Annotated in this window: 44 protein-coding genes and 1 other RNA gene; 26 read left to right on the plus strand and 19 right to left on the minus strand. The window is 40.6% G+C overall.

Features of this window, described 5'->3' with window-relative positions; genetic code table 11:
• Positions 1 to 7: 7 nt before the first annotated feature.
• Positions 8 to 1,516, minus strand: a complete 1,509-nt coding sequence (locus tag IIB39_07445; GenBank protein MCH8928531.1) for a CoA-acylating methylmalonate-semialdehyde dehydrogenase — start codon at positions 1,514 to 1,516, stop codon at positions 8 to 10.
• Positions 1,517 to 1,670: 154 nt separating this feature from the next.
• Positions 1,671 to 1,985: a TfoX/Sxy family protein gene (locus IIB39_07450; GenBank protein ID MCH8928532.1), complete on the minus strand. Its 315-nt coding sequence runs from the start codon at positions 1,983 to 1,985 to the stop codon at positions 1,671 to 1,673.
• Between the two features lie 93 nt (positions 1,986 to 2,078).
• Between IIB39_07450 and IIB39_07455 the strand changes: the two genes are divergently transcribed.
• Positions 2,079 to 3,707: a hypothetical protein gene (locus IIB39_07455; GenBank protein MCH8928533.1), complete on the plus strand. Its 1,629-nt coding sequence runs from the start codon at positions 2,079 to 2,081 to the stop codon at positions 3,705 to 3,707.
• Between the two features lie 17 nt (positions 3,708 to 3,724).
• On the opposite strand, the gene IIB39_07460 is transcribed toward IIB39_07455, so the two are convergent.
• From IIB39_07460 to IIB39_07485, 6 genes are all read right to left on the minus strand, one after another.
• Entirely contained in the window at positions 3,725 to 5,257 is a 1,533-nt protein-coding gene (locus IIB39_07460) for an MFS transporter (GenBank protein MCH8928534.1), read from the minus strand.
• A gap of 9 nt (positions 5,258 to 5,266) precedes the next feature.
• On the minus strand, positions 5,267 to 6,214 hold the full coding sequence (locus IIB39_07465) for a threonine dehydratase (protein MCH8928535.1): 948 nt from the start codon (positions 6,212 to 6,214) through the stop codon (positions 5,267 to 5,269).
• Between the two features lie 122 nt (positions 6,215 to 6,336).
• Positions 6,337 to 6,663 (minus strand): hypothetical protein, encoded by a 327-nt coding sequence (locus tag IIB39_07470; GenBank protein MCH8928536.1) that lies wholly within the window; start codon positions 6,661 to 6,663, stop codon positions 6,337 to 6,339.
• A gap of 81 nt (positions 6,664 to 6,744) precedes the next feature.
• Positions 6,745 to 8,433, minus strand: a complete 1,689-nt coding sequence (locus IIB39_07475; protein ID MCH8928537.1) for a T9SS type A sorting domain-containing protein — start codon at positions 8,431 to 8,433, stop codon at positions 6,745 to 6,747.
• A 72-nt stretch (positions 8,434 to 8,505) separates the two neighbouring features.
• The gene (locus IIB39_07480; GenBank protein ID MCH8928538.1) at positions 8,506 to 10,146 is read right to left on the minus strand and encodes a tail fiber domain-containing protein; all 1,641 of its coding nucleotides are present in this window, start codon (positions 10,144 to 10,146) and stop codon (positions 8,506 to 8,508) included.
• Positions 10,147 to 10,393: 247 nt separating this feature from the next.
• A complete protein-coding gene (locus IIB39_07485; protein ID MCH8928539.1) occupies positions 10,394 to 12,082 on the minus strand; it encodes a PAS domain S-box protein in 1,689 nt (562 codons plus the stop codon).
• A 173-nt stretch (positions 12,083 to 12,255) separates the two neighbouring features.
• On the opposite strand from IIB39_07485, the gene IIB39_07490 reads away from it, so the two are divergent.
• Positions 12,256 to 14,442 carry an FdhF/YdeP family oxidoreductase gene (locus IIB39_07490; protein MCH8928540.1) on the plus strand — a complete coding sequence of 729 codons (2,187 nt, stop codon included), beginning with the start codon at positions 12,256 to 12,258 and terminating at the stop codon, positions 14,440 to 14,442.
• On the opposite strand, the gene IIB39_07495 is transcribed toward IIB39_07490, so the two are convergent.
• Positions 14,439 to 15,005, minus strand: a complete 567-nt coding sequence (locus IIB39_07495; protein ID MCH8928541.1) for a molybdenum cofactor guanylyltransferase — start codon at positions 15,003 to 15,005, stop codon at positions 14,439 to 14,441. The two genes, IIB39_07490 and IIB39_07495, sit on opposite strands and share 4 nt — an antisense overlap.
• 176 nt (positions 15,006 to 15,181) lie before the next feature.
• Between IIB39_07495 and IIB39_07500 the strand changes: the two genes are divergently transcribed.
• Both IIB39_07500 and IIB39_07505 read left to right on the plus strand, forming a co-directional pair.
• Entirely contained in the window at positions 15,182 to 16,018 is an 837-nt protein-coding gene (locus IIB39_07500) for a purine-nucleoside phosphorylase (GenBank protein MCH8928542.1), read from the plus strand.
• Positions 16,019 to 16,023: 5 nt separating this feature from the next.
• Positions 16,024 to 16,884 carry a deoxyribonuclease IV gene (locus IIB39_07505; GenBank protein ID MCH8928543.1) on the plus strand — a complete coding sequence of 287 codons (861 nt, stop codon included), beginning with the start codon at positions 16,024 to 16,026 and terminating at the stop codon, positions 16,882 to 16,884.
• Positions 16,885 to 17,038: 154 nt separating this feature from the next.
• Here IIB39_07505 and IIB39_07510 read toward each other — a convergent pair whose 3' ends face one another.
• Together IIB39_07510 and IIB39_07515 are read right to left on the minus strand one after the other, a co-directional pair.
• The gene (locus IIB39_07510) at positions 17,039 to 17,683 is read right to left on the minus strand and encodes a DUF1684 domain-containing protein (protein MCH8928544.1); all 645 of its coding nucleotides are present in this window, start codon (positions 17,681 to 17,683) and stop codon (positions 17,039 to 17,041) included.
• Positions 17,671 to 18,717: a tRNA (5-methylaminomethyl-2-thiouridylate)-methyltransferase gene (locus IIB39_07515; protein MCH8928545.1), complete on the minus strand. Its 1,047-nt coding sequence runs from the start codon at positions 18,715 to 18,717 to the stop codon at positions 17,671 to 17,673. Before IIB39_07515 ends, IIB39_07510 begins: the two co-directional genes overlap by 13 nt.
• 178 nt (positions 18,718 to 18,895) lie before the next feature.
• Between IIB39_07515 and IIB39_07520 the strand changes: the two genes are divergently transcribed.
• The 12 genes from IIB39_07520 (at position 18,896) to IIB39_07575 (ending at position 33,598) form a co-directional block, all read left to right on the plus strand.
• Entirely contained in the window at positions 18,896 to 20,293 is a 1,398-nt protein-coding gene (locus IIB39_07520; GenBank protein ID MCH8928546.1) for a hypothetical protein, read from the plus strand.
• Positions 20,294 to 21,265 (plus strand): hypothetical protein, encoded by a 972-nt coding sequence (locus IIB39_07525; protein MCH8928547.1) that lies wholly within the window; start codon positions 20,294 to 20,296, stop codon positions 21,263 to 21,265.
• Positions 21,262 to 21,630 carry a hypothetical protein gene (locus IIB39_07530; GenBank protein MCH8928548.1) on the plus strand — a complete coding sequence of 123 codons (369 nt, stop codon included), beginning with the start codon at positions 21,262 to 21,264 and terminating at the stop codon, positions 21,628 to 21,630. Before IIB39_07525 ends, IIB39_07530 begins: the two co-directional genes overlap by 4 nt.
• A gap of 100 nt (positions 21,631 to 21,730) precedes the next feature.
• Positions 21,731 to 23,716 (plus strand): oligopeptide transporter, OPT family, encoded by a 1,986-nt coding sequence (locus tag IIB39_07535; protein ID MCH8928549.1) that lies wholly within the window; start codon positions 21,731 to 21,733, stop codon positions 23,714 to 23,716.
• A gap of 82 nt (positions 23,717 to 23,798) precedes the next feature.
• Positions 23,799 to 26,228, plus strand: a complete 2,430-nt coding sequence (locus tag IIB39_07540; protein ID MCH8928550.1) for an AAA family ATPase — start codon at positions 23,799 to 23,801, stop codon at positions 26,226 to 26,228.
• Between the two features lie 128 nt (positions 26,229 to 26,356).
• Positions 26,357 to 28,231 (plus strand): 2-oxoacid:acceptor oxidoreductase subunit alpha, encoded by a 1,875-nt coding sequence (locus IIB39_07545; GenBank protein MCH8928551.1) that lies wholly within the window; start codon positions 26,357 to 26,359, stop codon positions 28,229 to 28,231.
• 3 nt (positions 28,232 to 28,234) lie between these two features.
• Positions 28,235 to 29,269, plus strand: a complete 1,035-nt coding sequence (locus IIB39_07550) for a 2-oxoacid:ferredoxin oxidoreductase subunit beta (GenBank protein ID MCH8928552.1) — start codon at positions 28,235 to 28,237, stop codon at positions 29,267 to 29,269.
• Between the two features lie 69 nt (positions 29,270 to 29,338).
• Positions 29,339 to 30,166 carry an alpha/beta hydrolase gene (locus IIB39_07555; protein MCH8928553.1) on the plus strand — a complete coding sequence of 276 codons (828 nt, stop codon included), beginning with the start codon at positions 29,339 to 29,341 and terminating at the stop codon, positions 30,164 to 30,166.
• A complete protein-coding gene (locus IIB39_07560; GenBank protein MCH8928554.1) occupies positions 30,163 to 30,402 on the plus strand; it encodes a glutathione S-transferase N-terminal domain-containing protein in 240 nt (79 codons plus the stop codon). Before IIB39_07555 ends, IIB39_07560 begins: the two co-directional genes overlap by 4 nt.
• Positions 30,403 to 30,421: 19 nt before the next feature.
• The gene (locus tag IIB39_07565) at positions 30,422 to 31,693 is read left to right on the plus strand and encodes an amidohydrolase (GenBank protein ID MCH8928555.1); all 1,272 of its coding nucleotides are present in this window, start codon (positions 30,422 to 30,424) and stop codon (positions 31,691 to 31,693) included.
• A 13-nt stretch (positions 31,694 to 31,706) separates the two neighbouring features.
• Complete coding sequence (locus IIB39_07570; protein ID MCH8928556.1) at positions 31,707 to 33,242, plus strand: FAD-dependent thymidylate synthase; 1,536 nt, start codon at positions 31,707 to 31,709, stop codon at positions 33,240 to 33,242.
• A 62-nt stretch (positions 33,243 to 33,304) separates the two neighbouring features.
• On the plus strand, positions 33,305 to 33,598 hold the full coding sequence (locus IIB39_07575) for a hypothetical protein (GenBank protein MCH8928557.1): 294 nt from the start codon (positions 33,305 to 33,307) through the stop codon (positions 33,596 to 33,598).
• Positions 33,599 to 33,658: 60 nt separating this feature from the next.
• Here the strand turns inward: IIB39_07575 and IIB39_07580 are convergent, their stop codons facing one another.
• Complete coding sequence (locus IIB39_07580) at positions 33,659 to 34,756, minus strand: hypothetical protein (GenBank protein ID MCH8928558.1); 1,098 nt, start codon at positions 34,754 to 34,756, stop codon at positions 33,659 to 33,661.
• Between the two features lie 302 nt (positions 34,757 to 35,058).
• Here IIB39_07580 and IIB39_07585 point away from each other — a divergent pair, with 302 nt between their 5' ends.
• Positions 35,059 to 35,475: an Hsp20/alpha crystallin family protein gene (locus IIB39_07585; protein ID MCH8928559.1), complete on the plus strand. Its 417-nt coding sequence runs from the start codon at positions 35,059 to 35,061 to the stop codon at positions 35,473 to 35,475.
• 82 nt (positions 35,476 to 35,557) lie between these two features.
• Here the strand turns inward: IIB39_07585 and IIB39_07590 are convergent, their stop codons facing one another.
• Positions 35,558 to 36,409 carry an endonuclease/exonuclease/phosphatase family protein gene (locus tag IIB39_07590; GenBank protein ID MCH8928560.1) on the minus strand — a complete coding sequence of 284 codons (852 nt, stop codon included), beginning with the start codon at positions 36,407 to 36,409 and terminating at the stop codon, positions 35,558 to 35,560.
• 189 nt (positions 36,410 to 36,598) lie between these two features.
• Between IIB39_07590 and IIB39_07595 the strand changes: the two genes are divergently transcribed.
• From IIB39_07595 to IIB39_07635, 9 genes are all read left to right on the plus strand, one after another.
• Positions 36,599 to 36,958 (plus strand): TerB family tellurite resistance protein, encoded by a 360-nt coding sequence (locus IIB39_07595; protein MCH8928561.1) that lies wholly within the window; start codon positions 36,599 to 36,601, stop codon positions 36,956 to 36,958.
• 48 nt (positions 36,959 to 37,006) lie between these two features.
• Positions 37,007 to 37,376, plus strand: a transfer-messenger RNA (tmRNA) gene (gene ssrA / locus IIB39_07600).
• Between the two features lie 710 nt (positions 37,377 to 38,086).
• Positions 38,087 to 38,641, plus strand: coding sequence for a dTDP-4-dehydrorhamnose 3,5-epimerase (rfbC, locus tag IIB39_07605; protein MCH8928562.1), 555 nt, complete (start codon positions 38,087 to 38,089; stop codon positions 38,639 to 38,641).
• A 72-nt stretch (positions 38,642 to 38,713) separates the two neighbouring features.
• Positions 38,714 to 39,115 carry a cytidine deaminase gene (gene cdd, locus IIB39_07610; GenBank protein MCH8928563.1) on the plus strand — a complete coding sequence of 134 codons (402 nt, stop codon included), beginning with the start codon at positions 38,714 to 38,716 and terminating at the stop codon, positions 39,113 to 39,115.
• Entirely contained in the window at positions 39,105 to 39,749 is a 645-nt protein-coding gene (gene udk, locus IIB39_07615) for a uridine kinase (protein MCH8928564.1), read from the plus strand. Before cdd ends, udk begins: the two co-directional genes overlap by 11 nt.
• A gap of 22 nt (positions 39,750 to 39,771) precedes the next feature.
• Complete coding sequence (locus IIB39_07620; GenBank protein MCH8928565.1) at positions 39,772 to 40,341, plus strand: thymidine kinase; 570 nt, start codon at positions 39,772 to 39,774, stop codon at positions 40,339 to 40,341.
• An 81-nt stretch (positions 40,342 to 40,422) separates the two neighbouring features.
• Positions 40,423 to 41,979, plus strand: a complete 1,557-nt coding sequence (locus IIB39_07625) for a NupC/NupG family nucleoside CNT transporter (protein MCH8928566.1) — start codon at positions 40,423 to 40,425, stop codon at positions 41,977 to 41,979.
• A gap of 18 nt (positions 41,980 to 41,997) precedes the next feature.
• Positions 41,998 to 42,651: an adenylate kinase gene (locus tag IIB39_07630; protein ID MCH8928567.1), complete on the plus strand. Its 654-nt coding sequence runs from the start codon at positions 41,998 to 42,000 to the stop codon at positions 42,649 to 42,651.
• A gap of 3 nt (positions 42,652 to 42,654) precedes the next feature.
• Positions 42,655 to 43,245 carry a dephospho-CoA kinase gene (locus IIB39_07635; protein ID MCH8928568.1) on the plus strand — a complete coding sequence of 197 codons (591 nt, stop codon included), beginning with the start codon at positions 42,655 to 42,657 and terminating at the stop codon, positions 43,243 to 43,245.
• A 62-nt stretch (positions 43,246 to 43,307) separates the two neighbouring features.
• Here IIB39_07635 and IIB39_07640 read toward each other — a convergent pair whose 3' ends face one another.
• The 6 genes from IIB39_07640 to IIB39_07665 form a co-directional block, all read right to left on the minus strand.
• Complete coding sequence (locus IIB39_07640) at positions 43,308 to 45,542, minus strand: hypothetical protein (GenBank protein ID MCH8928569.1); 2,235 nt, start codon at positions 45,540 to 45,542, stop codon at positions 43,308 to 43,310.
• A gap of 232 nt (positions 45,543 to 45,774) precedes the next feature.
• On the minus strand, positions 45,775 to 46,659 hold the full coding sequence (locus tag IIB39_07645; GenBank protein MCH8928570.1) for a PDZ domain-containing protein: 885 nt from the start codon (positions 46,657 to 46,659) through the stop codon (positions 45,775 to 45,777).
• Between the two features lie 94 nt (positions 46,660 to 46,753).
• Complete coding sequence (locus tag IIB39_07650; GenBank protein ID MCH8928571.1) at positions 46,754 to 47,650, minus strand: TIGR01777 family protein; 897 nt, start codon at positions 47,648 to 47,650, stop codon at positions 46,754 to 46,756.
• A 44-nt stretch (positions 47,651 to 47,694) separates the two neighbouring features.
• Entirely contained in the window at positions 47,695 to 48,534 is an 840-nt protein-coding gene (locus IIB39_07655) for a phosphodiester glycosidase family protein (GenBank protein MCH8928572.1), read from the minus strand.
• Positions 48,535 to 48,789: 255 nt separating this feature from the next.
• On the minus strand, positions 48,790 to 49,857 hold the full coding sequence (locus tag IIB39_07660; protein MCH8928573.1) for a flippase-like domain-containing protein: 1,068 nt from the start codon (positions 49,855 to 49,857) through the stop codon (positions 48,790 to 48,792).
• A 44-nt stretch (positions 49,858 to 49,901) separates the two neighbouring features.
• Positions 49,902 to 50,419, minus strand: a 518-nt coding sequence (locus tag IIB39_07665; protein MCH8928574.1) for a DUF3108 domain-containing protein, incomplete at its 5' end; no start/stop codon positions are given.

Raw genomic sequence — 50,419 nt, forward strand, 5'->3', positions numbered from 1 at the left:
TATATTCCTACCAGCGTGATATAACGACCTTCTTATCGGTGTAGAATTCAATACCGTCTCTGCCGTGCGCCTTCAAATCGCCGAAGAAAGAACCTTTAGCTCCGCCGAATGTGAAGAACGACATGGGGGCAGGTACTCCAATATTCACTCCTATCATACTCGCATCCACTTTATATCTGAACTTACGTGCGTTGGCGCCTGATGTAGTGAATATGGAAATAGTATTCGCCAGAGGATGCAGGGATATCTGTTCTATGGCATCATCAAGACTGCTTACCTTTCTCATGGCGAGTACGGGTCCGAATATCTCCTCCCTGGCGATAGTCATTGAGGCGTCAACATTATCAAATATCGTCGGTCCCAGAAAGTATCCGCCTTCTTTTCCTTCCACTGTGGCGTCTCTGCCGTCCAGCAGCATCTCCGCGCCTTCTTCCAGCCCTTTTTCGATATATGAGAGTACTCTTTCCCGATGCGCAGCAGATATTACAGGTCCCATAGTCACGCCCTTATCAAGTCCGCTTCCCAATTTAATTTTGGAAGTTTTTTCTACAATTTTATCTCTGAGCTCATCATAGATTCTTTCGTCTCCCAATAACATACTCGCCGCCAGACATCTCTCTCCCGCACATCCGAAACAGGAAGCGACAATTGCATCAACAGCGACATCTATGTCCGCATCATCCGTCACCACCACAAAGTTTTTCGCTCCACCTAATGCCTGTACCCGTTTACCGTTTTGACTCGCTAAAGAATAAACATGCTTAGCTACCGGTGACGAGCCTACAAAGGATACTCCGGCAATGTCGGGATGTGTGCAGATAGCGTCCACAACCACTTTATCGCCGTGAACAAGATTTAAAACTCCCGGCGGTAATCCGATCTCTTCTATCAATTCAAATATTAGATTAGATGTGAGAGGTACCTGCTCGGACGGTTTCAGTATAAAAGTATTGCCTGTTGCCAAAGCATACGGGAAAAACCATAACGGCACCATTGCGGGGAAATTGAACGGCGTGATGGCGGCGAATACTCCTATGGGCTGCCGATATACCGTTGTATCAATCCCTACGGCCACATCTTCAAGCGAATATCCCTGCATAAGAGACGGGATACCGGCTGCGACTTCAACGTTTTCTATCGCTCGCCGAACGGAGCCACGCGCTTCATCGAATGTTTTTCCGTGTTCTATAGTCAACACTCGGGCTATATCGTCGAACCTGTCTTCCATTATTGTCTTTAGCTTAAAAAAATACCGCGCTCTCTCTAACGGCGGAGTCTCGCGCCAACCGGGAAAAGCGTCTTTGGCAGCTTTAACGGCCTCATCAAACTCTTCTCTGGTAGAGAGTGGCAGCTTTGCTATAGTCATACCGTTTGACGGGTCTGTAATATCAATTATATTTTTAGAACTCGATTCAACAAATGAACCGTTTATATAGTTTTTTACTACAGGTACAGATGTAGATTTATTTTCTTCGTTATCAAGAACAGCAGATGCTGTATCGGTTTTTGTCACCATTTTCAAGTCTCCATTAAATAATAAATTTCTTATAGATAATTCACGCTCAAGAGTTTTAGGTAGAAAAAAAACTAAACAATATCAACCGATTTGTCAAGGAAGAAGCTCTAAATTATTCAGATCCTTGACTGATATATTTATACTAATCAGCACGTTATTTCCCCGCTATCGATATGGATAACGCTGCGAATTCAAGAATTCTTTCCCTGTCTTCAAATACATCGGCAGGCACTTCATAATAGTTTTTAAGAGTCTGCTTTTCGTTTGGCTTGAACGGTCTCATTCCCTGTTCAATATAAGCATTTCTACTATTTTTGTCAGTTTTGAAGTAAAGTCTTCCTTTTGAGATAATTCCGAAAAACTTACTTCCTTCGTACATTCCGTATCCGCCGAACATTCCTCTGCATCGCAGACCAGCTAAACCGCTCAGTTGTTCCATAACAAAATCTTTAAATGAATCGTTTTTCATCGCTCATTGCGCCTTCTGATAAATATAAAATATTTCTCCGCTAATTTCCTCTCTTATTGCATTGAGCTGTGCCTGACTTTATCTTTACCGCTAATGAAATTTATTATTCCAAATAAGACCATTCTTAATTTTCTCCGCACTTTCCCGATAACCAATCGGTTCGTGTCCAAATTTGCGTTCATTTTCTTACTGATAATTATTTATTCCGGAGAGGTCAGAGGTGAAGAAGGTTCCAAAAACGAAACTCCGATTATCAGGAGTATAAATCTTGTCAGATTTAACGTGTTTACAGATGAAGAAAAAATATTTGGAATCAAATTTTCATACTTGAACAGATTACACGTTATAACGCGGAAAAATATCATCGAGCAAGAGCTGCTGTTCAAGGTAGGTGACTCGGTTGACCTTGATCTTTTCAGAGAGACCGAACGAAACCTTCGCAAACAAAATTACATCGGCAGCGTTAAAATTGTCAGTGAACCCAATCCGGATGGCGGTGTGGACATTACTGTTTATACAAGAGATTTATGGACGACTGTGGTAGGAGTAGAGATTTCGCGCATAAATGACGAAAATATTTTTGGGCTGCTTCTTCAGGAACAAAGCCTTCTCGGAACAGGCTCACCGCTTAGCCTCGGTTGGAATCAGAATGTAGATGGAAATTCCTGGAAATTAAGCCACCTCTTCAACAGAATTCGTGGAACCCGCTGGGAATTCGGCACTTTCGCCCGCAAGGGGCCTGCAAGAGAATTTCAATACCTGTTTACGCTTGATAGACCCCTATACTCTCTGGATACTAAATGGAGTTACGTTGTTCAGCTGAATAATTCTTATCTGACAATAAAAAAAGATACTGCGGAAGAATTTTTGGAAAAATCTAAATCACAACGATATTCTTTCTCGCGTGTTATTGGTAGGAGATTCATAAAAACTATCTCGACTCTTTCATTATTTGTGGAAGATTCCGAAACGGATATTTCTCAACAGAAACTAAGAGAAATTGCGGGATTCGTCAGATTCCGGTCATTTAGATTCGCAAAGACAACAAAATTAAATAAAATGGAACGAGTTGAGGATATTGCGCTTGGAGCGTCTTTAGGATTTGGAGCTGCAAAAGCAGGCGCCATTTTTCAGGGCGATAGAGATTTCTGGCGTTATACCGCCGATCAGACATTGGCTTTTCCATCCGGCTCAAAAACGTGGATTTTTCAAAAATTGCTCTATACTACCACTTTGGAGAACAACACAAATATCAATACTATTTGGGAATTCGATTTAAAAGTTTTTTCGAAAATATTTTCAAAGCACACACTTGCATTACACGCATTCACAGGCTCAAGAAGCAACCTCGATGAACGTACCGATTTCTATAGGCTTAACGACATAAGGGGATTAAGAGGCTTTACTTCTTCGGACTCTCTCTCGGGAGAAAAGGTATTTTTAATTAATATTGAAGACAGAATATTTTCCGACTTGAAATTTCTGACTCTTTCATTAGGAGGCGTCATATTTATCGACGCCGGAAACACGTGGAGAGAAAATGAAAATTTTCAGATTTCCGATTTAAATTACAGTGCGGGATTTGGTTTCCGATGGGAGCTCAGTAAGAGCGCATCCGCTCGGATAACAAGAGTCGATTTTGCCGTTCCGCTCGAAAGGAACCGTATATCTTTTAAAAACGTAGTCATTTCCATCGCATCCGGACAGACATTTTCTCTTTGATTTTTACTCCACAGAAATCAATCGGATAATTTAGATTTAGCGCTCATACTGAAATAAGCTGTGGCGGAACCTGCCAACGCTAAAATTACCGATATAAGCATTGCAACCTGAAACGCCGATATGAAAGAATCCGATATTGCATCCTTGATAAACGAGGCTGTAGTTGCATCTACGCTTTCCGGGATTTCCATTGCCGCAAGATTTATTTTATCAGATTCCAATTGAGAAATTTCCTTATCTGTCAATGATATGGATTCTAAATTTTTATCAAGATCATAGCTGAAAGTGTTCATCACCACTATCCCGACTACTGCTATTGCGATTAATCCCGCTGTTCGGGCAATTGCGTTATTTACGCCCGATGCAAGCCCCGAACGACTCTCGTCTACCGAACTCATTACCGTAGTAGTAAGAGGCGCCACAGTGATACCCATACCAATTCCAAGCAGAAGGATACCCGGGAAAAATGTTGTCCAGTAACTTCCTCCCACATCGGGAATTATTAACATAAAATATCCTGCCGCAACAACTAATGAACCGAAAACCAATGGCAATTTCGCTCCATATTTATCCATTAACCCGCCCGACCAGCGTGAAAGGAGTGATATACTAATAATCAACGGTAGCAGAGCAGCTCCCGCTTCTGTCGCCGTATAGCCCTGAACTTGTATGAGATTAAAGGGGAAAAAGAATAATGCGCCGCTTAACGCCGAATAGATAAAAAATGTCAAGATATTTGATCCCGAAAATGTTCTTGATTTGAAAAGGCTTAACGGCAACATAGGTGATTTTAGCCTTGATTCAACAAACAGGAAGAGAAGCAATATCAGCATCCCTCCCGCTACCAGACCCATTACCAAAATATTATTTAGTCCTAATTCTGATGATTCAATAAGACCATAGACCAATAAACCAAGACCTACGGTAACCAGAAAGGAGCCTATAAGGTCAAGTTTTTGGTCGTTTTCGTTATCTTTGCTTTCCTCAACTTTAAAAAACGTTATCAAAAGTACTATAACGGCAATAGGCAAATTGATGAAAAATATCCACCGCCAGGAAAAATTATCAATTAACCATCCACCCAATAATGGGCCAAGCGCGGCGGTAATCGCAGAAAAACCCGACCACGTTCCTATCGCTTTTCCTCTTTCACCCTCATTAAAATTAGAACTCAGAATTGCCAGACTCCCCGGAATTAGAATCGCTCCTCCGAGCCCTTGAAACAGTCGGGCAAGAATCAATTCGTCTATATTACGGGAGAATCCGCACCATGCGGAGGCTATAGTGAAAATTATCACTCCTATGGTAAACAATTTCTTTCTACCGAATTTATCACCGAGAGAGCCGCCAACTAAGATTAGCGAAGCCAGCATCAATGCGTAGCCTTCGATCACCCACTGGACGTCAGTTACGTTTGCATCAAGTTTCTCTTGCAATACCGGAAGCGCTACATTTACTACCGTGCCGTCAATGAACGTGAGACTTGAACCGAGTATGGTGGCTAAGAGAACCCAGCGACCGCTATTTTTGGCGTTTAAATTGCCCCGCATTAATTGCTTTCAATCACCCAATACAGATTTAAGTCGCTGCAGAGAGATATTTCCTCCGCTCATAATCAATACTACTTTCTTGCCCTCTAACCTTTCTTTCATCGTCAGAGCCGCCGCAAGCGGAGCTGCTCCCGCTCCTTCCGGCATGTTATGCGTATGCTGAATCATTAATCTCAATGCGTCATAAATGGATTCATCGGAGACCAAAAGAAAATCAGATAAATATTTTCTCATAATCTGCTGTGTGTTCTCAAAAGAAACTCTCGTGGCTATTCCCTCAACAGACGTGTTCATTTCGCCGGAAAGTTGCTCACCCGATTTCCAGCTCATCTGCATCGTAGGCGCCAATTTTGATTGTACTCCAATAACCTTGACAGTCGGATTCAAAGAATGTGCTACAATTGACGTCCCGCATGCGCCGCTTCCGGCGCCTACCGGCACTATGATGTAATCAACTTCCGGTAGTTCATCAAATATTTCTAAAGCATAAGTGCCCACACCGCAAATCAATTTTTCGTCTGTCGGACTGACAAATATTCCGCCTTTTTCTTCGGCGATTCCCATTATCCATTCACGCGCGCTGTCGAAGTCCGCACCGTGTGTCAGTACCTCCGCTCCCATTCCTTTCATAAGGGCGATCTTCTCCGGATTAGCCCCTTCCGGCACAGCGATTGTTGCTTTTGTCCCGTAAGCTCTCGATGCGTAGGCGATGCTCTGACCATGATTACCGCTGGAAGCAGTGTATAATCCTGCCTTCTTTTCATCCTCTGAAAGGTTAGCGACCAAATTGAGACCGCCTCGTACTTTAAATGCGCCCACGGGCTGATGGTTTTCATGCTTAACCCATACTTCCGCGCCTACTAATTCGCTTAATCCTGAATAATGATATAATGGAGTAGGATTCAGATGCTTGTAAACATTGGGACGAGCCGATTTAATGTCATCAATAGTTATCATTTAAAACGATCACCGAATATTAAGTGAAACAATGGTGTGAATATTAATGGTTATAAGAATTCCGAGCAACTAAAATAATTGCGAAAGACTAAGCGAGAATTTGCTGAACTTTATTTATCCGGCTAATATTTCTCTATAACAAGATCGGGATGATAGCCGGATATCCCCACCCGATACCATATAAATGGGAAAAGTGGATTGGGGAACCAGTAAAGCCATCCGAGATTTTTAACCACTTTATCCTTTGCCAATTTCAGGTCCATCCAAACGTATAGAAATTTGTAGGAACACAAACCGGGAATAAAGTTCGGTTTCATATTTTTGGTCTTTAGATATTTTTTACGAATGTAGTAATTCCCTTCAAATGGAGTAATCCCCCATCCCAGCGGACCCTCTGCTATGACAGTGCCTGAGGGCTTATGCGTAATTCTGATTTGTTTCTTTTTCATATGAAAAATTATGTCGGAATAGTCTTAAATGACCGTAGTTTTGCTTACAAAATTATTAATGATATATAAGAATTCATCAAATTATTTCAGCAACAGCATCTTCTTCGTTTCTATGAAATCACCCGCATTGAGCCTGAATATATAAATTCCGCTGGCTACTTTTCTGCCGCTCTGATTGAGTCCGTTCCATCTTTCCTCGTGATACCCGGCGCTCATTTCATCGTGCGTTATTTTCAATATTTCCTGACCCATCAGATTGTATATCCGCAGGGTTACATCGCTTCTAACCGGCAGAGCGTACATTATGGTCGTAGTCGGATTGAACGGATTCGGATAATTCTGGAACAGTTCAAATTTTTCCGGTAATGCATCGAACCCGTCATCTACTCCCACTGACAGGACAACCTGAATAAATATCATCGCGCTGTCGCTTGCTCCGCTTGTATCCGTTACCGTCAGTATCAACGTATCTTCGCCAATTCCCTCAAATCCGCTGGTTATCTCTATAATGCTGTCTCCGAGAATATTGAAGAACAGTAAGCTGTCACTGTGATTCTTGAACTCGGCGTGCCATTCCAACAGGGAATCCGGATCATCAATATCTATCTCAAGATTACTGATATCAATAACAAGTGTGGAATCAAATACGAATATAAGTGTGTCGGGAAGACCGCTAAGCGATGGAGCATCGTTCACCGGAAGAACATGCACCGCTACTCGTATTGAACTCTCGAGTGTCAAATCACGAACAGTGACCGTTATCGTGTCGCGATTAAATGCGAACCAGTTTTCCGGCGCATTAAACAGAACACTGTCACCCCGGACAAGTACAGATATTGAATCGCTGTCAGTTGTGCTGATTGACCAAATCAGCGTGGAATCGGCGTTATCTTCGTCATTAACGAAATCGAGCCAATCTTCGAAATGTATCACTAAAGAATCGTCTTCGTCGAACACTATATCAGGTATTCCCGCCAAAACAGGAGCATCATTTACCGGAGATATAATTATAATCGTTGTATCCCTCGAGCTCAAGTTTTCCTGATCAGTAAGAGTAAACTCAACTCTGAACAGACCGCTGCTGTCAGGCAGACCGGAAATCGTAACCGACTTCGTCTCATTATCGATCAGTATAAGTAAAGTAGAATCTACCGTCAGTATCAGATCCGCGACCGCACTTTCAAAATCAGACATGAACGGAGCGAGTGACAGAGTAACCGAGCTGTCTTCATCGAAAACAACGAGAGTATCAGGCAACGTTAATGTGGGAGCATCATTTTGATTGCTTACTTCTAAAATCCACCTGTGTATCGTACTGTCTGAACGGTCATCATAAACGGCTATCTGAATATCGTTCACACCCACATTTTCCTGTGATGGTGTCCACGAAACTAATCCGTCTGCGTTGACATTCAGTCCTGACGGAGCATCCAATACCGTGAATAGTATCTTATCGCCATTTGCGTCAGAGGCGAGAATCTGATACTCATAGAGTGAGTCCTCTATGGTAATCGTAATCGGTGCGCTTTCAACTCTCGGAGGCTGAGGTATCGCATAGATAATACCTGCGAATCCTATTACCGAACCGCCGCTATGCTTTCCGATGATCGGTTGCCCGATTACGCCTCTATGATTTATCGAGTCTGCTAACTTTTCAGCGCCTTTAATTACCTTATTTTTTATTCTGTCTTTATCGGCTGCCTTTAACGAAACAGCTGAACTGTGCGACATAACTATCAGAGTAAGAACGCACATTATGGCCGTTCTCATTCTACCGAAGAATCTTCTATTATATCTATCAGTTTCATACTATTTCGTTTATTGTTTAAGGAATCCGTTATTTTATCTTACGATTTCCGATACGATGCCGTTTATAATTTCGCGTAACTCTCGTAATTCCATCCTTAACTCGGAAATTTCGTCTGTTTTCCCTTTCAATTCCTTCGTGCTCTTATAGAGTTCCTGAATAGCGGCCAGCGCAATTCCCGAAGGATCAATTGTGGAGATAGTAACGTTGTTATCCCCTACATTGAAAATAGAATAGAAATCCTGCGCCATAGGGCCTATATGTTCTATTTCCTCTCCCTGAGATTTATAGTTCCAACGTTTTATCGGTAGTTCCATAACCTTATTCAGAATCTGTTTTGTGTTTACTTCCTTTATATTTCGTTTCATAGTACTGTCAGAAAGCGTCAGCCACGCTCCGCCACCCGAAACGAGCGATACGCCGGTCGTCATTTGTGAATTTGTCAGGAAAGTAACTCCACCGGCAGCGCGCACCTTGAACTGATTGTCTTTGTCAGCAGTGACATACGTTGTCGTTGAAGCATCTCCAAATACTATCGCGCCGTTTTTATCATTCGTGGAAGCAGCTGAGCCGAAAGCGATACTGTTGTTTCCATCGGCTATGAGGTTATTTCCCATTGCGACAGACCAGTTTCCACTCGCCTCGGTGTCTCTACCGAACGCTGTTGACCAGTTTCCGCTCGCCTTGGTATCCCGCCCGAATGCCGCTGAGAACTCACCTATATTGACATCATTCCAGTTACCCAAGTTTGAGAAGCCTGCCCTGAAAGCGCCTTTGCTCTTGTCAAAAAACATTCTTCTTTCGTGTACACCTATACCGTCGTCATCCAACTGAGTTGAGCCGAATACGAAATCATCAACCGCCAAGTTTCCGGGTATGTTTGATGTTACATTTGCTGTTGTGGAGAATGCTCCGTCCACTACTTCTCCGCCGCCTTCTGAAGGAGTCACCCAGCTGAGGTTTCCGGCTCCGTCATTTGTCATGACCATACCGTTTCCACCTTGAACTGTGGGGAGATTGAATGCGTAATCCGGCTGTGGAACAAAATCTAATTCACTCTTTAGAGCATATGATTGCGCTGCCGCTCCTCCAAGTGAATCAGCGTTCCCTGCGCTGTTTATCGTTATATCATCCGGAATCTGGGCATCGGAGGCAGTGCCTGATAGCGATTCAAAACTAAACGTTGTTACCGGTTCATAAAATGATGCAGGTCTTCCACCAAGAAAATCACTGTTGAGCGCATGTGTTGATGAATCGCTCTTTAGCGATTTCAGAGAGAAGAAAGAATATCCGATACGCAGCCTTGGCTGTAGAACATCGTTCACCTCAACGCTTAACCATAAATCCCGGTTTAGCTGAATGTTCAGGGGCTGTGATGAGCCGAGGAAGGCATCATAAAGTCCGTGATCCAAGACCACATTATGACTCTCCTCCCATAATTTTGTTCCGGCAGCGGCATCATCGTAGATGCGGAAGAGTATCTCATATTCTCCATCAGGAAGCGCATTCCCTGCTGCATCGGTCAGGAATCCCTGCATAGAAACCACGGGATTAACCTGTGCCAACGTGTTATTGACTGCCATAAATAATAGTGCAGTCATTGTAATTAAACGCATTAATATTTTCATCGTTTTGCCTCCGATGATTTGTTTATTCCTTGCTGTTTTTCCGTTCATTTTCTTTTCAATTCCGTTCAAGCTGCATTACTCCATAATAATTCAATTTCATATATTAACAAATGACATCCAACACATCTGTGATGTGCGTCACATAATAGCTACAGAGGTTTTCGATGTGATGCGAATCACATCGATTGGAAGGAAGAATCCGCCCTACCTTGAGCGGTTTTAAGCCAATTTTACACTTTTGGAAGTGTAATATGAACTATTTGGTATGGTTTTACTTAATTAGATATGATAATTGCTAAACTGCTTCCGGAATTAAAGCGTTTTTATGATTTTTCTGTTGCTGATCAGCTGTTGATTCAGCTTTAGATAACTTCTCTTCAATTGTTTTGAGTAATTCTTTTTCAAGATCGGCAGGTTTTATTATTTGCGTTATCTTTTTACTCTTCAACATTGACATATGCTCATGTGTTAAAAAAGTTCCGGTAACCATTATAAATGGCTGATTCAGATTTATCTTCTCAATATCCTTTAAAATATCAAATCCCGTCAGACCCGGCATATCCACATCACAGAGAACCAGGTTCGGCTTAAATGATTTATAAATCTTAACAGCGTCTTTACTATTATTAGTTACTCGTGTCAGAAAACCTTTCGCGGTAAGGTATTCAGAATATAAATTGGTTATATATTTTTCATCATCAACAATGAGAATTTTATGTTTTGTTTTTGAATGTGGTTCGAAGGGAATTAAAACACTAAATTCTGTTCCCTTATTATAATTTGACTTTACATTTATTTTTCCGCCATGCATCCGTTCCACGATTTCTTTGCTGATAACTAATCCCAACCCTGTTCCAATGCTGCTTTTTTTGGTTGTGTAATAATGATCGAATATTTTATCAAGATTTTCCTGCTTGATCCCCACTCCATTGTCTGAGACGTATCCCTCTACCCCTATATTATGTTCTGAAAGACGAGTTCCTATAGTAAGCGTGGCATTTGCTTTACCCTCAAGGGCATGAGTCGCGTTTATTATTAAATTTCTAAAAACCTGCTCAAGCTTCCCTGCATCTCCAAATATCTCATAATCACCGTCCGAAAATTCTTTCTTTATTCTGATATTTTTAAGCTGTCCTAATCCTTCAAAAGATTTGAACGTGTTACTTAATATATTACCAAGATTCAAACTTTCCATTTTAGAATCTATCGGTTTCCCCAAAGCCATATAATTTCTCGTCAGTCTCGCCACCTCTTTTGCTTTTTCTACTATCAGGGTCAGTGATTCTTCAATTTCACCATTTATTTTTTTTGTCAATTGCACCTGAGCCTGACCCATAATGACAGTTAACGGATTATTGATCTCATGTGATATTTTTGCTGCCATTTCGCCCATAGAAGCATATCGTTCAGCATTGACGAGCTGATCCCTGAGAACCCCTTCCTGCTCAAACGCTTTTTTCAATTGTGAATTTATATCAAGAATTTCCCAATGCTTTTCTTCTATCTCTTTATCTTTATTTCTCCGCTCCGTTATATCATGTATGATTTCTGTAAAATATATTTGATCGTGGAGTTTCCATTTTGCCAATGAAAGCTCAATGGGAATTTCGATTCCATCTTTCCTCAGTCCAATTACCTCTATAATTCCATCAATTCTATTCTTCCCGCTCAATATTTTTTTCCTACTTTTTAAATGGACTTCATGGAATCTCTCGGGAATTATAAATGTGAGTGGCTGTCCTACACTTTCTTCAATTGTGTAGCCAAATATTTTATTCGCCGCGCTATTCCAGGATATAATTATGCCCTGAGAATCAGCAGTAATTATTGCATTCGGGGCAGTTTCCACTACCGATCTAAATCTTTCATGATTATCCTTTAATGCCGTTTTGGAAGCTTGATATTTTAATGCGGTTTCCTCTAAATCCCAATTCTTCTGTCTAAGCTCGCTGATCTCCTCAACTAATTCTTTTCTCGTTTTCATCTCATCCTCAATTACCTTATCTTTTCATATTCAGTTCAATCTTACCTGCTAATTTATTTAGTTGAAGTAATATTACATACAAATTATAGAAGTCATTGAGGATTGCGGATTTCTGTTTAGTGGCGTAACTTCTGAATCATAATTATTTATCAGATAACTGCAATAATATGGCTATAAAACTCAAATATGCAGGTGGATGGCGCAACATAACCTATTCCTTCCGGATGGCTAAAAGAGCCGGCGGAATTCTGAAACTTTATAGAGCGTTACGGAATCCCAACACCTGCAAAGCGTGTGCCCTCGGAATGGGCGGTCATTCAGGCGGAATGATTGACGAATCGGGAAATTATTTTCAGGTTTGTAAAAAATCTATGCAGGCGCAAGCGCAGGATATGATGCCCGCAATCGACCCGAAAGTTTTCGTGGATAATTCTATAAACGATTTACGCAAAATGAGCGGCAGAGAACTTGAATCGCTGGGAAGGCTTCATAAACCACTCTACCTTTCCGACGGTGACTCACATTTTAAGCAGCTTGATTGGAAAAATGCTCTCAAGCTGCTTGTGGACAATTGGCGTTCTTCGTCACCTGATAGAAGTTTCTTTTACACTTCCGGCAGGTCATCTATTGAGGCAGGTTTTCTTATTCAGCTTATCGCCCGTCAATGGGGAACGAATAACGTAAATAATTGCTCATATTATTGCCATCAGGCATCAGGAGTGGGGCTCGGACAAAGTCTTGGAAGCGGAACCAGCAGCATCAATTTAGACGATTTAGGTCGTTCTGACCTGGTGGTTCTGATTGGCGCAAACCCTTCGAGCAATCATCCGCGGTTTATGACTCACCTGGTTAATTTAAAAAATAGGGGTGGGAAAGTTATTGTCATAAATCCTTTTAAAGAATTAGGATTGCAGAAATTTAAAGTACCAAGCAATCTGAGTTCCATGCTTTTCGGCTCAAAAATTGATGATCTATACCTTCAGCCTCATTGCGGCGGAGACCTTGCTTTCTTTAAAGCGGCAGCAATATTTCTCTGGGAGCAGGGAGCTGTTGACTCCGATTTCCTCAATAAGAGCTGCGAAAACCAGGATGAATTCAAAACCGATTTGGAATCGGATAACCTCACTGCTCTTCTTGAAAAATCAGGTATCTCTTATGAAGAACTCAAAAACTTTTGCGACCTGATAACAAAATCCGAGCATACGATATTCGCATGGGCAATGGGCGTCACCCATCAGCTTCATGGTGTGGAAACCGTTCAGGCTATCGCCAATTTGGCTCTCCTTACTGGGATGATAGGTAAAAAGGGAGCGGGGTTACTCCCGCTTCGCGGGCACAGTAATGTGCAGGGAATGGGCACTGTGGGCGTTGTTCCCACTCTAAAACCTGAAATCGCCAAAAGCATTTCTACGGCAATGAATTTTACTTTACCGGCAACGGAAGGCAAAGACACTTATTCTTGTATGGAAGCCGCTTATAAAGGTGAAATGGATTTTGCCTTGTTAGTCGGCGGTAATCTCTACGGCGCCAATCCCGACTCGAAGTGGGCTTCCGAAGCGCTCAGCAGGATAAAATTCACATCGTTCTTAAGTACTACTCTGAACTTGGGACACTTATACGGCAAGGGTAAGAGCTCATTGATCCTTCCGGTGCTTGCAAGAGATGAGGAGAAACAATCTACTTCTCAGGAAAGTATGTTCAGTTTCGTTCGGTTATCATCGGGTGGCGGAACAGCTCCCGATAAAGAAATTCCATCTGAATCTGAAATTATCTCATACGCAGGAAGAGAACTTTTGGGTAATGACCCGGTGCCGTGGAACTCGCTGAATGACCACGAAAAGATAAGGAATTTTATTTCGAGAACTATTCCCGATCTTGAAAAGATAAGTAAAATTTCATCCGGGAATGAATTCACTATTCCGGGCAGAGTAAAGCATAAACCTAAATTTAATACGCCATCGGGAAAAGCAAAATTGATTGTTGTGCTTCCTCCTGATTCAAGACCGAAAAAAGACAGGTTTAATCTGATGACCTTTCGTTCCGAAGGCCAATTTAACACTATCGTTTACGAAGAGGAGGATTTATTCCGGGGAGTAAATCACCGCAACGTATTATTTATGAACTTAGAAGACATAATCGAAAATGGTTTTTCAGCAGGAGAAACTGTTACTGTTGAAAATGAAACCGGAAGTATGAATGTTGAATTGGTTCAAGGCTCAATCAGAGCTGGAAATGTTGCTATGTATTACCCTGAAGCGAATGAATTGATACCCGGATTAATCGACCCTCAATCAAAGACTCCCTCTTTTAAGCGAACTTCAGTTAAGATTACTTCCCTGCTAAAACTAAAAATTCTTTAGCCATCGGATACTTCTAAGTCCGATTTTTCATTTATATTTCTAAACGGTTTTCTATTTTCAAAATTGACGATTTTTATCTTACTTTCGCTCAGCCATTTTTTCATGGAATAATTCTTCTCAATGGCAACTGTGAGAGAAGATATTCCTGATTTGTGATAACACGCTACCATCGGCTGCAAATTATTATCGTCAATGCTTGCAACTACGGAGCTGATTCCTTCTTTCTCCGGATCATCATTTATCGAATCGATCAGGTTTTTCAGTACTCCGGCTTCCATAAACGGCAGATCGCACGCTAAAAACAGACCCCATGAATTCAGTTCTCTTAATCCGCGCAGGATGCCTGCTAACGGCGTTTGCCGATTCAAATCGTCTCTTAAGACCGGCACTCCAAAGTCTGTGAATCCATCTTCTTCTTTTGATATTATAAATGTTTCGGAACTTAGAGGAGAGATGAGATTGATTGAACGCTCAATCATCGGTCTCCCCTTAAATGGATATAACGCTTTATTTTCGCCAAACCGCCGGCTATCTCCCCCTGCAAGAATAAATGCCGGTATCATTTATGAATGCCCATTATCTCATCATCATCGTTTGGAAATTAAATTTTCAACTTACCTCTCTATGTTACATATTAATGCTTTAGATTGCACTCAATATCTGGCAGTCACGATGTTTCTTGAAGTTGTGCGCACGTTTTTTTAACTTTTAATCCTCTAAAGTAAACCGGATATTACAATTGGACCAAACATTACTATCTGATTATTTAGCTGAATCTGTTTCATATATAAATAAACGACTCAAGCTGGATAGACCGTTTATCGGAATCATCCTCGGATCAGGATTGGGTAGATTTGTTGAATTGATAACTGATTCCAGCTTTATAAATACCGGCGATATTCCGCATTATCCCGTTTCTACGGTAAAAGGTCATTCGGGACGACTTGTTCACGGACATATAAATGGAATTGAAATTTTAGCGCTACAGGGTCGCGTTCACACTTATGAGGGGTACGAACAATGGCAAGTTACATATCCCTCCCGATTACTTAATGAGCTCGGTATTCGTTCGATTATAATAACAAACGCATCGGGTTGTTCAAACCCCGAATTCAATCCGGGCGATTTGATGATAATAAAAAATCATCTGAATTTTCTTTTTCAAGAACCTCTTGAAGATTGGGAAAAGGAGTCAGAAAACAAATCTACGCCTTATGATGAGGAGTATATCAGCTTAGCGTCCAAAGTTTCGGTTAGTTCGGGTATTCCACTCAGGCAGGGCATTTTAGCTGCAAATTTAGGTCCTTCGTACGAAACTCCCGCCGAAGTAAAGTTACAACGGTCTTTAGGAGCTGATGCCGCTTCTATGAGCACATTGCCTGAAGTAACCGTAGCGCACTATCTTGGAATGAGAGTGTTGGGTTTATCCGTACTTACGAATTTTGCGGCAGGATTGAGCAAAACACCTTTAAACCATAAAGAAGTTACCGAGATGGCTGAAGTAGTATCAGAGAAATTCGCCACACTAATTACCGAAATAATTAAAGAAATACACTCATTAGATTTGAAAGGATAAAAACTATGTCAGAAAAATCATTACTGGGAGCACATATGTCAGTTGCGGGAGGTGTTTACACTGCGGCTGAACGAGGGGAAGAATTGGGTTGTACCGCAATTCAGATATTCACAAAAAATGCCAACCGATGGGAAGCTAAACCTCTCACTGACGAGGATATTTCCAAGTATAAAGAGGAGATGGCTAAAACATCAATTATCAATGTCGTCGCTCACAACAGCTATCTGATAAATCTTTGCAGCCCCGATAAAGACTTAATCAAGAAATCACGAAATGCCTGTTTAATTGAGTTGGAGCGGTGTGAAACGCTTGGGATTCCCGCTCTGGTAACCCATCCCGGTTCACACTTAGGCTCAGGAGAAGAGACAGGAATTAAAGGAATTGCGGCAAGTCTCGATTGGCTGCACAGCAACTTTGACGGCACAACGGCAAAGGTAGCTCTTGAAACCACAGCCGGACAGGGAACTAATCTCGGTTATACATTCGAACAAATAGCGGATATGATAGAATTCACAAAAGATTCTGACCGTCTGGTTGTCTGTTTAGATACCTGTCATATTTTCGCCGCCGGCTATGATATCCGCACCGAAGATACATATAACAAGACTATTGAAGAATTCGACCGGGTCATCGGTCTTAATAAGCTCAGCTGTATTCATCTCAACGACTCGAAATTTGATTTCGGTATGAAAAAAGACAGGCACGAAGAAATCGGTGAAGGTTTTATCGGATTGGAAGCGTTCGGCTTTATTATGAACGATGAACGGTTGAAAAACATTCCCAAAGTTCTGGAAACTCCAAAAGGAGATGACGGAAAATCTCAGGATATAATTGCGCTTAAGAAATTGAAAAAACTTTTAAACTGAGGACTCATTATATGACCCGCGTCTTTCCCGAGATACGAGAGCTTTTCAGAAACTTTGAGGCGCCTGATAATGTTACATTCCACGCTGCAACAGTAGGAATGTTGATTCTTACGATTTTAATGAAAACGAAGAATAAAATTCCGGATAAATAGATTTACCCTTTTGCTTCATCCGTTTTAAAATTCTTTTCACCCGCTTTTATCGCAACTTTCAGATGGTTTTCAATCGGAGGCAGCGGACAGGAATAAAATGGACTGTAAGTGCAGTACGGATTATATGCCTCATTAAAATCAATCGTGATTATGTCTGATTCAGAACTCGGTATATCAAGATAGCGTCCGGCAGCGTAAGTATCAGTTTCGTTTGTCAAATCCTTAAATGGAACAAAATAATATGATTCTCCTGACGGATTCTCATCCACTTCCTTATAAAGCTGAACGCTATATTCGTTTCCATCAATTTCAAAACTAAAATAGCCGTATTTATGGAAATTCCTCAGGTCACTTGTAGATGTGAGCATCTCAACAACTTCCTGCTTTTCATATTTTTGGATTTGTCCGGTAAATTTATACTTTAAATCCGGCTCATAGTAATTAAGCTCGGAGAAACTGCCTTTATCTTCGTCAAGCAAAGGAGAGTCCGGGTCTTCTTTGAAATATTTATCTTTCACTTTCCGTAATTCAGCATAATGATTATTCAGATTGCTCAAATTATTATCTTCCTTCTTTCCGCAGCCGCTGAAGCCCACAATCAGGGCAGCTATTATAGATAGAAACGTTAAATGTTTTAAACTCGCCATTCTTCTATTATCTCCTCATCAGATGGAAACGGCGCCACTTCGATATTTTTGCTGTCGCCATTCGAAATCAATTTTATCTGAACCATTTCAGATTCCCGGCCTTGTCCATATCTCGCTGTAAGGCGAGCGATGTCGGACATTTGCTCATCGGTGGTCTCTCCTGTAATCAGTGTGACGGGACCTCCGAAATTAACTGTCTCCATCACGCTTCGACCTAATTTAAACCCTGAAAGGAATCGTCCCTCCTGCTCGTCACGGGCAACAATGACTTTCACGCCCGGCGCAGGTCGAAAATGTCTTCCCACCTTCAGTAGTATAACGTCTTCCGGCGTTAAAGGTTGTTCGTTATTATCATTTAGCATATCGCGGAGCTTATCAGAATATGCTTCATCCGTGAGAGTACAGCAGCCTCCGGCAGGTTGCGGATAATATTCTATATTGAATTTCTCCACAAGCTCCATCTGCTTCTTTCGCGTTCTTCCGCTTATGTCGTAAAGCTGCTCTCTGTCTATCCATCCAAGTTTCTCGGGAATAGTTTCCGGTAAGAGTTTTGCCGAGAGCGGACGCAATAAATATCCCTCTAATCCTGCTTGCTCAGCTATAACGGACAGCACAGGCTTTCGCTGCGACTTAGGTCGCTGCCCCATCACCTCGCCGGAGAATACAAAATGTGCTCCTATCTCTTCCATATATCTCTTTGCTTTGGTGAACATCATAATTCGGCAATCAATACACGGATTCATATTTGCGCCGTATCCATGTTGTGGATTCAGCAAAATGTCCCAGTACTCAGTTGAGATATCAATAATCTCTAACGGAATTTCAAGATCAGCTCCTAACCGCAAAGCTTCATTCTGCATTTTTTGAACAGGCTCATCATCCCGATTTAATTTTCTGTGATGATCAGTAATGCAAAATCCGGTGCTGAAATTCACACCCTGAATTTCCACGCCCATTTCTTTTAATATGTGCGCCGCAAGAGTGCTGTCCAATCCCCCTGAAAGCATTCCCACAGCTTTTATTTTATCTGACATTATTCAGTTACCTTTCTATAGCAGAGGAGTTTAATAATTCGGCGGCTGATTGTCAACATAAGTGCGTTAAAATTGTTTAATTTTTCTTCGTAATTCTTTATTTCTGAATGCCTTGACTTCATTCTTCCACTCACTTATAATTACTTTTCGCTTGTAGTTATTAATTTGCCATTAAAAGGTGGATAAGCATATTTCTCGCAATGATTTTCAATATCCGGGGGGGATATCAGTTCTCAATGCTATTGCTTTCATATTTTTTTCTTTAATTCAGATTTCATCCGTTTCAAGTCAATCCTACGACACTCGATTCACATCTTCAATTTATTCGTGGACAGAAAGCTATGACGGCACCGAAAGGGAACATCTCAGAGGTTATCAATCCGGTAGTCTGACACTGCGCGACGTAGGAATCAAAAGATTAAAGATTAAAAGTTACTTTTATGTTACCGACGATTTTTCTGAAGCTGTTGAGGGTGGCACATACTTTAAGATGTATGACCTTTATGCGGAGTACACTCGGGCATTCATGGCAACCGATGTCCGATTTGGAAGACAATTCATCTTTGCCGGAGTTGGTAGGGGTCCGATGGATGGGCTTCGACTTACTTATAAAGGTTGGAAAAAGGGGAAAGTACGGCTTTACGCAGGTACATTGGCGCCACTTTCAAATCCGGAAACAGTTGACGATTGGAATGAAAGCCATATTTTAGGCGGCGAACTAACTATTTTCCAACTATTGGGCAACGTTCTGAAACTCAGTTTTGTGAGAAGATCTAAAAATGTTGAACCGTATGAGCTTGATCAGCCGAGATTGGGAATAAGTTCCATAAACCCTATTTCGCTTCAACGGCAGGCAGCGGGATTCAATCTCGCAAGAAATTTAAATAAAGAAATGAGTCTGTTTATCCGGGGTGATTTCAGCGTAGGCGAAGGCGTTGTTGACGGAAATATTGCGTTGGAAAGAGGCGAGATCGTTTTCACCCATTCTAAGCCGGAATCTCATTATCTGACTCTTGAACTCTCAAATAGACGTCCTTTAGTTTACGTCAATTCTTTCTTCAGCAGATTCACCAACCTGTTGCGCCGGAGCAATGATTTGAGTCTGGCGTTTGACAGGAAAGTGGCCGGCAATATGTGGCTAAACATTAAAGCGGCAACTGTTCTATACGGCGAAGGCGTAAATAGCTTCCGGTTTAACAGTGGTATCACATTGAGCAAAATCTCCTCGGGGTTAGTGATTAGGAGAGGATATGGTGGAAACTGGACCGGCATTTACGGAGGATATTACGGCAAGTTATCCCGAAATCTAAGCCTTAGAGTTGACGGCGAATGGTCGGACTTTTCCATTACTTCCTTTGATCTTGATGATAACGACAACAGCACCGCTTTCAGCTTGAGGACGGGATTCAATTTACGTTTTAGCAGGCGAGTCTCCATAGACGGAGAATTACAATCTCTGAGCCAATCCATTGAATGGAGAAATATCGGAAATATCATTCCCTTTGCAGGAAACGACAGGGAATTGAGAGTCTTTCTGAAACTTAATCTATGGTTTTTCAAGGGTGCGGATTACTAATTGATTAAATATATTCGTTTAATTATTCTTTTTCTACTTGGCAGCTCTTCAATTATTTCGGCTGCCGATGAAAAGAATATTAGTCCTCTGAAGATTTCTCATAAAATTCATTTGGCTATCCCGAATGTTAATTGCTCCACCTGCCACGAAGGCACCGATACCTCTATCTCGTCATCTGATGTTCTCCTGCCGACGAAAGAGGTTTGTCTGACTTGCCACAAATCAGATTCACCCGAACTGAAGCAGAGTAAGACAATAAAATTTATTCCGAAAGAACCTGAACTTAATTTCAATCATAAATACCATACGGTGACGCGACAACTTCTCTGTTTCGTCTGCCATGTTAATGTGAAAGAAGTGGATTTCCTCACCGATGCCAATATGCCGCCGATGACCACTTGCGTTAATTGTCATAATGATAAAGTTGCGCCTACGGACTGTTCATGGTGCCACATAAATGAAGATGAGCTTCGTCCCGAATTCCATACTGCCGATTGGCTTCACAAACATCCGGTAAAATTCAACTCGGGAATCTTGAAGCCGGAAGAAAATTGCGTTATGTGTCATCAGGAAAACTGGTGTCAGGATTGTCATACAGGTTCTCAACTTGCGAAATCGTCCTCAAAAAGTGTTGCACCTTTTTACCAGCCAACGGAACGGGGAAAGAAACCTCAATCTATCGGAAGAGTTCATTCTTTGAATTATCGTTTTTTACATCCTATAGAGGCAAAGGGAAAAGATCGTTTTTGCACTACTTGCCACGATTTCACAGAATTCTGCGTAGAGTGCCACAGAGATGACGAAAATCAATTTATGCCTAAATGGCATCAGGGCGCCGATTGGGCGCCGAGCATTATTTTGGGCGGCAGGCACGCGGATTTTGCGAGAAGGGATTTGGAGCGTTGCATGGGTTGTCACGATGTTCAAGGGCAAGCGACCATCTGCTTGAGATGCCACATAGACGAAAGATGAAATTCCCACTTATTATAAATATCACTCTTTTCTTCCTTACAGGCTGTGCTGACCTTGCGGAAAATCCTACTGATATTGAGCATTTTGATAACGTACCGGATGCTGTGTTGACTATTATTGACGGCAACTGCTCAGACTGTCATCAGTCCGACTCCCGGAGAGTTTTTAACGGTCAAAAACCATATTTCAGAAAGCTACAACCCGATAGCAGTTCGACTCTTGATACGCTTCAAATATGGCAAGCTCGGAAACGTATCAGTATTAGAGTGAGCGAAGGAACTATGCCGAGAGCATCAGATACCTTAGATGTCTTCAGCCGGCTTCCTCAGGAACAAATTGATCTGATATTTAATTGGGCTTTTTAAGGTTACTTTTTTGTTTATTGGAGCTGATATTATACGAATCATACCTTTTGAATGCAGTTAAATAATAACTTGCGAGGATTTATGGTTTATGAATAAAGAAATGCCTGCAAAATCATTAAGTTCAGCTGCATTCGCACCGAAAGAGGGAGAAAGATACGAGCCTTACATTGCGCCTGAGGAAAATATTGCTGAATTTACTCTGAAAGCGATAATCCTTGGAGCTGCATTCGGAATTATCTTCGGCGCCGCCAATGCATATCTCGGACTAAAAGTAGGACTTACCGTATCCACCTCAGTTCCAATAGCCGTAATGACCGTAGGCTTTTTTCGTATGTTTAAGCCTGTCCTCGGAAAAACGACTATTTTAGAACATAATATCGCCCAAACTGTCGGTTCTGCAAGTTCGAGTCTCGCCAGCGGAATTATTTTTACTTTGCCTGCTCTTTTCTTATGGGGTCTCGATCCGACGATTTTTACAATGGCTCTCATCGGATTTTTAGGCGGGCTTCTTGGAATCTTATTTATGATTCCGCTTAGAAAATTTCTGATTGTTCAGGAACACGGTAAACTCCCCTATCCTGAAGGAACAGCATGTGCGGAAGTTCTTGTTGCCAGCGAAATTGGAGGCTCTCATGCAAAAACCGTATTTACAGGCTTAGGTATTGGAGCAGTATATAAGGGCCTGATGTCCTTTGGAAGATTTTGGAGCACAGAGGCAAGCTGGTCAATTCCCGGTCTTCCTAAGGGACGAATAGGGTTTGAATTGCTTCCTGCGCTGCTGGGGGTCGGTTATATTCTTGGATACAGAGTATCGGCAATGATGGTTTCCGGAAGTCTTATATCGTGGGTCATTCTCATACCTCTAATCGCATATTTCGGAGATGGATTGGCTTCTCCAATTGCGCCGGAGCCGGTGAAACTTATCAGCGAAATGTCCACAGGCGAAATTTGGTCACGGTACGTTCGTTATATCGGCGCAGGCGCTGTAGCTGCCGGAGGGCTGATCTCTCTTTCGAGGGCAATTCCTACCATTGTTAAATCTTTCAAGGTGGGAATAGCGCAGCTGAAAAAACGGGTAGGAGTAGCGGCGGATTTAGATAAACGAACTGAAAAAGACCTTAATATAACTTACGTCCTTGGAGGCTCCGTTCTCATAACCATTATAATCGCACTCTCTCCCGATATTATCACTACCTCGGATTCAATGATGTTTCGAGCAGTTGGAGCTATTTTAATGGTGATTTTCGCGTTTTTCTTCGTCACTGTTTCTTCCCGAATTGTAGGACTTGTGGGTGTTACAAGTAATCCCACGTCGGGAATGACAATTGCCACACTTCTGGTCGTCAGCTCAATTTTTGTACTTCTCGGCTGGACGGACAATATGGGTAAAGCTGCTGCTATTACCGTCGGGGCGGTTGTGGCGGTGGCAGCGTCAATTGCCGGTGATACTTCTCAAGACCTTAAAACCGGATATCTGCTTGGCGCCACACCATACAGACAGCAGATAGGAGAAATGATAGGCGTAGCTACAGCAGCTATTTTTGTGGCGATGACAGTGGTAGCGCTAAGCGAAGTTTATGGCTTCGGTTCTATGGAACTGCCTGCTCCACAGGCAACTTTAATGAAAGTAGTAATCGAAGGTGTCCTTTCCTCAAATATCCCATGGATACTTGTATTATCCGGCGTGGCATTTGCGGTGGTCGCAGAGTTGTTGTCTATCCCGTCGCTTCCCCTTGCAGTCGGAATATATCTTCCTGTATCAACTATGACTCCCTTATTTCTCGGTGGTATAATCAGACATTATGTTGAGAAAAAATCCAGCAAAGACGAAAAATTGCTTAAGTACAGGAGAGAACGTGGGATTTTACTTGGATCCGGATATGTGGCGGGAGACGGCATAATGGGAGTTCTCATAGCATTTTATGCGCTTTATGTAGGCAAAAAACCGTCATGGAATTTTCACGAATGGATGGGTAGTATGGAATCTGTATTATCATTCCTCATATTCCTGGGTCTTGCCTATTATTTATTCCGCACATCGATGAAGAAACCTGAAGATGAATCGCCAAATCAATCCGACGCATAATTAATATCCTTGACTCAGTCCGGGTATTGAGGATAGCTTACGCTAAGTGAATTTTTTCAATCGCTAAAGGGAAAATATATTTTTGAAACCGAAACCGTTAAAATTTAAACAGCTCCGAAAATTTGTAGATCCAAAATCTTTTAAGTTTAAAACAACAAAAGAACTGAAACCGCTTTCGGGCGTAATAGGGCAGGAAAGGGCTGTTAAATCAATCGAATTCGGGCTTGGAATGAAAGGACACGGTTATAATATTTTTGTTACCGGTATGTCCGGCACGGGAAAATCCACTATTGTAAAAGGGCTTCTACATAAGCTGGCTTTAAAAGATAAGAGTCCTGACGATTGGATATTTGTTTACAACTTTGCAGAACCGGACCACCCTCACTCGTTCAGTTTGCCCACCGGAAAAGGTTGCGTTTTTGAAAAGGATATGTCTCTTTTTATCAACTCGCTGAAAACTGATCTTCCAAAATCATTTAGCGATAAAGCGTACGAAGATAAGAGAGAACATCTCAATGAAGAGTTCAACAAAAAGCGGAGCGGCGCTTTACGCCGCCTTGAAAATTTCGCTAAACGCCGTCAAATAGTGATTCAAAATGCTACCGTAGGATATAATACTATCCCTATTGTGGAAGGTCGGGAGATGACTCCACACGAGTATAATGCGCTGAAAGATAGTGTCAAAAAGAGTGTTGACAAAAAAATAGATGCGGTTCACGGTAAAATCTCTTCTTCAGTAAAAGAAATTACCAAGCACGAAATCAGATTGCAGGAACAATTGGATTCTCTCGATTATGATGTAGCAGAATTTATGATTGACAGAAAAATTAACCCTCTAACACAAAAATACAGTTTTTCCGAATCCGTCATCCAATATTTGAAAGACGTTAAAAATGATATTATTTCAAATCTTGAAGATTTTATTCCTCCAGGCGAAGATAAAGGAAGTTTGCTCGGGCTACAGATTCCTCAATCAAAACCCAGTTTTATCCGGTATAGCGTCAATGTGGTAGTTTCGAATATTGATAATAAGTGTGCTCCTGTAATAGTGGAAACAAATCCAACTTTCCAGAACCTGTTCGGCAGAATCGAGAAAAAAATGCAGTTCGGATCGCTTGTAACCGATTTCACACTCATAAAACCGGGAAGTCTTTTACAGGCAAACGGCGGCTATTTAATTGTTGATATCGAATCTATTTTAGGGCACCCGTTCGTTTGGGAGACCTTAAAAAGAACATTAAAAAATAAAGAGCTGCATATAGAGGATATGAGTGAAGAAATCGGGCTAATCTCAACTGTGGGTCTTAAGCCGGAACCGATTCCTCTTGATATAAAGATTGTGCTGCTCGGCAGAGCGGATATTTTCCATCATTTGGAATTTTATGATGAATCGTTCAGGAGAACTTTTAAGATAAGGGCAGATTTTGATAATTCCGTAAAAATGACCAGCGGTTCGAGTCAACAATACGCCAGATTTATCTCAAAAGTATGCAATGAAGAAAATCTCAGGCACTTTGACAGAACAGGAGTCGCTGCATTAATTGAACACGCCCAGCGCTCCATATCGGACCAACAGCGAGTATCAATCCAATTCGGTCATTTGGTTAATACCATACGGGAATCAAGCTACACAGCAGAATTAAATAATCATAAATTCGTAAGTGAACTTGACGTTGATTCCGCGACGCGAGAACGAAGATTCCGTTCCAACCTGCTGGAGGAAAAAGTTCGGGAACAGGTAAACAGAGGCATTATAAGGCTTAATATTTCAAATGAAATAGTTGGCCAAATTAATGGGCTTGCTGTCTATCAAGCCGGAGACCACTCATTCGGAGTACCATCCCGGATCACCGCCACTGTATTCGCAGGAAAAGGTAATGTAGTTCAAATTGACAGAGAAGTAAAAATGAGCGGTAGCACGCACAACAAAGGTGTTCTGATATTGTCTTCATTCTTAAATAAAACATTCGCCATCAAGGCTCCGATTTCCTTATCCGCAAGCATCACATTCGAGCAAAATTATTCTTTTATTGACGGCGACAGCGCATCTTCCACAGAACTTTACGCTTTACTTTCGGCGCTTTCTTCAGCCCCCATTAACCAATCCATCGCTGTTACAGGCTCTGTTGACCAGTTTGGAAATATCCAGGCTATAGGTGGAGTGAATCAAAAGATAGAGGGTTTCTTTGACATCTGCGTTGCAAAAGGATTTACCGGAAAACAGGGCGTGATGATTCCTGCATCAAATGTTCAACATTTAATGATCAGGAAAGATATTCTTGAAGTCGTTCGCGCAGGACATTTTAATGTGTGGCCAATAAAGACCGTCGAACAAGGCATAGAGCTGCTCACCGGCACCCCAGCCGGCAAAAGACTAAAAAATGGAAAGTTCAAAAAAGGGACCCTGTTTAATGCAATAGACAATCGTTTAACAGAATATCATAGGGAATCCTTGAAGTTTAGGCAGGAAATTAAAAAGGAACTTGGACTGTTAAATGATGACAAAAATTAGTCCGATTCCATCACACTTCCTTTTTCACTTGATTATATATAATATAATATTTATATAATGTCGATTTCGATTTTTGGGCTTAATTTAAAGCCGATACTGAGAATGAGAGAGGAAACACAAATCTAAAAATGAGTAAGAAAAACGGTGGGAATCTACCGACAACCGATCCGAACGATACATTAGAGAACATTAATTCCGTTACCATCCGATTTGCCGGAGATTCAGGTGACGGAATGCAACTTGCCGGAACTCAATTTACCGATACTACGGCAATCTTTGGCAACGACCTAAGCACGCTTCCCGATTTCCCGGCTGAAATACGGGCGCCTGCCGGTTCTCTGCCGGGAGTTAGCGGCTTTCAAATATGTTTCTCAAGCTCGGATGTAATGACTCCGGGTGATGAGCCGGATGCAATGGTAATTATGAATCCCGCTGCGCTTAAAGTGAACTATAAAGATTTGCAGCAAGGTGGAATATTGATTGTCAACGAAGATGCGTTCAAAGCTGTAAATCTCCAAAAGGCCGGGTATGATACTTCACCTCTTGAAGACGGTTCTCTATCTGATTATAGACTCATCAAAATTCCGATTACTAAATTAACTTTAAACGCCCTCGAAGAATTTGATCTGACTAATAAAATAAAAGAACGTTCAAAAAACTTTACCGCGCTCGGCATCATTTTCTGGTTGTATAGCAGATCGCTGGAACACACTATCAAATGGGTGAATGAAAAGTTCGCCAAGGTTCCTAAGGTTGCTGATGCAAATATCACAGCTCTGAAAACCGGTTACAATTTCGCTTCCACTGCACGGATATTTTCAGGTCACTACGCTGTTAAAAAAGCGAAGATGAAACCCGGTGTTTACCGAAATATAACGGGTAATGAAGCAACTGCTCTCGGATATGTTACAGCTTCCCAGCTGACAAAGACTCAGCTTGTTTACGCGTCTTACCCTATTACGCCCGCAAGTGATATTCTGCACGAACTTTCCAAACACAAATCTTTTGGAGTAAAAACAATCCAGGCTGAAGACGAAATCGCTGCTGTTTGTGCTGCCATCGGAGCAAGCTACTCAGGAAGCATTGGAATTACGGGAACGAGCGGACCGGGTCTTGCGCTAAAAAGTGAAGCCATAAATCTCGCTCTGATTACAGAATTGCCTTTGATTATTTCAAACGTGCAAAGAGGAGGCCCAAGTACCGGACTTCCCACAAAAACCGAGCAATCCGATTTACTTCAAGCTATGTACGGACGCAACGGTGACTCGCCATTGCCAATTGTAGCAGCCTCCACTCCCGGAGATTGTTTTTATATGGCTTACGAAGCTGTACGGCTCGCTTTTAGGGCAATGTGTCCGGTAATTTTCCTATCCGACGGTTATCTGGGGTCGGGAGCAGAACCGTTCTTAATACCTGATTTAAAAGACTTGCCACCGATTGAGATTACAAGGCATAAAGATCCTAAAACTTTCCAGCCTTATCTTCGTGATAAAGAATCATTTTCTCGTCCACGAGCAATTCCCGGTACGCCGGGTCTTGAGCATAGGATTGGCGGATTGGAAAAAGCCGACGTTTCCGGCGATGTAAGCTATGACCCTCACAATCATGAACTCATGACCGAATACCGCCATAATAAAGTTGAAAGACTTGCTGATATTATTCCTTCTCTTAAGGTATCAGGCGAAAAATCAGGCAAAATTCTCGTCCTTGGTTGGGGCAGCACTTACGGAGCTATCACAGCAGCGGTCGAATTACATAGGAAAAAGGGGAATAAAGTTTCAAACGCGCACCTAAATTATATCAATCCATTTCCCAAAAATCTTGCCAAAGTATTGGATTCATTTGAAAATATTCTCATGCCTGAGATCAATCGAGGTCAACTCGCTTTCATTATAAAAGCGAAATTTGAAAAGAAAGTGATACAACAGAATAAAGTTCAGGGTAAACCATTTATGATTCACGAAATTGTCGATAAGATTCAGACTATATTGGATGGACAATAAATTATGGGGAATAATAATAGCAACGGTTCAACCAAAGCAACTCTGACTAAAGCTGATTTCCAATCGAATAATGAAGTTCGATGGTGTCCCGGCTGCGGCGATTATTCAATTCTTTCACAGGTTCAGAAAGTATTGCCGACTCTCGGCGTTCCGAAAGAAGATTTCGTTTTTATATCCGGCATCGGTTGTTCAAGCCGTTTTCCTTATTATATGGATACGTATGGATTCCACTCCATCCACGGCAGAGCCCTGCCAATTGCCACAGGAGTAAAAGTTTCGAATCCTAATCTATCCGTTTGGGTCATAACCGGCGACGGTGATGCTTTATCCATTGGTGGAAATCATTTTATACATGCTCTCAGAAGAAATCCTGATATAAATATTTTACTGTTCAATAACCGTATTTACGGTCTGACTAAAGGACAATACTCCCCCACATCCGAAGTTGGAAAAGTAACGAAGTCGAGTCCTTACGGAAGTGTCGAGCAACCTATTCGTCCGATAAATCTTGCTCTTGCAGCCGAAGCAACTTTTGTCGCGCGTTCTATTGACAGATGGCCCCATCATCTCGCCGATATTATCAAACGTGCTCATGAACATAAGGGTACGTCTTTAGTCGAAATATATCAAAATTGCAATATTTTCAACAACGGCGCTTTTTTCGATTACACAGAAAAAGATGTAAAAGATGATAATACTCTTATTCTTAGGGACGGGAAACCGCTTCTATTCGGAAGCAATGATGAAAAGGGAATCATCCTGGATGGTGTAACTCCTAAAGTGGTCGAACTCGGTAAGAAATATACAAAAAAAGACTTGCTCGTGCATCACGAAAACCAAGAATCGCCTGTGATGTCACACATTCTGGCAAATATAGAATTTTACGGTGGTCCCGTACCTGTTGGAGTTTTTCGCGCCATCGAAAGGCCGTGTTACGAAGATTCAATTGAAAATCAGATTAAGGATACTATTACCAAGAACGGAAAAGGTGACCTTGAAAAGCTGATAATGGGACCGAATACCTGGAAAGTGAACTAAAGGATTATCTTATTAATTCATAAATCTTTTACGCTGTAGGCTCTTCAGATTATTTGACACCGGGTAATATTGTCTCCCACACTGAAATTAGAAAAAGTAAACCTATTCTATCAGGATATAGGTTCAGGAACTCCTGTCGTTCTCCTTCACGGTCTCACGTTATCAGGTTCAATGTGGAAACCTCAAATTGAAGATCTTTCTGAATCATTTAGATTGATAATTCCTGACTTGCGTGGTCATGGCAAATCGGTAGCTCCAAAGCACGGTTATACTATCCACCATTATGCCTCTGATATTAAAGATTTAATCTATCGATTAAATCTACGGAAGGTTCATCTCATCGGGCTTTCTCTCGGTGGTGCAATTGCAACCGAATTTTCCGCAGCGTATTCCTATCTGTTGCACTCAACTATCGTCATCAGTCCAATGCCTCCGAGGTTTATACCCGGTGATGATTGGGAAATTAAAATTTCAAAATTTCGCAAAGTTATGGCTAAAGACGGCGTTGAAAATGCCTTGGAAAATGTCTTGCTAAAAGAGTCGATATTCGGTAAAATAAATGTGGGATTAAACGAATGGATAGATCTTAAAAAGGCAATAAGGCAGTTTTCAGGCTATCCATTAAACGAAAAAGTTTCAATGGGAAATGACTCTCACCGTGTTATGGAATTATTGCAGGCATATGATAAACCATTTATGATTATCACCGGAGAAAATGATACTGAAATTTTTCATATTGCTGCAAATGCCTTGAAAACCGCTCTACCAAAGTCTCAAATGGTATCCATTAAAGACGCCGGGCATCTTTGCTCTATCGAACAGCCGGAAAAGATAAACAGCATTATGCTGAAATTCCTAAATTCTGTAGAGACTAAAAGGAATTCGAATCACGAATGATTGAATTATACGAAACCGCATATTGCCCATTCTGTAGCATGGTTAAAGAGCAATTAGAAGAATTAAAATTGGAATACACTACTATCATTGTACCGTCTCCGCTTCACCAAAGGCAAATTGTTCAGGATATATCCGGGCAATCTTTAGTTCCTGTCATTGTTGACGGGGATGAGGTAATAAATGATTCTCGGAGGATTATCGAATATCTTTCTGACAAATATTCGAGTTCCAATTGATGATAGTAAATTCAGGATATTGAAAATTTATGTTCTATTATTGTCGCTTCTTATTCTATCAGCAGTTACGGTTAAGGGGCAAAAGAGCAAAATGATAAATACGATTAAAATAAATTCGGGTAAGATAACTGAAGATGTAGTGAAATGGCGAAGGCAGCTTCATGAGAATCCTGAACTATCAAACGAAGAGAAAAAAACTTCAAAATTTGTTGAATCAGAATTAAAAAAATTCGGTCTCAAACCCGTCAGCGGAATTGCTAAAACAGGAGTTGTTGCGGTTCTCGAAGGAGGAAAACCGGGGCCTGTCATTGCTGTAAGAGCCGATATGGATGCTCTTCCTATTGAGGAAAAAACAGGTTTGAAATTCAGCTCTAAAAACAGTGGAGTTATGCACGCGTGTGGTCACGATTTTCATACATCTATTTTGCTGGGTGTCGCTAAAGTTCTAACGGAACTGAAAGATGAAATTCCCGGAAAAATTAAATTTATATTTCAGCCGGCGGAAGAAGCTCCATCAGGTCAGATGGTAGGCGCTCGCCTAATGGTTAAAGAAGGTGTATTGAATAACCCGGACGTTGAAGCAATTTTCGGGTTGCATGTTGATACCAACCTTGAAGTCGGCTCTCTTGGATATGTATCGGGACCTTTTATGGCATCCAGCGATCTCTTTAAAATCACTATCAAGGGGAAGCGGGCTCACGGTGCTTACCCCTGGAAAGGAATTGATGCTATTGTTGTCGCTTCTGAAGTTGTTACCTCTCTTCAAAATATTGTCAGCAGAAAAATCGACGCACGTAAACCGGTGGTAATAACTGTGGGGAAAATAAATGGCGGTGAAGGTTTCAATATCATAGCCGACAAAGTCATATTGGAAGGTACAGTTCGAACTCTCGACCCCGTTGCTCATAAAAGAATTCCTACTTTGATGGAAGAAATAATTAAAGGTATAACATCGGCGCATGGTGCGTCGTATGAATTCGATTACACCAATGGCGCGCCTGTTACCGTTAATGATCCCGAATTAACGGCACTGTCCGTTCCTTTCCTTGAGTCTGTATCAGGGGTTGATTCAGTCCACGTAAACAGTCCTACAATGGGAGCAGAAGATTTTGCGTGGTTCGCTCAAGAAGTACCCGGTTTTTATTTTGATCTTGGTGTGCGAAACGAAGCTGAAGGAAAAATCTATGGAGTTCATACAGCTCTATTTAATCCTGATGAAGACGCTCTTGAAATCGGCGTAAGGACTATGGCTACCTTACTCATTGAATACCTATCAAATAATGCAAAGTGAAAATTGAAATCCGGTGAAATTTTTCTCTCCTGAACCAGAAGTAAAATTAACAAGGTATTTCAAAGAGCCGTATAAAAGTATTATTACAGCCGCTCGTACGTGCTATTCGTCATCCGGTATTATTGAAGATGACAAAATTAAACATAACTATCAAACGCTGGTCAAAGACCTTCATAAAGCAGGTCACCACACAACTTTTCAGCACGCACAATTTCAATTTACTATCTCAAATGTATCCCGTCACGCTGTTTGGTCATTTCTTCATAGCCACCCATTTTATAATTCGGAGCAGGTAAGCCAGCGGTATGTAACTGTAAAACCGGGAAATGTCTCCATTCCGCCGCTCAGCACAAAAGGGCGTTCGATTTATGAAGGCACGGTGCTAATGCAGATGAAAGCCTACGAGAATTTGAGGAAAGAACTATTTAAAGCGACTTCTGTTGAGTATTTCAGACGATTTCCGGGCAGAATAAAAATAGCCGATAAATTTGAAAAAGAGATTGAAAAGAAGACTCAGGAAATCGCCCGTTACGTTCTTCCTATATCTACTTTCACTTATCTATATCATACCGTAAGCGCCTTAACGGTATTACGCTACCAAAGAATTTGCAATCTATATGATGCTCCTTTCGAACAAAAAATAATAGCGGATAAGATGGCGGCAGAGCTGTTAAAAATCGACCCTGATTACCGGATTATTTTTGAAGAGCCCATTGACATCAGTCAACTTCCCGAATATCAAATACTGAACAACGGTACGACCCGAAATCCAGCTGACTTCAGAAAAGAATTCGATGACAGTCTTGATAACAAGACTTCCCGCTTAATTGATTATAAGATTCGAAATCAAGAGAGTATTGCTGATTCTGTCAGGGAAATATTGGGTCTCACAAAATCGATGATGGATGATAATTCTGCAATTGAGATGGCTGTCAATCCAGCGCGAAACAGTATTTTCGGAGAAAAATTAAATCTTTCTACTCACGATAAACTTACCCGGGCAATGTATCACGCCAGCTATACGTTTAGAAAAAAAATAAGTCACACGGCTGATTCTCAGGACCAGAGACATCGGATGACACCCGGTTCGCGCCCGGTTTTGGTGGCGCATATGGACGATACGCCGGATTACGAAACTCCTGCACTCATCAGGGAAAGTAAAACAGCCTCCGCAATTTACAAAGAGACTATGGACAGAACCTGGGATGCAATTACAAAATTGCGGTCTCTCAACGAATCGGATGAATTCACTGCCTACTTACTTCCGAATGCCGTGTCAATTCGATTCACAGAATCCTCAGATCTTTTGAACTTGCATCATAAGCATGCCATGAGACTCTGTTACAATGCTCAGGAAGAAATTTGGAAAGCTTCGTTAGAAGAAGCTCTTCAAATTACAGAAGTAAACCCGATTATAGGAAAATATCTCCTCCCTCCATGCACATTAAGAAAAATCTCCGGATCAAAACCTTACTGTCCCGAAGGAAAACGATATTGCGGAGAACCTGTCTGGAATTTCGAACGAGAAAATTACAATAGGATTATTTGAATATGTTTGCTTCTAAGATCATAGCTGATTATCATTACAACCAGTTGAAACCGGAGGAATAAATGCCAACTGCAAAGGTTCTCGAAGTTATAGATGGAAAATCACTTATGATTGGCCCTAAATGGGAACATAACGATATGGCGGGCTTTATCCTTATCTTGAAAAACGTGAATACACCGGCACGCGGTGAATCAGGCGGTACCGAAGCTCGTGATGCGCACGAAAAAATCTGCACTGGGAAAAACATCCGTTACGAAGGTGATGAAATCGACATACATAGAAGGTTAATTGCGGAAGTGTCAATCAAGGGTGTTTCAGTTAACGAAACTATGAGAGAACTCGGTTACCGCACATAAATAGTTACGCCTATCTATAGTGATTTAACAAATCCGTTTTAAATCTTTGATTGAGTAAAATCAGATCTTAAATGCTCGCCGCAAAATCGCAGCCACATCATTAATACTGAAGTTCGCTAACGCATTAACTGTTAGCGAGTCATTCAAGCCTTTATCAAATGGCAAATTAATATACTCCAATCCAAGTGAAATTCGGTTACCGAGTATCGGGAATTTTCCCCTAATCAATGAACCATCAACAGTATTAATGTTTGCCCCGGTAATTGGATCCTGAAGCTGAATTCCTATCGGCAATTCAAATGAAGTAACAAGATATTCAATAACGAAACTTCCCTTGGCTCCAACTACAGAAATTGGAAGACTTATTCGTCCTCCATATTGAAGTCTGTAAAATGAATCATTAACGTTTAAATATGTCGGAATTAACTCATCGGTGATTACTGTGAAGTTTTTTACACTCCATTCGGTGTAAAATGCAGGCCCAATATGAATACGGGCGAATTTTATCTCCCAGTGCACACCCAATTTATAATGAAAGTCTTTAGGTATCGTAATAGACCGATTTTCTGAGACTGTATCAGGCGCATCGGAATTAAGCTCCATCCCGGTTACGAGATATAAACTCGTTCTTCTTCCGATTTGAAAGAACTCGTAGTTTACATTATACTCGAATCTAAAATGACCGTTATCGCCAAATCCGTCATTGTTATAAAATGCAGAGCCAAAACTTAATTCACCCGGCATCCTGTGCGCTTTATCGTATATTCTATTATTAAAAAACTGAAATGGAACAAACGGACTTCTCCTTATTGTTCCCTGATTAGGATTCAAAACAAATATTGGTGTATCTTTGACAAACTCAAACTCAAAAACATCAGGAAGTTTATTCGTTATTTCCTGAACTAAATCTTCAATCGTTTCGATGTCCATATTTATGTAATTAAATTTATCCGTATGAACCAGTAATCCACTGAAATCTTTTATATTTATACTGAATTCTTCGTCGGTGAGGGTGAGAATTGCGGTTTCAAAACTATCAGGCGCTTGTGGAGTAAACTTGACAGATAGACCGACCGTCTTTTGTGCAATGGCTTGACCTGAGAACAAATACGCTGCTGTTAGAGAAATTAATAATATTTTTTGTACATTTTTATTCATTTGGTACCCCGTAAGAGGAATTATCGCAGAAAAATTTAGAACCTTAAGATAGTTGAACCTCTTTATACAATCAAGTATAGAATTACCTCTGACTCTATTGCAGTATATCATATCGCAATACTGCCTTATTGACATAGGTCAAATTTATATTATGCCATTCTGGCATTTTCAAATTATTGCCGTTCTTACATTAGTAGTGTATTATCAACGCTTTACGACTTTTGGCATAAAAGATGCATAAGTTAAAGGTGAATGAGCTTATGAAGAAAATATAGATAAACGAATAGAAAAGGAGAACTAAAATGAACTTGATCAAATATAGACCCAGTACTTTACTGGATAGCATATTCAACGACAGTTTCGGACTCTCTCCGCGATTTGCGGAAATCGGTTTCGAACCAAAAGTTGATGTAAGAGAAAACGATAAGGACTTCAGGATTTCTTTTGAGCTTCCCGGTGTGGAATCGAATGATGTTAAAATCGCATTGGAGAATGGGTTTCTTACAATAAGTGGTGAGAAAAAATTCAACGAGACCGATGAGACCGCGAGTTCAAGAAGAATTGAACGTCGCTTCGGATCTTTCAAGAGATCGTTCAGGCTCAATGACGGAATTGATCAGAAAAAGATTTCGGCTGATTTCAAAAATGGTGTCTTGAATGTAATTGTCCCGAAAACTAAAGAATCGGTAAAGAAAGAGATCGAAATTAAGATAAACTAATCTCTCTAATAGAGTGATATTTCGATAAATGAAAACGTATGCGGTGTAAGCCCTCGATCCAAAAGATTGAGGGCTTTGTGTTTTATGGGCTGATTCTGACCTTTGCCACAATTGGCAGATGAATGGAAGATATAGTTGAAAGTGTGTCTATCGGAATATAGTACTCCATCGGTTCAACATATTTATTTACGAGTATATAGTCGAGTCTCCTGCTCATCAATGTTGTTGGATAAGTTGCTGTTGGGCTGTTAAATTTCGTTCCCAGATCTATCAAATTATTCATTAAAGAATTCAACAGGGGACTGAATGGCTTTACTCCGAAATCCCCACCAATTATGACAGGATCGTTTGGGTCCATCCGCTTCATAAATTTTCCTATTCGCTGCGAATTATATTTTTTTTCTTCATCCATAATACCGAATTTAGTCGAATAAAATTTTAGAGTTCGAAACCCCAGATCAACAGTAGCTCTAAGCAAACGACGTTTTTCTGATGTGTTATCAGGTGATATATCGCTGTTTTGAGATGAGATGATCGGATATTTACTTAATATGGCGTTGCCGTATTCTCCACCGATCCGATTGATAGTTTTCCCAAACAGATAAAACATTTCAAGATGTTTTGCGATTATTTCAATTTGCAGGTCCTGATTTACGCGGTTTGTCCCCATATCCACCTCTTGTAGGGCAATCAAATCCGGTTCATATTGCTCTAAAGTCCTGGCGATCCGGATTGAACTGTATAATTCGTCAACACCTTTCCCATGATTGATATTATATGTGACAACCGTCAGTTCCACATAAGTTGACTCGGGAAGATCTGTTTGAGCATGAAGCGGAATTATATTGAAGATGAGAAATAGCATCAAAAGGTAATTGATTGTAACTCTGTTCAACTGCAAAATGATTATTGATTTCTGGGGCTTTGGATTCATTCGTTTCTTTAATATCAATGGATACGTATGTATAATCAAGGTATTTAGTTCTCGCTTTTCGATTAAAATAAAAAATCCCTTTTATCGTTTAGAATTACAAAACGATTTGTTTCAACGAAAATTATTCATAAGTTAGCTTTTAAGCGGATAATTTTACACTTATCCATACAATATTCAGGAGGATTTGGAATGGACGATATGTTGGGTATGGAGCCCCGGGCAGCATTTATAGGCGTTTGTTTTGCAATGATGGGTGTTGATGAGGCGATAGATCAACGCGAGTTGACCAAGCTTTTTGAGGTTTTAGACAGATACGGATTCAACGAAGAAGAAATTTTAGATGAAATGAATAAATTCAGTGGATTGAGCCTTACAGAAGGTATGCGATACGGTCAAAAGAGCATGGCAGCCATTACAGGGCTTGACAATGATATGCGCGAGAATTTAATTCAGGCTCTCACTGAAATTGCGGTCTCTGACGAATATTTTCACGATACGGAGAAAACCCTCTTAAATGCGGTAAAGAAAATTTATGGATTACCAATTTAATTTATATTCAATATCGGACTTTAAGCAGCAGATAAAATTTAAATATATGGGGACGACATGGCTTCGACGGGATTGAAGATTGTGTCGTACGCATGCCGCGGCTGTTTCGGTTCCGCGTTATCAAACCGGGCAAAAATCTAAGTGCAGACTACGATTACGCACTAGCAGCCTAAGAGGCTACTCGTTCCTTCGCTTCCCTTCCTGTCGGGCAGTGTCTGGAGCGACATCAATGACAGGATAGTATTATCCCCTGTTTACGAGGATAATATGAAATTTCAGCCTTCGGGTTAGTAAACTGGCAGAGCTCTAATCCAGTCCTTCGGAGTGGGATCTGCGAGAACTAAATGAAGGACTAAGCATGTAGATGACGATATGAACTCTTTTTCGGACGGCGGTTCGATTCCGCCCGTCTCCACAAATTCGGTTTATCAGAATTTCGTTTTTTCAGGGCAAATAGGTATAACTATAGCCCTCTTTTTAAAAAAATAAGATATGATTTCTATGAAATCACGAAAGATTTAAAAGTTCTTAGTATCCCCAACCGGTTCTTGACTTTTCTAATAATAACATTTTTACTTTGATTTTCAATATTTATGCTTATATTTAATTACCATTAAAATTTGATGGGAAGTGCTCCGTCAGCATTTCCTTATTGTAGTGGTTGGACTCTCTGACGGAGCATTGTAGCTGTTGTTGAAGTCTTTTAATTTACTGCTCATATTCTTGAAGTTTTTCTCTTTGCTTATTACAATTGCAATTCATATGCCAATAAATCACGATAATCGTTAAAGACATAATTATATTAGATTTAACAAATTATTTATATTTATAGTTTTATGATTAATGGCCGATAACTGCCACCTTTAATCTCAAATTGGTAATCCATTACCGATATTACATAAAGAGTATTTGATTTTAACCACCTGCGAACTAAAGAATTCAATACGCACTCCGATAATAAATTATACAAGACGCGAAAAGAGCGCATTACATAGATTAGCCCCACCCATTTAAGGGCGTGATTATAAAATAGCCGAAAATAAGGTATCACGCCCTATTTTATTGTTTTAATTTATTGAAAATTTAAACGTTCTTTTATACCTTGATTATGGATACTTGATATTGGAAATAAACCTTTTAAATACTGATATTCCTGCTGTGAAGCTGATTGAAACTGTTCGTTATACCGACGAAAGAGGTTACTTCATGGAATCATTTCACAAGCGAGCCTTTGAAAACGAAGGCCTTCCGGCAGATTACGTGCAGGACAACCATTCGAAATCCAATAAGGGTGTCATCAGAGGTATTCATTATCAAGATATGAGTGCTCCTACCGCGAAATTGATAAGGTGTACTTCAGGCGAGATTCTTGATGTGATAGTTGATCTTCGCGTCGGTTCTCCCACTTTCGGTAAATACGTGAAACAGATTTTATCTGATGAAAATAATTTGTTGCTATTTATTCCTGTGGGTTTCGGACATGCGTTCCTTACTCTATCAGAATCTGCAACCGTAAACTACAAGTGCACAGGATATTATTCACACTCTTCGGAAGGAACTGTAAGATGGAACGATCCTGATTTGAATATTGACTGGGGAATCCAAAATCCATCCGTATCAGAAAAAGATGATTCGGGGCAAACATTGGAAGATTACTTGAAAAATCCCGCTTTTAGACATTAGTAAAATAAAAATCAGGATAAAACGTTTTTCGTTCTCAATTAAATTGATATTTGTTAGATTACAAAGATTATTATGAATAAAAATGAATTAACGGCTGCCGCTTTAAAAGCAAAGGAAAATGCACATGCTCAATTTTCTAATTTTAAAGTCGGGGCTGCATTACTTTCGAAATCAGGCAAAGTTTACACCGGCTCGAATGTTGAATCATCATCCTATGGGCTGACGATCTGTGCTGAGAGAGTGGCTCTTGTAAAAGCATTGAGTGAAGGTGAAAATGAATTTGCAGCCATTGCTGTAGTAACCCAGTCCGGAGCTTCGCCTTGCGGCGCTTGCAGACAATTGCTCTGGGACTACACAAAAGATATTCCGGTATATGTTTCAAATTTTGAAGGAAATATTACTGAATATAATCTGGCGGAATTACTGACTCACCCCTTCGAATTTAATAAACCTATAGAAGGCGATGAACCTTAAGAAAAATAAGAAACCTCTATTGTTAGGGATTGCGGGCGGTACCGGCTCCGGCAAAACCCTTGTATCAAAACGGATTTACGACGAATTAGGTTCAGATCGAGTTGCCATTATCGAACAGGATTCATATTATCGCGATCAATCGGACATTCCTCTTGATGCCCGTAACAATAGAAATTATGATCACCCGAACGCATTTGACATGGAACTGATGCGGCTTCAAATGCAGGAAATAATGGAAGGGAAAACAGTCAAAGTTCCTGTTTATGATTATAAAACTCACACTCGTAAAAAACGCAGAAGAATAATTAAAGATCATATAGTGATCATAGTTGAAGGTATTTTAACTTTATTTGATCCGGGAATAAGAATGTTAATGGATATTAAAGTTTATATTGACACACCATCTGACACGCGGTTTATACGCCGTTTAAACAGAGATACTAAGGAACGCGGTAGAGATAGTGATTCTATCATAAAACAGTATCAGGAGAGCGTGAGGCCCATGCACGATCAGTTTGTTGAACCGACGAAAGCATATGCCGATATAATCATCCCGGGTGGCGGTTATAACAATGTTGCAGTGGATCTCTTAAAAACGAAAATTGCCGCTCTGTTAAATGAGAGGAAAAAGTAAGCACTAATTACAGGATATAATTATGCATCAACCTAATTCAAAACAAGGCGTTATCGAAGCAATTTGCGGAGGAATGTTCAGCGGTAAGACAGAAGAGTTGATTCGCCGAATCCGCAGGGCTCAAATAGCCAAACAACAGGTAGCCATATTCAAACCTGCTATCGATAACAGATACAGCGCCGATCATTTAGTTTCGCATAGCGAGTTGAAAATTCCTTCAATCGCTGTAAAAGAAGCATCTGAGATTCTTCAAAATTCAGTCAATGCGGATGTACTCGGCATAGACGAGGTACAATTTTTTGACCGCGGAATAGTAAATGTCATCGAAAAACTCGCAAACGACGGTAAGCGGGTTATAGTCGCCGGTTTGGACCAGGACTACAAGGGTGTTCCGTTCGAGCCAATGCCGCAAATTATGGCAATTGCTGAATATGTTGATAAAATGCTCGCCGTTTGCATGGTGTGCGGGAATCCGGCAAATAAAACTCAGAGGTTGACCGATCAAACCGAAAAAGTTGTTGTTGGGGCGAGCGAAGCCTATGAAGCGCGCTGTCGCCAATGTTATGAGCCGCCTGATCAGGATTCTAATTAACAAAAACATAAATAAGAGGGCATCTGAATGAAAATCATAAGTCTCTTTGGTTTACTAGTATTTCTTGGTATCGCTTATTTAATGTCAAATAATAAGAAAAATATTCGCTACCGAATAATATTTTGGGGTGTAGGTCTTCAGCTTTTATTCGCTGTAATCATTTTAGGCGCTCAAGATGCCTCGTTTGCCGGCATGTTCATATTTTTGTCTTTTATAAATGTTTATATCTTTAAGGATGAGATAAATTCTCATTCAGAAAAGAAATTACAGATTATTCATGCTTCCGCAATTATTCTCATCTCCGGTTTCTTAGTAGGATTATTGTATTACCTGATCCCTCAAGATTTTATAATACCTCTAATATTTCTTTCTTTGATTACCATCTTTGTTTTACGATTCCTGAAGAAGACTCAATATCAAAAACATCTTATTTCTTCTTTCCTGACAATGGGATTCGCCTATAATATTATCAATAAAATCGATGGTAAAGCGGTGTTTTCCGCTTTATCGGCTAAAGTGGAAACTTTTCTAAGGCTCACAGACCTTGGTTCAGGTTTCCTTTTCGGGAATCTTGTTGACCCGAAATATATAAGCACTTTCGGTTTTCAATTTGCCTTTGCCGTTCTCCCGACTATCATATTTTTTGCCGCTTTTTTATCTATACTTTATCACTTAGGAGTTATGCAGGTCATTGTTGATACGATGGCGAAATTTATGCGATGGACAATGGGTACGAGCGGAGCTGAAACACTCGCGGTCAGTGCCAATGTATTTGTAGGGCAAACCGAATCCCCCCTTCTTATCAAACCTTTTCTTAACGGTATGACAATTTCCGAGCTTGCAACAGTTATGATCGGCGGCTTTGCCACCATTGCCGGCGGAGTGCTCGCAGGTTATATTCGTATGGGTGTTGATCCCGGTCATCTGATCGCCGCAAGTGTAATGTCCGCCCCCGCTGCGCTTGTGATAGCCAAGATAATGTTTCCGGAGACCGAACATTCGGAAACTGCGGGAGATGTTGATATTCCACGCACAAAAACTGCAAGTAATCTGCTTGATGCAGCGACTACCGGTGTGACAGATGGATTGAAATTAGCTGTCAACGTCGGAGCAATGTTACTCGCGTTTATTGCGCTCATCGGAATCATAGATCTTATTCTAAATTTTTTTGACGAGATTATTGACGGAAAATTGTTGGGCGGTACATATCAATTATATTTGGGCGGAAGCGGATTCTCGCCTGTGAGCGGAGAGTATCTGGGCATATTCCCCGGTTCTCTTAAAACTTTTTTCGGCACAATCTTTCGACCTCTTGCATGGAGCATGGGCGTCGTTTGGCAGGAGGCGGATAAGGTCGGAAATTTACTTGGAGTTAAAATCGCTCTTAATGAATTTGTTGCCTACGCTCAGCTCGGTTCGCACATTAACGCCGGTGACCTTTCAGAACGTTCATTGATTATCTCCACTTATGCTCTTTGTGGATTTGCCAATTTTTCATCCATAGGTATTCAAATCGGCGGTATATCCGCTATTGCTCCGGGAAGACGCTCAGATCTTGCTAAAGTTGGACTTAAAGCGATGTTTGGGGGTGCGCTGGCTTCGTGGATGACAGCGACTATTGCGGGGATTTTACTTTAAAAAAATGAATGGAATTAAATGAGAATAATATTACTCGGCCCGCCGGGTTCAGGAAAGGGTACTCAATCTAAACTTTTAGTTGGGCATTATGATATTACGAAAATATCTACAGGTGATGTTCTAAGGGAAAACATATCCAAGAACACAGAATTGGGAATATTGGCTAATTCTTTTATGGAAATAGGAAAACTCGTTCCGGACGATGTAATATTAAAAATAGTTGAAGATATTCTTGATCAGGATTCTGTCGCAACAGGCTTTATTTTTGACGGCTTCCCAAGAACAATACCACAGGCGGAAGGCTTCGAAATACTATTATCCAAGCGTAATATAAATATCGACCATGTTATTAATTTTGAGGTTCTTGAAGAGGAAGTAGTAAAAAGATTGTCATCTCGATGGTCATGCCCTCAATGTGCGAGTGTTTATAATTCATTATCAAACCCACCAAAAGTTAGCGGTATATGCGATAACTGTGGTGCGGAAATCACCCAAAGAAATGATGATAAAGAAGAGACAGTAAGAATTCGGCTGGCTGTTTATTTTGAACAAACCGAACCGCTTGTAGAATTCTATTCTAAAAAAGGTCTTTTAAGGATAATTTCAGGGGATGGCGGACCTGAAAATATTTTCGACTGTATCATCGGGGAAATCTCTAAAGAAAGATTCTAACGTATGATAATTATTGGTGTTACGGGGGGAATGGGGAGCGGGAAAACGCTTGCCTGTAAGCTGCTTGGAGAATTGGGCGCCACGGTTATTGAAGCTGATAAAGTAGGGAAGAAATTGTATTCGATTAACTTTACTCTTAAAAATAAAATAGTTGAGGCATTCGGCATTGAAATTCTTGATGAATCCGGTGAGGTTTCTTTTAAAAAACTTGCTGCCGCTGCGTTTAAAGACAAAACCAGTGTGGGTTTATTAAATAGCATTACTCACCCATTCATTAAAAACGCCATAAGGGAAAAGATAATAGAATTAGCGATTTCACACGATGTAATCGTCGTTGATGCCGCCTTGCTTTATGAGGGCGAGCTTCTTTACACTGTTGATTATATAATTACCGTGACTGCGCCGGAAGAAGTCCGAATAAAAAGAGTGGTAGATTCAGGTAGATTCAGCGAGGAAGAAGTTCGGAAACGTATGTCGTTTCAACTTTCCGAAAAGGAAAAGATCGCTAATGCGGATTATGTTATCACCAATGTCGGAACTATCGAAGAACTTCGCGGCAAAGTCGAAGATGTTTATAATAAGATAATGCACTGAAGATTGTTTCTTAATTCATTTCGGCTTAAAAACTTTGTTCTAAAACAGTCGAAATAACCGTATCAATTTACCGTAAATGTTCTTGTAACACTCCTGCTGTTATTAGCATTGTCAATAGCTGAGACAGTGAATGTATGTTTACCCTTGCTCAAGCGCCGGTACGATTTATATGTCGCGGTATTGCTTGCCGGATGCCATTCAAAGATCGTTTTTTCACCGTCAAGTTCAATTGTGATAGCATTTTCATCTTGTATCCCGGAAAGCAGATCTTTAATCTTTGCGCTGATTTCCACTTCCCTGCCATTTACAATCGAATTATTTAATGGTGTTACACTCTTGATTGTCGGCGGAACATTATCTCCTAATACCGCAAAACTTTCAAGACTTAATACCTCGGTTGACATAACCTGCATCGAAGAATCGTGTTCGCTATTTAGATAGACCCAGCCCTTTTTGGAATCATAATAGTATATTCCCAATTTATCCTTCGGCATTTCAGATTTTGGATATCGCACCAATACCTTCACAACCTCTTTCATAGGCTGATATGTAGGCGAAATATTATAAACGGGTGTTAAAATCTCATCACTTCCGCTAAAATATTTAGCGTCATCAGATAATTCGACATCGCCGAAATAATCTATATAAAGAGATCTGTCGTCAAATTGGGCAATGAAATTCCCGTCCTTTGAAACAAGAGTTCCGCCTTTTTCATTAGATATATGATTAAGATAAATATTCTCTGAATGAATGACTTCTCCGCTGGTTCGCCGAATTACGCTTATAGTAGAAGGAACACTGAGTAATTTCAGATCAATAGAAGATTGAAATTCATACGGGCTTGTTCTATTGACTTTGAGCTCCACTGTTCTTTTATCTTCGGATTTCAAAATCAGTAGCGGAGTTTCATCTAATATGTCTGATTGCTCATATTTTATTACAAGGTGATTATCATAATACTCGAAATTTATTTTACCTGTGCTATGCTCATTCACTTCTTTCAATTTTATAATAACAGGCAACAGAGAAGCCCCGAGCATGTCATTACCTTCTACTTTTAGATATGTGTAATCAATGGGATTTGTAGGTATTGTCACCGTTATACCACTCTCGTTTTTCTTTCGTTTTCTGGTTCCTAATTTTGTGGATTTCCTGTCGGCTGCGAGACCTGTTAATTCTAATCTTGACAGAGGAACTCCTTTAGAGCTGAATTTTAATGTGAGGTTATCGGCTCCATTATTTGAAAGCGTGTACATCAGTTTATCAGCAGGTTTGTATACAAATGCCCCTCGTACAGTTGCCTTATTGCCGTAATAGTCCGCTACTACAATCTCAAATGAATGCAGTCCCGGCATGACCGAGGAGTTTATTGCTCCATCGGACCGATAGCTGTAAAACGGCATTGTATTATACGGTTTGGAGTATAGAGAGTGAAATATTCCCATTCCTTTCCGCCATAGCCTGTACTCTCGATCTATCTCGATCTGTCGAGTATCACTGAATGAAAATGTCTCATAATTCGATCGGAAATGCTCTACGCCGTCTATCTTTAAGAGGAAAGAGCTAATACCGTATTTATTCGGGATATTATTCGCCATATCGTATGCAGAAATCGCCAACCCTATTTTGCCGTGAATTTGCACAGTATCTTCTATTTCATATAAATATCTGCTCACCCTGCTTAGTTTGAATACCTTTTCGGTGAATCCGCCGTCTATTTCAGACCCGCTTTGTAATGGAATGAAGGCGAGCTTAACAGGAGTAGGTCGAATCGCATCCTTAACCTTAAATCCGAACGCTAATGGATTCATCGGATTATTGTTGGAATCTCTAATTTCGAAATGAAGATGAGGATATTTTGTGCCTGTTTTTCCGCTTACCCCTATCACCTCACCCTTTTTCACCGGAAATCTTCTTGATTTAAAATGCAAATCAACTCTATAATTCCCGGATTCTTTTTGCTTAATTCTGATTACTTCTTCTAATTCATCGCTGAATCCTTTCAAGTGAGCATATACGGCTGTATTTCCGTCGGAAAGTTTTTGATAAATCACTTTTCCATAACCAAATGGCGATACCTTTACTCTGCTGATATATCCGTCATTTACAGCAAATATTTTATATCCTTCCCTGTTCCATGTTTTTATGTCAATGCCTGAGTGGAAATGACCGGGGCGAAACTCGCTGAAAGTTGATGTGATTGCCCGGCTGGCATTTGTTGGCCATTGATATTTCTGCGCTTTTAGTTCTCCCGCTCCGGCGAGTAGGACAATAATAGATATGAGTTTTATAAGCATTCGACTGATAATGTAATCTCTCCCCCTTTTCGCAACAAATCATTTTTCGAAAGAATTTATTTTGTTGGGTTAAGGTTTTCCAACGGATTTAAAAGTAAAATTAATAACCCCGACTATCCACATTGCCGGGGTTAGTAATTCTATCTTTATCGTTTTCCTATATCGCTATCTCATCTTGCTATTCGTTATCCTTAATCTTTCTCATTTCACTGTTTATTTCATTGAGCTGGTACTATAGATCAATGTCTATCTCATCCTCCGGATGTCGGAAATTGTTATGAAATTCTTTCATATCAATATGAAAATCATCCATCTCAAAGAATAAAGAACTCTTGTTACCCTTATGCATCGGTCCGAAAAATCTAAATTCATCGGTTTCATAATCTTCCCTGTCACCAAGTTTTACTTTTTTCTTCGATTTCTTCTTATTTCTCACATATTCTATTTCTACTTTTTCGTCGGGGTCATAACGGGATATTGCTTTCCGCAATTCCCTTGAGTCTTCAACTATCCTCTTTCCTACCTTAGTTATGACATCACCACTTTTAAAACCCGCTTTCTCCGCAGGACTATCTTCCATGACGTTAACCACCAAAACACCTTCGTCTTCCTCAATCTTAAAATATTCCCTCAATCCTTCCGTCAGGTCGTACATATCTATGCCTAAGTATCCTCCCTCGTCACTCCGGGTGAAAAAACTAAACCCGTGAGTTCTACCACTCCTATTCCGGGAAAATCTTCTTTCTCTACCAACTAAAACCTTGAAGTTTTTAATCTTTCCGTCACGGTTCACCCTGATATCTACTTCTTCTTCAGGTGGTGTCCTTCGGACAAAATCCTGTAGTTGATCCGCGTAATTTACCGTTTTCCCCTCATACTTTAGTATTACATCTCCCCTTTTAATTCCGGAATCATCCGCAGGACTATCTTTTGAAACACGAGTTACAAGAACCCCTTCTGATACATTCAGGTTCCAATCATCCTGGACATCCTCGTTTACAGTCTCTATCCGCACACCCAGCCAACCACCTTTTTTCCCCGCTTCTGTTCTTCCGGCAGATACGCTGATTACGGTAAGAGTAGCCAGACTTAAAACAGCCAATTTCTTTATCATCATAATCCCAGTCTCCTTAAAAATATCTTCACTTATAAAGACGAGACAGCGCTCGAAAAAGTTTTATTTTGGAGAAATGAATATTAAAAAGTGTAATTTATTTTTTGAGGGTAAAGCGCAAAGCATCTTCTAAGCGGGGATATTTAAATTCAAATCCGCTTCCTATCAATATCTGTGGAACCGCATTGCTGCTGCTCAATAAAAGTTCTTCCGCTACCTGACCGAAAAGAATTTTCAGGACAAATCCGGGCAAGGGTAAAAACGTGGGGCGATTGATAACTTTCCCGAGTGTTTTTGTAAATTCATAGTTAGTGACAACTTCGTGAGAATTGATGTTAACGGGAGTTTGGATATTATCGGAAATTAGGAGATGATATACTGCCCTAACGAAATCGTCAATTAATATCCAACTAAAATATTGAGTTCCGCTTCCCAACTTACCTCCAACTCCCATATAAAACGCAGGTAACATCTTTTTTAGCGCACCACCCTTTGATGATAGGACGACACCAATTCTCATTTGAATGACTCTGATACCTGCTTTCATAGCCGAATCGGTCGCTTTTTCCCATTTGACGCACAACTCTGACAAAAACCCTTTCCCGGGTTGTGTGCCTTCATTTAACAGAGTTGAGCCACAATCACCGTAAATTCCTATTGCGCTTGAAGAGAGAAATGTTTGAGGAGGATTTTTCAGCTGTGCAACCGTATCAGCAAGCAACCGGGTACTGTCAATTCTACTTTCGAACAACACTTTTTTCCGATTTTTCGTCCATCTGCCCAGCCCGATATTCTCGCCTGAAAAATTCACTATCGCATTTATATTTTCTAACTTCTCTTTATCAATTTTTCCGCTGATAGGGTTCCATTCTATTTCGTCGCTACTACCCGGTTTTCTTCTGACGAGGCGAAGAACATTATGACCTTTTTTCCGTAGATACTCAGAAAATTCAGTTCCCAGTAAACCGGAAGCGCCGCTTATAGCTATTTTCATAATTTTAAGTTTAGTTTCATCGGAGTTGTTTCTACTTCAAAATATCAGTTACAGAAAATCGCTATCGCCGACATTACCTCACGCTGTAAAGTTCCGCCCACCGGCATATTCAGCAATCTGCCATTCGCGTAAATAGATGAAGAGCCACCGCCATCAAGATTTAAAGCTTCAATAGCTCCAATGTCCTTCATAATTTGGGCGAGTTCATCTAAGTTCACTCCCCTGCTATCGCTCTGACGACCATCAACAATCAGTAATAGTAATTCACCTTCGGAAGTATAACCAATTGCTGTGCGAGGATGAACATCCGGTATTGACGTATCGAAAAAAACTTCTTCATCGCTTGTTACTCGAGCTGCACCCTCCGCAAATAATATGGGGCCGGCGCTCAGTGCCTCACTGAATTCCCAGAATTGGGCGGAAGAAATATCGGGTTTTGGTATCGGTTTATGAGGAACGTTTCCGAACGGCTCTTTCCATTCGAATAGCGAATCATTTCTGCTTGAGACCCAGGCAATATCCATCTTGCCATTGTCGTTCAGCCCGAATGCGCCACGTGAGATGTAAAACCTTAAACTATCACGCATTACTGAAGGAGTAGCGCGTTTTAATACTTTTCCATTTACCTTCAACAAACCCACATGTTTCGTTGGATTAAGATCCATGCGGAAATATCCTCCATTTACAACTACGCAGGCTCCTAAATCATTCGCAAAACTCAAAACCGATTCTCTACCGCTCAGTTCGTCAGATGCTACCACCCGGGCATTAATATTCGAATCTTGAAGCGATACGGACATATACCATGCTTTCAATGGGATCAGCTCGTTTACTGCTTCAAATATTTTTATCCCATCCGGCAGCTCCTCGTTAAGAGACTGCATTGGACTCCATTTTAATATTATTTTCGAGTCTGACGATCTCTTTGAGCAACCGAATGTCAAAACAGTCAGATAACAAGTTATAAGTAGAATGAATTTGGATGTTGGATTTATTCTAAGAAATGTAATTGCTATTATTTTTATATTAAAAATATATAAACCCTTTAAATGAAAACGAAATTTGTAGCTATAATGTTAACAATTATTGCTGATAAAATCCACTAAGAGGAGATTAATTATTCGCCTGCTATTCTTAATTTATGTTACTGCCGGTTCTGTGCTATTACTCTTTTCTTCTTGGTTCTTTGATAACTCGCGGAATAAAATTGCGCCTCCGAATGCCATACCGATGTAAAGTATGAATGCTCGCCAGATAAACGTATATGCTGTCATTAGATAGAGTGGTACTATTTTGTTCAGCAGCTCTGCCGATGCTACTTCTGCGATGCCGCTGCCACCCGGTGTTGGCATCAGATAATACATCGAGGTCAAAATAGATTGTATCTTTATTGTATAAAAATATTCTGTTTGTATTCCGAGGGAATGAATTACCACAAATGCTATAGTAAATTTATTCAGGTAAACAAGGCTTGACAATATGAAGGATAGGAATACTGCAAACGGTGATTTTTTTGCTACCGCAAAGAATGTATTTTTCAAAGTATGAATCTCATCGATAATATTTTCATTGAAAATATTTATACGTTCGCTACTGATGAAAAAGTTAACCGCCTTGCCCAATACCCTTAAAATCGTTCCGAGAAATATTGGCCTCAACAGAGATATTCCGATTAAAAGTATTACTGCTCCAATTAACAACATACCATAAAGAAAGAGCTGCGAAAGCGCAGGTCCTAATAGCTGTTCGCCTATTGTCATCACAGCGTACATCCCGGAAATCATAATAAACATCATTGAAAAAAGATAGCCATAAGAACTCACTGCTATTCCTTCAAGTATTGGAAGCCCTTCGCTATATAACATATAGACTTGACCGGCGCCGCCGCCTGATTGAAACGGTGTTACCGCTCCCACGAAAATTGTAGCTGAGTTGGCTTTTAAGCAGCCGAAAAACGATATTGGGACACTCGCGCGTCTTGCAAAAATCCATAATCGCATAGCTCCAAGAATCAAATCAAACAGAACCAACAAAAAGAGAATTACGAAATATTTCATTTCAATATGAAATAAGACGTCTTTGCCGTTTTCTGTACCGTTAAAAAAATATATAAATGTGAACCCGGCTAATGAAGCAAGTATGAACAACTTAATACCGCGCTTCAGTGATTTTAGGTTTATCCCATTCTTATTATCAGATTTATCCAAATATTATCCTCGACGGATTATCTATATATGTTTTTACAAATATATTATTGTTCATGCGAGGATAATTTATGATTTTTCAATTCCACTTTAATTCTTCCCAAGAGTACATCAACCTCTGCATACACTAATATATGTTTTGGATCAACACTGAACCAAGCTCGCCATGAACCGTTAAATCCTTTGAACCCGTCGTATTTTGCCTTGCCATCAATTCTGTATGCTTCAACCGTCATCTTGCTTTTTTTCAATTTTACGAGCTCGGAAACTGATTTGCATACTATTTGTGTCCACTTGATCTCATTCTTTATAATAGTAGGAAACTTTAACGTAGTATCCACACCTGCAAATGATCTCGCATAATAAATGCTTGAAACACCATCCTGAACTCTATCAAAATTCAGCGCCTTTTCAGTCCTGAGCGTATCTTCTTCCCATAACAAATTCCACGAAGCATATTGATAAGTTCTATTTTCATAGTCAAAATTGTATTCTTCTTTGTGTCCCGAATCTCTTGTCCACCAATGTGAAATAAACCGATGACTAAAAAAAGAATTATCAATAT

This window comes from Candidatus Neomarinimicrobiota bacterium (assembly GCA_022573815.1).
Lineage (GTDB): Bacteria > Fidelibacterota > SORT01 > SORT01 > SORT01 > JACZTG01.

Excerpts from the sequence above, each read along its gene's own strand:
- IIB39_07535 (MCH8928549.1), top strand. The coding sequence starts at position 21,731 with ATGCCTGCAAAATCATTAAGTTCAGCTGCATTCGCACCGAAAGAGGGA.
- IIB39_07510 (MCH8928544.1), bottom strand. The coding sequence starts at position 17,683 with ATGGCGAGTTTAAAACATTTAACGTTTCTATCTATAATAGCTGCCCTG.
- udk (MCH8928564.1), top strand. The coding sequence starts at position 39,105 with ATGAACCTTAAGAAAAATAAGAAACCTCTATTGTTAGGGATTGCGGGC.
- IIB39_07645 (MCH8928570.1), bottom strand. The coding sequence starts at position 46,659 with ATGATGATAAAGAAATTGGCTGTTTTAAGTCTGGCTACTCTTACCGTA.
- cdd (MCH8928563.1), top strand. The coding sequence starts at position 38,714 with ATGAATAAAAATGAATTAACGGCTGCCGCTTTAAAAGCAAAGGAAAAT.
- IIB39_07515 (MCH8928545.1), bottom strand. The coding sequence starts at position 18,717 with ATGTCAGATAAAATAAAAGCTGTGGGAATGCTTTCAGGGGGATTGGAC.
- IIB39_07595 (MCH8928561.1), top strand. The coding sequence starts at position 36,599 with ATGGACGATATGTTGGGTATGGAGCCCCGGGCAGCATTTATAGGCGTT.
- IIB39_07530 (MCH8928548.1), top strand. The coding sequence starts at position 21,262 with ATGAAATTCCCACTTATTATAAATATCACTCTTTTCTTCCTTACAGGC.
- IIB39_07635 (MCH8928568.1), top strand. The coding sequence starts at position 42,655 with ATGATAATTATTGGTGTTACGGGGGGAATGGGGAGCGGGAAAACGCTT.
- IIB39_07495 (MCH8928541.1), bottom strand. The coding sequence starts at position 15,005 with ATGATACCGGCATTTATTCTTGCAGGGGGAGATAGCCGGCGGTTTGGC.
- IIB39_07460 (MCH8928534.1), bottom strand. The coding sequence starts at position 5,257 with ATGCGGGGCAATTTAAACGCCAAAAATAGCGGTCGCTGGGTTCTCTTA.
- IIB39_07640 (MCH8928569.1), bottom strand. The coding sequence starts at position 45,542 with ATGCTTATAAAACTCATATCTATTATTGTCCTACTCGCCGGAGCGGGA.
- IIB39_07625 (MCH8928566.1), top strand. The coding sequence starts at position 40,423 with ATGTCAAATAATAAGAAAAATATTCGCTACCGAATAATATTTTGGGGT.
- IIB39_07475 (MCH8928537.1), bottom strand. The coding sequence starts at position 8,433 with ATGAGAACGGCCATAATGTGCGTTCTTACTCTGATAGTTATGTCGCAC.
- IIB39_07465 (MCH8928535.1), bottom strand. The coding sequence starts at position 6,214 with ATGATAACTATTGATGACATTAAATCGGCTCGTCCCAATGTTTACAAG.
- IIB39_07585 (MCH8928559.1), top strand. The coding sequence starts at position 35,059 with ATGAACTTGATCAAATATAGACCCAGTACTTTACTGGATAGCATATTC.
- IIB39_07470 (MCH8928536.1), bottom strand. The coding sequence starts at position 6,663 with ATGAAAAAGAAACAAATCAGAATTACGCATAAGCCCTCAGGCACTGTC.
- IIB39_07445 (MCH8928531.1), bottom strand. The coding sequence starts at position 1,516 with ATGGTGACAAAAACCGATACAGCATCTGCTGTTCTTGATAACGAAGAA.
- IIB39_07655 (MCH8928572.1), bottom strand. The coding sequence starts at position 48,534 with ATGCAGTCTCTTAACGAGGAGCTGCCGGATGGGATAAAAATATTTGAA.
- IIB39_07560 (MCH8928554.1), top strand. The coding sequence starts at position 30,163 with ATGATTGAATTATACGAAACCGCATATTGCCCATTCTGTAGCATGGTT.
- IIB39_07480 (MCH8928538.1), bottom strand. The coding sequence starts at position 10,146 with ATGAACGGAAAAACAGCAAGGAATAAACAAATCATCGGAGGCAAAACG.
- IIB39_07590 (MCH8928560.1), bottom strand. The coding sequence starts at position 36,409 with ATGAATCCAAAGCCCCAGAAATCAATAATCATTTTGCAGTTGAACAGA.
- IIB39_07650 (MCH8928571.1), bottom strand. The coding sequence starts at position 47,650 with ATGAAAATAGCTATAAGCGGCGCTTCCGGTTTACTGGGAACTGAATTT.
- IIB39_07575 (MCH8928557.1), top strand. The coding sequence starts at position 33,305 with ATGCCAACTGCAAAGGTTCTCGAAGTTATAGATGGAAAATCACTTATG.
- IIB39_07455 (MCH8928533.1), top strand. The coding sequence starts at position 2,079 with ATGAAATTTATTATTCCAAATAAGACCATTCTTAATTTTCTCCGCACT.
- IIB39_07450 (MCH8928532.1), bottom strand. The coding sequence starts at position 1,985 with ATGAAAAACGATTCATTTAAAGATTTTGTTATGGAACAACTGAGCGGT.
- IIB39_07630 (MCH8928567.1), top strand. The coding sequence starts at position 41,998 with ATGAGAATAATATTACTCGGCCCGCCGGGTTCAGGAAAGGGTACTCAA.
- IIB39_07550 (MCH8928552.1), top strand. The coding sequence starts at position 28,235 with ATGGGGAATAATAATAGCAACGGTTCAACCAAAGCAACTCTGACTAAA.
- IIB39_07505 (MCH8928543.1), top strand. The coding sequence starts at position 16,024 with ATGTCAGAAAAATCATTACTGGGAGCACATATGTCAGTTGCGGGAGGT.
- IIB39_07620 (MCH8928565.1), top strand. The coding sequence starts at position 39,772 with ATGCATCAACCTAATTCAAAACAAGGCGTTATCGAAGCAATTTGCGGA.
- IIB39_07485 (MCH8928539.1), bottom strand. The coding sequence starts at position 12,082 with ATGAAAACGAGAAAAGAATTAGTTGAGGAGATCAGCGAGCTTAGACAG.
- IIB39_07545 (MCH8928551.1), top strand. The coding sequence starts at position 26,357 with ATGAGTAAGAAAAACGGTGGGAATCTACCGACAACCGATCCGAACGAT.
- IIB39_07580 (MCH8928558.1), bottom strand. The coding sequence starts at position 34,756 with ATGAATAAAAATGTACAAAAAATATTATTAATTTCTCTAACAGCAGCG.